Annotated in this window: 59 protein-coding genes and 1 pseudogene (2 of these 60 running past the window's edge); 41 read left to right on the plus strand and 19 right to left on the minus strand. The window is 35.3% G+C overall.

Annotation, left to right across the window (positions count from 1 at the left end):
* The 6 genes from DLJ74_RS08090 to mtnN all read left to right on the plus strand — a co-directional run.
* Nucleotides 1-1,282 carry the 3' portion of an FtsX-like permease family protein gene (locus DLJ74_RS08090; protein ID WP_109984092.1) on the plus strand. 632 nt of this gene lie to the left of the window's left edge, so only the last 1,282 of its 1,914 coding nucleotides appear in the window; its start codon lies beyond the left edge, outside the window; it ends in the stop codon at nucleotides 1,280-1,282.
* A gap of 19 nt (nucleotides 1,283-1,301) precedes the next feature.
* The gene (locus DLJ74_RS08095) at nucleotides 1,302-1,661 is read left to right on the plus strand and encodes a YxeA family protein (RefSeq protein ID WP_109984093.1); all 360 of its coding nucleotides are present in this window, start codon (nucleotides 1,302-1,304) and stop codon (nucleotides 1,659-1,661) included.
* 261 nt (nucleotides 1,662-1,922) lie between these two features.
* Nucleotides 1,923-2,636 carry a response regulator transcription factor gene (locus DLJ74_RS08100; RefSeq protein WP_109984094.1) on the plus strand — a complete coding sequence of 238 codons (714 nt, stop codon included), beginning with the start codon at nucleotides 1,923-1,925 and terminating at the stop codon, nucleotides 2,634-2,636.
* On the plus strand, nucleotides 2,637-4,043 hold the full coding sequence (locus tag DLJ74_RS08105; RefSeq protein ID WP_109984095.1) for a sensor histidine kinase: 1,407 nt from the start codon (nucleotides 2,637-2,639) through the stop codon (nucleotides 4,041-4,043).
* Between the two features lie 372 nt (nucleotides 4,044-4,415).
* The gene (locus DLJ74_RS08110; protein WP_109984096.1) at nucleotides 4,416-5,072 is read left to right on the plus strand and encodes a YrrS family protein; all 657 of its coding nucleotides are present in this window, start codon (nucleotides 4,416-4,418) and stop codon (nucleotides 5,070-5,072) included.
* A gap of 29 nt (nucleotides 5,073-5,101) precedes the next feature.
* A complete protein-coding gene (mtnN, locus tag DLJ74_RS08115; RefSeq protein ID WP_109984589.1) occupies nucleotides 5,102-5,794 on the plus strand; it encodes a 5'-methylthioadenosine/S-adenosylhomocysteine nucleosidase in 693 nt (230 codons plus the stop codon).
* Between the two features lie 49 nt (nucleotides 5,795-5,843).
* Here the strand turns inward: mtnN and sigK are convergent, their stop codons facing one another.
* Nucleotides 5,844-6,545 carry an RNA polymerase sporulation sigma factor SigK gene (gene sigK, locus DLJ74_RS08120; protein ID WP_054859204.1) on the minus strand — a complete coding sequence of 234 codons (702 nt, stop codon included), beginning with the start codon at nucleotides 6,543-6,545 and terminating at the stop codon, nucleotides 5,844-5,846.
* A 231-nt stretch (nucleotides 6,546-6,776) separates the two neighbouring features.
* Between sigK and DLJ74_RS08125 the strand changes: the two genes are divergently transcribed.
* The 8 genes and pseudogenes from DLJ74_RS08125 to nagZ all read left to right on the plus strand — a co-directional run bounded on the left by DLJ74_RS08125 (nucleotide 6,777) and on the right by nagZ (nucleotide 13,115).
* Nucleotides 6,777-7,472: a response regulator transcription factor gene (locus tag DLJ74_RS08125; RefSeq protein WP_109984590.1), complete on the plus strand. Its 696-nt coding sequence runs from the start codon at nucleotides 6,777-6,779 to the stop codon at nucleotides 7,470-7,472.
* A gap of 3 nt (nucleotides 7,473-7,475) precedes the next feature.
* A complete protein-coding gene (locus tag DLJ74_RS08130; RefSeq protein WP_109984097.1) occupies nucleotides 7,476-8,411 on the plus strand; it encodes a sensor histidine kinase in 936 nt (311 codons plus the stop codon).
* 149 nt (nucleotides 8,412-8,560) lie between these two features.
* A complete protein-coding gene (locus tag DLJ74_RS08135) occupies nucleotides 8,561-9,484 on the plus strand; it encodes an ATP-binding cassette domain-containing protein (RefSeq protein ID WP_054859205.1) in 924 nt (307 codons plus the stop codon).
* Entirely contained in the window at nucleotides 9,468-10,151 is a 684-nt protein-coding gene (locus DLJ74_RS08140) for an ABC transporter permease (protein WP_245902317.1), read from the plus strand. The genes DLJ74_RS08135 and DLJ74_RS08140 overlap by 17 nt, the downstream gene beginning before the upstream one ends.
* A gap of 21 nt (nucleotides 10,152-10,172) precedes the next feature.
* Nucleotides 10,173-10,523 (plus strand): DoxX family protein, encoded by a 351-nt coding sequence (locus DLJ74_RS08145; RefSeq protein ID WP_054787779.1) that lies wholly within the window; start codon nucleotides 10,173-10,175, stop codon nucleotides 10,521-10,523.
* A 57-nt stretch (nucleotides 10,524-10,580) separates the two neighbouring features.
* Nucleotides 10,581-10,877, plus strand: coding sequence for an antibiotic biosynthesis monooxygenase family protein (locus DLJ74_RS08150; protein ID WP_109984099.1), 297 nt, complete (start codon nucleotides 10,581-10,583; stop codon nucleotides 10,875-10,877).
* Between the two features lie 66 nt (nucleotides 10,878-10,943).
* The gene (locus DLJ74_RS08155; RefSeq protein ID WP_054859206.1) at nucleotides 10,944-11,447 is read left to right on the plus strand and encodes a DinB family protein; all 504 of its coding nucleotides are present in this window, start codon (nucleotides 10,944-10,946) and stop codon (nucleotides 11,445-11,447) included.
* A 625-nt stretch (nucleotides 11,448-12,072) separates the two neighbouring features.
* A pseudogene (nagZ, locus tag DLJ74_RS08165) lies at nucleotides 12,073-13,115 on the plus strand (beta-N-acetylhexosaminidase).
* A gap of 35 nt (nucleotides 13,116-13,150) precedes the next feature.
* On the opposite strand, the gene mnhG reads toward nagZ, so the two are convergent.
* The 7 genes from mnhG to sda all read right to left on the minus strand — a co-directional run bounded on the left by mnhG (nucleotide 13,151) and on the right by sda (nucleotide 18,917).
* Nucleotides 13,151-13,525: a monovalent cation/H(+) antiporter subunit G gene (mnhG, locus tag DLJ74_RS08170; RefSeq protein ID WP_054859209.1), complete on the minus strand. Its 375-nt coding sequence runs from the start codon at nucleotides 13,523-13,525 to the stop codon at nucleotides 13,151-13,153.
* Entirely contained in the window at nucleotides 13,506-13,820 is a 315-nt protein-coding gene (locus tag DLJ74_RS08175) for a Na(+)/H(+) antiporter subunit F1 (RefSeq protein WP_054787773.1), read from the minus strand. The genes mnhG and DLJ74_RS08175 overlap by 20 nt, the downstream gene beginning before the upstream one ends.
* Entirely contained in the window at nucleotides 13,817-14,293 is a 477-nt protein-coding gene (locus DLJ74_RS08180) for a Na+/H+ antiporter subunit E (RefSeq protein WP_109984101.1), read from the minus strand. The genes DLJ74_RS08175 and DLJ74_RS08180 overlap by 4 nt, the downstream gene beginning before the upstream one ends.
* 6 nt (nucleotides 14,294-14,299) lie before the next feature.
* Nucleotides 14,300-15,781 (minus strand): Na+/H+ antiporter subunit D, encoded by a 1,482-nt coding sequence (locus tag DLJ74_RS08185; RefSeq protein ID WP_109984591.1) that lies wholly within the window; start codon nucleotides 15,779-15,781, stop codon nucleotides 14,300-14,302.
* Entirely contained in the window at nucleotides 15,774-16,115 is a 342-nt protein-coding gene (locus DLJ74_RS08190) for a Na(+)/H(+) antiporter subunit C (protein WP_054787772.1), read from the minus strand. Before DLJ74_RS08190 ends, DLJ74_RS08185 begins: the two co-directional genes overlap by 8 nt.
* The gene (locus DLJ74_RS08195; RefSeq protein WP_109984102.1) at nucleotides 16,116-18,449 is read right to left on the minus strand and encodes a Na+/H+ antiporter subunit A; all 2,334 of its coding nucleotides are present in this window, start codon (nucleotides 18,447-18,449) and stop codon (nucleotides 16,116-16,118) included.
* A 330-nt stretch (nucleotides 18,450-18,779) separates the two neighbouring features.
* Nucleotides 18,780-18,917, minus strand: coding sequence for a sporulation histidine kinase inhibitor Sda (sda, locus tag DLJ74_RS08200; protein WP_109984103.1), 138 nt, complete (start codon nucleotides 18,915-18,917; stop codon nucleotides 18,780-18,782).
* A 526-nt stretch (nucleotides 18,918-19,443) separates the two neighbouring features.
* Here sda and DLJ74_RS08205 point away from each other — a divergent pair.
* The 11 genes from DLJ74_RS08205 (at nucleotide 19,444) to DLJ74_RS08255 (ending at nucleotide 26,767) form a co-directional block, all read left to right on the plus strand.
* Entirely contained in the window at nucleotides 19,444-19,959 is a 516-nt protein-coding gene (locus DLJ74_RS08205) for a YqeG family HAD IIIA-type phosphatase (protein ID WP_109984104.1), read from the plus strand.
* Nucleotides 19,960-19,961: 2 nt separating this feature from the next.
* On the plus strand, nucleotides 19,962-21,062 hold the full coding sequence (yqeH, locus tag DLJ74_RS08210) for a ribosome biogenesis GTPase YqeH (RefSeq protein WP_109984105.1): 1,101 nt from the start codon (nucleotides 19,962-19,964) through the stop codon (nucleotides 21,060-21,062).
* Between the two features lie 21 nt (nucleotides 21,063-21,083).
* The gene (aroE, locus tag DLJ74_RS08215; RefSeq protein ID WP_109984106.1) at nucleotides 21,084-21,923 is read left to right on the plus strand and encodes a shikimate dehydrogenase; all 840 of its coding nucleotides are present in this window, start codon (nucleotides 21,084-21,086) and stop codon (nucleotides 21,921-21,923) included.
* Between the two features lies 1 nt (nucleotide 21,924).
* Complete coding sequence (gene yhbY, locus DLJ74_RS08220) at nucleotides 21,925-22,218, plus strand: ribosome assembly RNA-binding protein YhbY (protein ID WP_054787771.1); 294 nt, start codon at nucleotides 21,925-21,927, stop codon at nucleotides 22,216-22,218.
* A gap of 15 nt (nucleotides 22,219-22,233) precedes the next feature.
* On the plus strand, nucleotides 22,234-22,800 hold the full coding sequence (locus DLJ74_RS08225) for a nicotinate-nucleotide adenylyltransferase (protein ID WP_109984107.1): 567 nt from the start codon (nucleotides 22,234-22,236) through the stop codon (nucleotides 22,798-22,800).
* A 51-nt stretch (nucleotides 22,801-22,851) separates the two neighbouring features.
* On the plus strand, nucleotides 22,852-23,430 hold the full coding sequence (gene yqeK, locus DLJ74_RS08230) for a bis(5'-nucleosyl)-tetraphosphatase (symmetrical) YqeK (protein ID WP_054859215.1): 579 nt from the start codon (nucleotides 22,852-22,854) through the stop codon (nucleotides 23,428-23,430).
* The gene (gene rsfS / locus DLJ74_RS08235) at nucleotides 23,423-23,767 is read left to right on the plus strand and encodes a ribosome silencing factor (protein WP_054787768.1); all 345 of its coding nucleotides are present in this window, start codon (nucleotides 23,423-23,425) and stop codon (nucleotides 23,765-23,767) included. Before yqeK ends, rsfS begins: the two co-directional genes overlap by 8 nt.
* Nucleotide 23,768: 1 nt before the next feature.
* Entirely contained in the window at nucleotides 23,769-24,518 is a 750-nt protein-coding gene (locus tag DLJ74_RS08240) for a class I SAM-dependent DNA methyltransferase (protein WP_054859217.1), read from the plus strand.
* 235 nt (nucleotides 24,519-24,753) lie between these two features.
* On the plus strand, nucleotides 24,754-25,248 hold the full coding sequence (locus DLJ74_RS08245) for a helix-turn-helix transcriptional regulator (RefSeq protein ID WP_109984108.1): 495 nt from the start codon (nucleotides 24,754-24,756) through the stop codon (nucleotides 25,246-25,248).
* Complete coding sequence (locus tag DLJ74_RS08250) at nucleotides 25,215-25,700, plus strand: helix-turn-helix transcriptional regulator (protein ID WP_245902318.1); 486 nt, start codon at nucleotides 25,215-25,217, stop codon at nucleotides 25,698-25,700. The genes DLJ74_RS08245 and DLJ74_RS08250 overlap by 34 nt, the downstream gene beginning before the upstream one ends.
* Before the next feature lie 71 nt (nucleotides 25,701-25,771).
* The gene (locus DLJ74_RS08255; RefSeq protein WP_109984110.1) at nucleotides 25,772-26,767 is read left to right on the plus strand and encodes an LLM class flavin-dependent oxidoreductase; all 996 of its coding nucleotides are present in this window, start codon (nucleotides 25,772-25,774) and stop codon (nucleotides 26,765-26,767) included.
* 13 nt (nucleotides 26,768-26,780) lie between these two features.
* On the opposite strand, the gene DLJ74_RS08260 is transcribed toward DLJ74_RS08255, so the two are convergent.
* The gene (locus tag DLJ74_RS08260; protein WP_109984111.1) at nucleotides 26,781-27,320 is read right to left on the minus strand and encodes a TetR/AcrR family transcriptional regulator; all 540 of its coding nucleotides are present in this window, start codon (nucleotides 27,318-27,320) and stop codon (nucleotides 26,781-26,783) included.
* Nucleotides 27,321-27,556: 236 nt separating this feature from the next.
* Between DLJ74_RS08260 and DLJ74_RS08265 the strand changes: the two genes are divergently transcribed.
* The 4 genes from DLJ74_RS08265 (at nucleotide 27,557) to DLJ74_RS08280 (ending at nucleotide 32,836) form a co-directional block, all read left to right on the plus strand.
* Complete coding sequence (locus tag DLJ74_RS08265; RefSeq protein ID WP_109984112.1) at nucleotides 27,557-29,563, plus strand: efflux RND transporter permease subunit; 2,007 nt, start codon at nucleotides 27,557-27,559, stop codon at nucleotides 29,561-29,563.
* A complete protein-coding gene (locus tag DLJ74_RS08270; RefSeq protein ID WP_109984113.1) occupies nucleotides 29,563-31,344 on the plus strand; it encodes a YhgE/Pip domain-containing protein in 1,782 nt (593 codons plus the stop codon). Before DLJ74_RS08265 ends, DLJ74_RS08270 begins: the two co-directional genes overlap by 1 nt.
* Before the next feature lie 184 nt (nucleotides 31,345-31,528).
* A complete protein-coding gene (locus tag DLJ74_RS08275; protein ID WP_109984114.1) occupies nucleotides 31,529-31,948 on the plus strand; it encodes a hypothetical protein in 420 nt (139 codons plus the stop codon).
* Between the two features lie 87 nt (nucleotides 31,949-32,035).
* Nucleotides 32,036-32,836, plus strand: a complete 801-nt coding sequence (locus DLJ74_RS08280; RefSeq protein ID WP_109984115.1) for an SDR family NAD(P)-dependent oxidoreductase — start codon at nucleotides 32,036-32,038, stop codon at nucleotides 32,834-32,836.
* A 12-nt stretch (nucleotides 32,837-32,848) separates the two neighbouring features.
* Here the strand turns inward: DLJ74_RS08280 and DLJ74_RS08285 are convergent, their stop codons facing one another.
* Complete coding sequence (locus DLJ74_RS08285; RefSeq protein WP_054859221.1) at nucleotides 32,849-33,496, minus strand: PD-(D/E)XK nuclease family transposase; 648 nt, start codon at nucleotides 33,494-33,496, stop codon at nucleotides 32,849-32,851.
* A gap of 237 nt (nucleotides 33,497-33,733) precedes the next feature.
* Between DLJ74_RS08285 and DLJ74_RS08290 the strand changes: the two genes are divergently transcribed.
* Both DLJ74_RS08290 and DLJ74_RS08295 read left to right on the plus strand, forming a co-directional pair.
* Nucleotides 33,734-34,186 carry a nucleoside deaminase gene (locus tag DLJ74_RS08290; RefSeq protein WP_054859222.1) on the plus strand — a complete coding sequence of 151 codons (453 nt, stop codon included), beginning with the start codon at nucleotides 33,734-33,736 and terminating at the stop codon, nucleotides 34,184-34,186.
* A 98-nt stretch (nucleotides 34,187-34,284) separates the two neighbouring features.
* The gene (locus DLJ74_RS08295) at nucleotides 34,285-35,151 is read left to right on the plus strand and encodes a patatin-like phospholipase family protein (RefSeq protein WP_109984116.1); all 867 of its coding nucleotides are present in this window, start codon (nucleotides 34,285-34,287) and stop codon (nucleotides 35,149-35,151) included.
* A 119-nt stretch (nucleotides 35,152-35,270) separates the two neighbouring features.
* On the opposite strand, the gene DLJ74_RS08300 is transcribed toward DLJ74_RS08295, so the two are convergent.
* Nucleotides 35,271-36,425, minus strand: coding sequence for an MFS transporter (locus DLJ74_RS08300; RefSeq protein WP_109984117.1), 1,155 nt, complete (start codon nucleotides 36,423-36,425; stop codon nucleotides 35,271-35,273).
* Between the two features lie 179 nt (nucleotides 36,426-36,604).
* On the opposite strand from DLJ74_RS08300, the gene DLJ74_RS08305 reads away from it, so the two are divergent.
* Genes DLJ74_RS08305 through DLJ74_RS08315 form a run of 3 tightly spaced genes read left to right on the plus strand, consistent with a single transcriptional unit; the run spans nucleotide 36,605 to nucleotide 38,642 of the window.
* On the plus strand, nucleotides 36,605-37,456 hold the full coding sequence (locus DLJ74_RS08305; protein ID WP_109984118.1) for a patatin-like phospholipase family protein: 852 nt from the start codon (nucleotides 36,605-36,607) through the stop codon (nucleotides 37,454-37,456).
* Nucleotides 37,457-37,466: 10 nt separating this feature from the next.
* Nucleotides 37,467-38,186, plus strand: a complete 720-nt coding sequence (locus DLJ74_RS08310) for an HAD family hydrolase (protein ID WP_109984119.1) — start codon at nucleotides 37,467-37,469, stop codon at nucleotides 38,184-38,186.
* Nucleotides 38,187-38,225: 39 nt separating this feature from the next.
* Entirely contained in the window at nucleotides 38,226-38,642 is a 417-nt protein-coding gene (locus tag DLJ74_RS08315; RefSeq protein ID WP_054859226.1) for a hypothetical protein, read from the plus strand.
* A gap of 14 nt (nucleotides 38,643-38,656) precedes the next feature.
* Here the strand turns inward: DLJ74_RS08315 and DLJ74_RS08320 are convergent, their stop codons facing one another.
* Entirely contained in the window at nucleotides 38,657-39,712 is a 1,056-nt protein-coding gene (locus DLJ74_RS08320; RefSeq protein WP_054859227.1) for a DUF2515 family protein, read from the minus strand.
* Nucleotides 39,713-39,862: 150 nt separating this feature from the next.
* Here DLJ74_RS08320 and DLJ74_RS08325 point away from each other — a divergent pair, with 150 nt between their 5' ends.
* Complete coding sequence (locus DLJ74_RS08325) at nucleotides 39,863-42,529, plus strand: DEAD/DEAH box helicase family protein (protein ID WP_109984121.1); 2,667 nt, start codon at nucleotides 39,863-39,865, stop codon at nucleotides 42,527-42,529.
* Between the two features lie 61 nt (nucleotides 42,530-42,590).
* Here DLJ74_RS08325 and DLJ74_RS08330 read toward each other — a convergent pair whose 3' ends face one another.
* Nucleotides 42,591-44,237: a methyl-accepting chemotaxis protein gene (locus DLJ74_RS08330; RefSeq protein ID WP_109984122.1), complete on the minus strand. Its 1,647-nt coding sequence runs from the start codon at nucleotides 44,235-44,237 to the stop codon at nucleotides 42,591-42,593.
* 17 nt (nucleotides 44,238-44,254) lie between these two features.
* Nucleotides 44,255-45,232 (minus strand): BMP family lipoprotein, encoded by a 978-nt coding sequence (locus tag DLJ74_RS08335; protein ID WP_109984123.1) that lies wholly within the window; start codon nucleotides 45,230-45,232, stop codon nucleotides 44,255-44,257.
* A 413-nt stretch (nucleotides 45,233-45,645) separates the two neighbouring features.
* Here DLJ74_RS08335 and DLJ74_RS08340 point away from each other — a divergent pair, with 413 nt between their 5' ends.
* The 4 genes from DLJ74_RS08340 (at nucleotide 45,646) to DLJ74_RS08355 (ending at nucleotide 49,592) form a co-directional block, all read left to right on the plus strand.
* Complete coding sequence (locus DLJ74_RS08340; RefSeq protein WP_109984124.1) at nucleotides 45,646-46,329, plus strand: RluA family pseudouridine synthase; 684 nt, start codon at nucleotides 45,646-45,648, stop codon at nucleotides 46,327-46,329.
* 196 nt (nucleotides 46,330-46,525) lie between these two features.
* A complete protein-coding gene (locus DLJ74_RS08345; RefSeq protein ID WP_219987224.1) occupies nucleotides 46,526-46,621 on the plus strand; it encodes a putative holin-like toxin in 96 nt (31 codons plus the stop codon).
* A gap of 481 nt (nucleotides 46,622-47,102) precedes the next feature.
* Entirely contained in the window at nucleotides 47,103-48,266 is a 1,164-nt protein-coding gene (locus tag DLJ74_RS08350; protein ID WP_109984126.1) for an HD-GYP domain-containing protein, read from the plus strand.
* Between the two features lie 150 nt (nucleotides 48,267-48,416).
* The gene (locus tag DLJ74_RS08355) at nucleotides 48,417-49,592 is read left to right on the plus strand and encodes a peptidase (protein ID WP_109984127.1); all 1,176 of its coding nucleotides are present in this window, start codon (nucleotides 48,417-48,419) and stop codon (nucleotides 49,590-49,592) included.
* 45 nt (nucleotides 49,593-49,637) lie between these two features.
* On the opposite strand, the gene DLJ74_RS08360 is transcribed toward DLJ74_RS08355, so the two are convergent.
* The 5 genes from DLJ74_RS08360 to DLJ74_RS08380 form a co-directional block, all read right to left on the minus strand.
* Complete coding sequence (locus DLJ74_RS08360; RefSeq protein WP_109984128.1) at nucleotides 49,638-49,970, minus strand: thioredoxin family protein; 333 nt, start codon at nucleotides 49,968-49,970, stop codon at nucleotides 49,638-49,640.
* A 93-nt stretch (nucleotides 49,971-50,063) separates the two neighbouring features.
* Nucleotides 50,064-50,921 (minus strand): LiaF transmembrane domain-containing protein, encoded by an 858-nt coding sequence (locus tag DLJ74_RS08365; protein WP_109984129.1) that lies wholly within the window; start codon nucleotides 50,919-50,921, stop codon nucleotides 50,064-50,066.
* The gene (locus DLJ74_RS08370) at nucleotides 50,921-52,006 is read right to left on the minus strand and encodes a hypothetical protein (RefSeq protein WP_109984130.1); all 1,086 of its coding nucleotides are present in this window, start codon (nucleotides 52,004-52,006) and stop codon (nucleotides 50,921-50,923) included. The genes DLJ74_RS08365 and DLJ74_RS08370 overlap by 1 nt, the downstream gene beginning before the upstream one ends.
* A complete protein-coding gene (locus DLJ74_RS08375; RefSeq protein WP_109984131.1) occupies nucleotides 52,006-52,434 on the minus strand; it encodes an anti-sigma factor in 429 nt (142 codons plus the stop codon). Before DLJ74_RS08375 ends, DLJ74_RS08370 begins: the two co-directional genes overlap by 1 nt.
* A complete protein-coding gene (locus DLJ74_RS08380) occupies nucleotides 52,434-52,973 on the minus strand; it encodes an RNA polymerase sigma factor (protein WP_109984132.1) in 540 nt (179 codons plus the stop codon). The genes DLJ74_RS08375 and DLJ74_RS08380 overlap by 1 nt, the downstream gene beginning before the upstream one ends.
* Nucleotides 52,974-53,125: 152 nt before the next feature.
* Between DLJ74_RS08380 and DLJ74_RS08385 the strand changes: the two genes are divergently transcribed.
* Both DLJ74_RS08385 and DLJ74_RS08390 read left to right on the plus strand, forming a co-directional pair.
* Entirely contained in the window at nucleotides 53,126-53,929 is an 804-nt protein-coding gene (locus DLJ74_RS08385; RefSeq protein ID WP_109984133.1) for a metallophosphoesterase, read from the plus strand.
* Nucleotides 53,930-54,071: 142 nt separating this feature from the next.
* A protein-coding gene (locus DLJ74_RS08390) for a lamin tail domain-containing metallophosphoesterase family protein (RefSeq protein ID WP_109984134.1) crosses the window boundary here: on the plus strand, nucleotides 54,072-57,671 show its 5' portion. 2,298 nt of this gene lie beyond the right edge of the window; the window shows 3,600 of its 5,898 coding nt (coding positions 1-3,600); the start codon lies at nucleotides 54,072-54,074; its stop codon lies off the right edge, out of view.

The following is a 57,671-nucleotide window of genomic DNA, read 5'->3' on the forward strand; positions in this document are numbered from 1 at the left end:
CGGTTATTGGTTAGCACTACAAGATATTTTGCATTCAAAAGTTTGGCAAATGATTGGAATTTTAGTTACGCCACTTTTGATTATAATCGCTGTTATTTTGGGAACCTATTTATTGTTTAGTACGCTAATCATTTTCTCTTTAAAAAGAGCGCGGAAAAACAAGAAAAAGTTTTGGAATGGTATTAATATCATTAGTATTTCTCAGCTGCTCTATCGTATGAAAGGAAATGCTTTTACGTTAACTATTATAGCTGTATTAAGTGCGACAACACTAGTAGCAGTTGGAACGTCATATGGTTTTTACTATAACAATAAAATAAATGCAGAATTAGCTAATCCCAATAGCATGATGTTCATCGATCAAGACGGAGGTTTAACAAGTCAAGTTAATCGATTAATTGAACAAGATCCAGATCATGATCTAGTCTATCATGAATCGATACCAACGATCTCGGCGAGAGTTGATACAACTGTTTTAAATAGTCGTATGGGTCCTGTTGAAGCAATTTATACAGTTATCTCCAATGAAACGTATAATCACTTATTAGAACTACAAGGCCATACAGATACGCTCACTCTATCAGGAGATCAAGCGATAGCGTTAGATATAAGCTACTTTGAAGGGTTATCACCGGAATATGTCGGATCTAATATTGATGTAAATGGAAATGATATTACCTTTACAGAAATGAAAGAATCCAATGTGTTGAATACAGGAACTTCAGGTACAACGATTGTAGTTAGTGATGAAATGTTTGATAAAGTGTCTGTAGATGCTGAACTTGGTACAATGGAGGCATACAAAGTAACAGGTGAAGCAAAAGCCAAAAACCTAAATGAATCGATTCAATCAATTATGCCTGAGGAAGCAAATTTTACAAGCTTTTATCAAGTTTATAGTCAAGGAATGGAATCAACAGGTCTATTTATTTTTATCGGATGTTTCTTAGGATTAGTGTTCCTTAGTGCAACAGGTAGTATTATATACTTTAAACAACTCACAGAAGCAACAGCCGACAGGGGACGTTACAATATTTTGCAAAAAATGGGTGTTGATAAAAAAGAAATTAAAAAATCTATTAACAAACAAGTATTCTTTATCTTCGCACTACCATTGGTAACAGGTATAGTACACAGTGTCGTAGCATTAATAGCGATCAATAGTATACTACAGTTAAATATATGGCTACCTATATTGATTAGTACGATCATTTATATATTGATTTATATTATTTATTATTTTATGACAGTAAGAAATTACTATAAAATTGTGACGAAATAAAACGATGAGGTGGATAAACATGAAAAAAATAGTTATTACTTTAGGGGTCATTGTTATTCTTTTACTAGGTGGTTTATTATTTTTACAAAATGTGAACACGAATAGATTAGGAGCAGATTCCTTTTACACGCAAATAATTGGAGACGGTGAACCGATTGAGAGTAAGGCAAGCAATGGTGAAATTTATACAAACTATCAATACAGTTTACTGGGCTATGATGAAGAGGGTAATGAAATAACCTTAGACTTCAACGCAGCCAAACAACTTCGTCAAGGAGCGTTTTTACAAGTCTTTATAAAAGATGATAAAGGGGTAACATCTTACCAAGAGGTAAAAAAAGACGAAATACCAGAACAAGCACTAGAACAATTGCAGTAAAATGAAAATAGCTTTTTTCCACTTTATTGAAGATGTTCGCATGCACATCACTACGGAAAACACAATGCTTTCCACAGGCATGGCGTCAACAAGACGATTGGCAGAGTGGATTTTCATTTGCAAACAATGAGTAGTAAATGAATGAAACATTTGATTATCCGAACAAGCTGATTCAGTGAAGTAATACTAGCAATCAACTCGTTCGGATTTTCTTTTTGTTTTATTTGTCTTGTATAATAGAAAGACAAGGAGGGTGTGAAGTTGAATTTACATAATAAAAACGTGTTGATAATAGATGATGAAGAAGATTTATTGAAATTATTACAAACAGTATTACAAAAGGAAGGGATCCAACAAGTTGTTACGGCATCGAACGTGGAAGATGGAATGGGCTTATTTCATGAAACAAATCCAGACCTTGTTTTGTTAGATATAATGTTACCTGATGGCGAAGGATATGATGTGTGTAAACAAATTAGGCAAGTATCCAATGTGCCTATTCTATTTATTTCTGCCAAAATAGAGGAGGTAGACAGAATCCTTGGATTCGCAATTGGTGGAGATGACTACATCACGAAGCCATTTAGTGTAAAAGAAGTCGCTTACCGAGTAAAGGCGCAACTGAGAAGAGCTGATTATAGCATGCTGTCTCAAAGTGAAGAACCGATTATAAAGGTTGGTCCTTTTGAGTTAAATGAGGATAATGCAATCTTAACGAAAAATGATAAGGTAATCGAGCTAAAACCGAAAGAATTAGGGTTAATGAAATATTTTTTGCAACATGTTAATAAGGTTGTTAGTAAAGAAAGGCTATACGATACGGTTTGGGGAGAAGATTACTTCGGGTCTGACAATACGGTGATGGTGCACATTAGACGGCTTAGAGAAAAAATTGAAAAGGACCCATCTAACCCTCATTATTTAATTACGGTAAAAGGGTTAGGTTATAAATTCGTAATAGAGGATGAATCATAGATGAAATGGCGGTTAACAGGAGAATATTTAGTGTCTGCAGTAATAATTGTCATACTAGTTATTCTTATCAACATGTTTATGGTCCTTTCACTGTTAATCATTCAAGTAAGGTTTGATATACCTATTTTCCAGGATAATGAACCATCAGCTGAACAATTCACAAGGGAATTTCAATCTTACCTGACAGTGGAGAATCACGATGTGCAAATTGATCAGGATGGTAAAAAGGCGTTAACCGATCAAAATGCATGGATCCAAGTGTTAGATGAGAATGGACAAGTCATTACTGGTTATAGAGAACCAGAGACCTTACCACAACATTACACACCAGCAGATATCATTCAGCATTACAAATATCAAGAAGTCGATGCACAGACAACCGTTTTTGTCGGAGAAAAAGCCGGCTACAGCTATTTGATGGGGATGGAAAACCCCGATATTAATCGCTTTGTGTTAACATCTGATAACCGGAATATTTTTCAAGGTATCAAGGTGTTTCTCGGTATTTTAGTCATAGATATTATCGTTGCCTTATTGATTGGTTATATCTTTAGTACACGTCTAATGAAGCCAATTAATCGCGTGATCGATGGTATTAAACAATTAGCAAATAAAGATTATTCGGTAGACTACCGGCCAAATGGCGTGTATAAAAAAGTTTTTTATAATATGAATATTCTCTCCAGGCAGTTAAAGGCAAATGAACGCGCGCGCGAAAAAACAGAGCAAATGCGTGAAGAGTGGTTAGCAAATATATCTCATGATATTAAAACACCTTTATCTTCTATTAAAGGTTATGCAGAATTGATGAAAGATCCAGACTATAACATCTCATTAGAAGAGATGAATGAATATGCGGAGATAATTGAGCAAAAATCTGCCTATATCAAGGATGTTATGGATGATCTGCATTTAACGACGAAATTAAAGAACAATACACTAGTCTTAAATAAGCAAGAAACGAATATGGTCGCGTTGTTACGAAATTGTGTGATTGATATTTTAAATGATCCACAATATGTAAACGCCCATATTGCTTTTCATGTTAAACAAGATCATATTCCGATGAAAGTAGATCAAACGTTAATAAAGCGAGCGATTAACAATTTAATCTATAACGCACTTGTTCACAATACAGAAAAAGTCAATATTGATGTTAGTATAAAGGTAGACGAACATCATCTATCTATTCAAATAAATGATGATGGAAATGGAATTGACCAAACAGAATTAGATAGAATATTTGACCGTTATTACCGAGGTACTAATACTGGTGAACGACATAAAGGATCAGGTTTAGGAATGGCAATCGCCAAAGATGTGATAGAAGAGCATCAAGGTGAAATAACAGTAGTTAGTGAAGTAGGAAAGGGTACAGAAATTATGATTAATTTTAATTTGCAATGAAAGATCACCTTTGAAATGCACTCTAAATCCTCTTCCTCTATTCCCTGAAACTTCTAGGATTATTGGTTTTTACAACGTCATCGTGATATGAATCGTTTACACTTAATTGGACAAGTTAGTTAGTCAGATAGACTTGGTTCAAATAAAAGCCGAGAAGTTTTTATAGACCTGAAGAGTGAGAAGAAGCTTATCTAAATAATTTAAGGAGTAAATAGTGCAACTGTATGCATCTGGTAACCCCCGTGCAAAAATTATTAAAGAATATGAACTTACGCCCTGATCCTCGATAAGTGGGTATTTTCTTTCATGATAATATTCATTTGCTGTATCAAATAAACTTCTAGTATAATAAGCAAATAGGAGGTTTTGTCTATGTCAGAGGAATGGGAAAGCCAAACTAGAAAAAATCGATACGTTAAAAAAAGAAAAAACACAAAATTAATCACAGGACTAAGTATTGTTGGTATTATATTGATCGCCATACTCATTTTCATGCTCATCTTTGGTGGGGATGATGAGAAAGATCAGAAAGAAGAGAACAATCAACCAACCGAACAACAAGAGCAACAAGATCAAGATCAACAGCAAGAACAAGAAGATAATAGTGGAACAGAAGATCAAAATAATGAAGAGATGGATGAGAGCCCTAACCAACAAGAAGATCAAGCTTCCGATAGTGAGGGTGAAGTAGAAACAAACCCGGTAGAATCAGAGGATGAAAATGTCTCCGAAGCATATGAGGGGAATTGGGATCCCGTTGGAACTGTTCAGGAGGGCCCACATACGACAAGTTATGATGATGGCTCAGTAGACCGTCAGGAAATGAGTAAAGCAGTCGAAGTAGCGACAGGCATCCCTGCGGAAGAACAAACGATTTGGTGGGTAGGAAGAGCTGGAGACCAATCGGTAGAATACACAGTAAGTAGAAAGGATGAAGAAACTACTTATCGTGTCCACCTTACTTGGATCGAAAATGAAGGATGGAAACCGACATTAGTAGAACAATTAATAGAGAATAAACATAAATAATAACAAAGAGATACTTTTTGGGAGGGATCATCATGATCGGCATTATTGGAGCAATGGATGAAGAAATAGAATTATTAAAAACAAAAATGGAAATCGATGAACATCTCGTAATAGCCAATAGTCACTTTTTTATTGGTAAGCTGGAGGGAAAAGAGGTTGTCCTATTAAAATCAGGCATTGGAAAAGTCAATGCCGCAATGACTACAACCATTCTTTTTGAAAGGTTTCACCCAGAGTATGTGATAAATACTGGATCAGCAGGAGGATTTCATCATGACTTAGAGGTCGGGGATATCGTCATTTCCACTGAGGTCGTTCACCACGATGTAGATGTTACAGCATTCGATTATGAATATGGACAATTACCAGGTATGCCAGAAAGATTTTTATCTGACCCAATTTTAATGGAAAAAGCCATGCTAGCAGCTAAGAATATTCAAGAAATCCAAGCAATGAAGGGTCTTATCTCTACGGGAGATACATTTATGCAGGATGAGGACAAGGTGTCTTTTGTTAGAGAGAAATTTCCTAATCTGATTGCTGCCGAAATGGAAGCTGCAGCTGTTGCACAAGTATGTTACCAGTATGAAACACCTTTTGTGATTATTCGTGCATTATCTGATATTGCAGGGAAGGAATCTTCTGTTTCCTTTGATTCATTTTTAGTAAAGGCCGCTGAGAATGCAGCAAATCTAATTATGGATGTTATTAAAAGCTCATAACAAATAGGAAAAAGCAGTGGGAAAAGAAATCCTACTGCTTTTTCCTTTGCTATTTTTTTAATTCATTACGGTAATATTCATGAAATACTTTCATTAATGCTCTTTTTTCAATTCTAGAGACATAACTTCTGGAGATATTGAGCTTTTTCGCAATTTCACGTTGTGTTAGTTCGTCTTTATTTCCTAAGCCAAATCTGGCAATTATAACTTCTTTTTCCCTACTGTCTAATACACGTAAGTATTTTTGTACCTTTTCAAGCTCCATGTGCAATTGTATCGCTTCGGTAATGTCTTCATTTTCTGCTTCTAGGATATCCATTAAGCTAATCTCATTTCCTTCTTTATCCTGCCCAATAGGATCATGAAGAGATACATCTTTTTTGGTTTTCTTAATTGCACGCAAATGCATGAGGATTTCATTTTCGATACAACGAGCAGCATAAGTAGCTAGTTTCGTCCCTTTTCCGCTCGAGAAGCTTTCAATTCCTTTAATTAGCCCAATTGTACCGATTGAGATTAAATCCTCAGCGTCCTCACCGGTGTTTTCAAATTTTTTGACGATATGTGCAACAAGTCGAAGATTATGTTCAATTAATTTATTACGTGCCTCATCATCTCCTTGTTGCATTCGTTCAATCATTTCTGCCTCTTCCTGTGGTGGAAGTGGTTGTGGAAAGGTATTATTTTTAACATAGGCAACAAAGAACAATGCCTCTTTAATAAGTGCAATAATACCGAACAAGATTGACAATCTAACACCTCCTCACTAGGTATACGCCCATATTTCATTGTATGTCGACATGTTGTCCATTGTGCTAGTGGATTTATGGTGGACTGTAATCCTGTGTTATTGTTTCGGACGCTAAAAAGTAGAAAAGGGCAAATTATCACTAATTAGTTATAATAATCAAATTATTCCTTTGGTAAAAGCCTGTTAAAAAGTATAATAATGTTATTACCATATATGATTGGACGTGTGATTGTGCAAAAAAAGATATTGCTAATAGAAGATGACCAAGAAATTAGTGAACTGATAACAAGTCACTTACAAGAAGAAAATTACTCGGTACTTTCTGTCTTCGATGGTGAAATAGCACTTCGAATTTTTGAAAAGGAAGCCATTGATTTAGTTTTACTAGATATCATGCTACCGAAGTTAAATGGGATGGATTTTTTAAAAAAAGTGAGAGAAATTAGCTTAGTTCCAGTGGTGATCATTTCAGCTAAAGGAAGTGACATCGATAAAACGTTAGGTCTAGGATTTGGTGCAGATGATTATTTGAGCAAGCCTTTTTCCATGCTTGAATTAACTGCAAGAGTGAATGCTGCCATTAGAAGAGCTACACAATATGTTTCCATTAGCAACGACACTACTTTCGGCTCCATACAATTTGGCAAACTTACACTCAATTTAGATACTTTTTCAGTAAATGTGAAAGGGAAACATATACAACTAACTTCAAAGGAATTTCAAATTTTAAAGCTATTTATGACGAACCAAACGAGAGTCTTTACAAAAGAACAAATTTACCAGTTTATTTGGGAAGATGATTTTTACGGTAATGAGAATGTCATTAATGTTCATATTCGTAGACTTCGTGAAAAAATTGAAGAAGATCCTTCTAAACCTCAATACATTCAAACCATTTGGGGAATTGGCTATAAATTAGGAGAGTAATAAATGAATATAATACCATATGTAATCATTCCAGTACTATTGATCGTGATAGGTTGGCAGTATTTATCAAGGCAAAAGTTAAAAAGTGAACTCAACGAATTGCACAAAAATTTAGCTCGTATCATAGATAATGAAACAACTGAAAAAGTACTAGTGCAAACAAATCATTATACTGTTCGAAATCTACTTTTACAAGTAAATAGACTTCTAAGTTATAATCAAAGAGTAATTGCTGATTTTAAGAGAACAAAAGAAAGCTTGACAAAAATGCTATCTAATATGTCACATGATTTAAAAACTCCCATGACAGTTATTTTAGGTTATGTTGAGAAATTAAAGAAAAGCGACAAAATTTCTAAAGAGGAACACAATGAAACAATACATCGCCTTCATGATAAAACGTTAAGTGTTATTAATTTGATGAATCAATTTTTTGATCTTGTCAAAATAGAGTCAGGGGATATGGATCTTCCAATGAGCCGTTTATCCATAAATGAAATTTGCAGGAAAAATATTTTAGAGTATTACCATTTATTGCATTCAAAAGGGCTTCGTGTAGAGGTAGATATTCCAAATATAAATCATTATATTCTCGGAAATGAAGGTGCATTAAACCGAATATTCAGTAATCTTATTTCGAATGCTATTCGTTATGGAAGTGATGGGGGTGTGATAGGTCTAACGATAAGAGAAGAACTTGAGACTGTTGCAATTGATATCTGGGATAAAGGTAAGGGTATTGAAGAAGTGCACCTGAATCGAGTGTTTGAGAGACTTTACACGCTAGATGATGCAAGGAATCCTGAATTTCAAGGGAGTGGCCTTGGATTAAGTATTACGAAACGTTTAGTAGAAACAATGAATGGTGAGATCCATTTATATAGTAAGCCTTTTGAAAAAACAATCTTCACTTGCATTTTTAAAAAAATTACATATTAAACATGGTCGTCCTCCCGAATTACAGTCTCTTTACTTACTTAAAAAAGTATTAAGATAGCACCATTTATCACTTAAGAAATTTGTAAGGAATATGAAAGAAAAAAAACAAGATTGTTTATTATGATAGAAGTATCGAAGGAGGTTCATTCATGGATTATATTGTTCAAACGAATAACTTAACAAAAAAAATAAAAGGGAAGGACCTTGTGTCAAATATTAATATTCACATAAAAAAAGGTGAGATTTACGGTTTTCTAGGCAAGAACGGAGCAGGTAAAACGACAATTATGAAAATGCTTACAGGAATGACTTCACCAACAACTGGAGAGGTTTTGCTGTTCAATGAACGACTTACAGAGAAATCAAAATTATCCCTAGCAAGAGTCGGCAGTATCATTGAATATCCAGTTTTTTTCGAGCATTTAACAGCATTCCAGAATTTAAAATTGCATTGTGAGTATCTAGGTTTTTATGATGAAAATGACATAAAACAAGCATTGCATTTAGTGAATTTACAAGGAATAGATAATCAAATCATAAAAGAGTTTTCACTGGGAATGAAGCAGCGACTTGGAATTGCAAGAGCGATTATCACAAAGCCTGAATTAATCATTTTAGATGAGCCAACTAACGGCTTAGATCCTATAGGTATAAAAGACATACGTCATTTAATTCGAATGCTAAATAAAGAATATGGAATGACATTTCTTCTTTCTAGCCACATTTTAGGAGAGTTAGAGCATGTTGTGGATCGGGTAGGTGTCATTCATGATGGTAAATTATTGAATGAGATAACGTTAGCTGATATTCGAAATGGGAGATCTGATTATATAGAGCTTGTGCCAACTAATGTTCAGCGGGCTGTTTTTTTATTAGAAAATGAACTTCATATTTCAAACATGAAAATTATAGAAGACCACAAAATTCGCATATATGATATGTCCTATAAACAAAGTGAAATATCAAGAACACTGATTATGCATGATGTAAGTATTGAAGAAATGAAAAAACACTCAAGCTCATTAGAAGACTATTTTTACCAGCAAATCTATGGAGGTGGTAATATTGACTAATTTGATGCGTTTGGAGTGGAAAAAATTAAAGCAAAAATCTATCGTGGGGGAAGTGGTTATTTATCCACTAATTTTAATGTTTTTACCTGTGTATTTTATTGAAGCCGTTAGTCCTGATTTTGGTAAGGACTATGCGACAGTTATTGAATTGAATATGTTCATTCAAATGGGCTTTATCTTATTTGGAGGCTCTTTGATTAATCAAGTTTTTATTGATGAATATAAAAACAAAACAATTTCACTAGCTTTCAGATATCCAATCAGTCGGAAGAAGCTATTTACAGCGAAGATTTTATTTATTGGACTCTTTGTGTTTCTGCTTACCATGATTTCCTATATGTTAACAGGTATTGCCACGTATATCGTTGACCAGGTACATCCAATTATTCAAGGTGATCTGACTAGTTTTGATTTGCTCACATTCTTTTCCCAAATGGTATTTCGTTCATTGATCATCACCTTGATGAGTTTTGTTCCACTATTTTATTTTGGTATTTGCAAAAGGGCAACTATTCCAACTGTTATCTGTGCAATTGTCGTCATGCAATCACATTTTGTAAGTATGATCAATCTAAATTTTGATCTTATTCTTACTGTACTTACTATTTTGGGAGTAGTAAGCATTGTTCTTTCTATTACTACAGCGGAAAAATTTGGAGAGATATAATTTTTCTTAGGAGGTAGAACATTGGTTATTTCTATTGTTTTAAAGAGCATTTTAATTTGTTTGTTTTTAGTACTTGGAGTTCAGAAAATATTCGGTCATCCAATGCAAGTTGAGATTTTTAAGAATCTTCAGCTCCCACAATGGTTTAGGTTGGTTACTGGGTGGGTGCAGTTGGTAGGAGTGATATTCTTAATTATAGGTTTTTGGGAAGAATGGATGACTATAATTGGAGGAATTTGGTTAGGTGTAACGATGTTCTTTGCCTTTTTAGCACACAGCAGAGTAAAAGATACATTTGGAAAATCTGTTCCAGCTTTAGTATTCCTAATTATTGCTATTGTGCTCGTAATATCAACCTATGCTAAAATGTGATTAATTACTTATGAACATGTCATCTAGAAAAGATTAGATAAATGGGAGAAGTTTAAAATGATTTTAGAAGCAGTAATGCTACAGGTGAAAGAAGGTTTAGAGAATGATTATGAACTCGCATTTCTTGAAGCCTCCAAAATTATCTCATCAATGAAAGGGTATCGATCACATGAATTACATCGATGCATGGAAAAGAAAGGGAAATATCTGTTAGTCGTGGAATGGGATACACTTGAGGACCATACGGTGGGATTTAGACAATCACCAGATTATCAGAAATGGAAAGAAAGACTTCATCATTTTTATGATCCATTTCCAGTCGTCGAACATTTTGAAAAGGTTGTCCAACAATGATTAACTAGCATAGTTGATGTCACAGTGAGTATATTTAATACGATAAGGATGAAGGGAGATTTACTTATGGAAACAAGCAGAGTTAGGAAGATGTACGATTACCATGTGTGGGCAAACCATCAAGTTATTGAGCACTTAAAGCAATTGCCTGATTCTATTTTTCATCAACCTATTACTAGCGTTTTTTCGACTATTTCAGAGGTTATGGTTCATCTATATGTTACAGATATTATTTATTTATTAACATTAAAAGGTGTCCACTATGATGATGTCCTAAAGATAATAGATGAGCAGAAGTCACAGCTTGAAGGAGCAGATATCGCTGCGGTAGAAAAAGCATATCACAAGCTTTCTGAGGATTATTATCAGTTTTTGAATCTACATCAAAATTTAGAGGGAACAATCAAAGCTGAACATCCTCGTTATGGCAAAACAGAATTCGTCATGGCAGACATTCTTCATCATGTGATTAATCACGGGACCTATCATCGAGGTAATATTACGGCAATGCTTCATCAGCAGGGCGAGAAAGGTGTACCTACTGATTATATTTATCATATTTTTTCATGAAAAGTGGGGGAAGTTATTCTTTCCCCATTTTTCTTATGATCAAACTCTGTGAAAAAATGACAGTTTAGATAGAAGCATAAATCTCCTTCGATGGTTTACAAAAAAATAACAAGCTTGATAAAATTGGTCGTAAAGCAAATAAAGGAGAACAATGAATGGTGGTAGACATAACCCACGACTAACCTCATCTGAAGTTGCTAGCTTGTTGACTCAATATAATTTAGAAAACAGTTTAATCGGGAAGCGAAAACCGATAAACGCAATGGAAATATGTCAAATGTTAAATGTTCTTCTTATCACTTCGAATAATACAATGAATAATAGAAACATTAAACAAAAGCACTTCGGGTATATGAAAATATAGCTCGACAGTGCTTTTTTGTTAAAGGTGGAAAGTAATTTGGAGACCATTAAATGTAAAAGGAAGGGATATCTAATGCACTCAAGAATATATTTTGTCATCATGTTATTGGTGCTCTTGACTATTGCTATAATATATTTTATCAATGATGATCGAACGGCACACAATAATGAGTCGGATGATTCGAAGGGATTAGGCCACAACCATGATATAACTGATGAGGCAATAATAAATCAAATGAGTTTAGATGAAAAAATCGGTCAAATGATTTTTGCTGGAATTTCTGGTACTTCAGCTAATCAAAAAACGAAGGAATTAATTCATAAGTATAAAATCGGAGGAATTATTCTTTATGCTGAAAATATAGAAACATCTAAGCAAACCCTCCAATTATTGAATCAACTAAAATGGAGAATGAGGATAACCCTCAGCCACTTCTGTTAGGAATTGATCAAGAAGGAGGAGATGTTTCAAGATTACCAAAGGAGATAATACATATTCCTACAAATCAAGAAATTGGAGCACGTAATAATTCGCAGTTCTCCTATGAAATTGGCACCCTTTTAGGAAAGGAGTTAAATGCATTTGGATTTAATCTTAATTTTGCTCCTGTTTTAGATGTAAACAGTAATCCAAATAACCCTGTTATTGGGGATAGATCATTTAGCAATGATACAGATGTTGTAAGCAAGCTAGGAATAAAAACAATGAAAGGTATTCAATCTCAAAATGTCATTTCCGTGATTAAGCATTTCCCAGGTCATGGGGATACTTCTGTTGATTCTCATTTGAATCTACCAGTAGTGGATAAGTCACTTGAGCAGCTAGATGAATTGGAGCTACTCCCCTTTAAAGAAGCGATAGATAATGGTGCTGATGCTGTGATGATCGCTCATCTGTTATTACCAAAAATAGACGGCAAATTTCCTTCTTCCATGTCGAAAAAGGTTATAACAGATATTTTAAGGGAACAGCTTGCATTCGATGGAGTGGTAATTAGTGATGACATGACGATGAATGCTATAACAAACAATTATGATATGAAAGAAGCAGCGGTTGAATCCGTATTGGCGGGAAGTGATATTATATTAGTTGCACATGATTATAATAAAATAATTGCCACTGTAGATGCCTTGAAGCAGGCAGTAATCAAAGGGGAAATATCAGAGGATAGAATAAATGAGAGTGTCAGAAGAATCATTGGGCTAAAAAACAAATATACCATTAGAGATAAAAAGGTGAAATCCATTGATATAGAGACACTCAATCAATTCATTCGAAACATATTGAACCAATATTTCGAATGAAAGTAAAAAAGGAGAAAGCCGAAGCTATTCTCCACTTACTTTTTCTCCACTCGTTTGGCTTCTTCATATTCATCGCGAACGATGCCGTCTCTTGACCATGGCTTCACTTCCGACATATGTGCTGCACGACCGATCATATGAGCAGAAACAGGTGCCGTCAACAAGGTAAAAATAATACCAAGTATTAGCTTACCACTTACGATATCGTGTCGTGCATATAAAAAGATAAAAGCACCGATTAAAATCCCTGCAATACCAAGGGTAGAAGCTTTAGTAGCAGCATGTAGTCTTGTGAAAATATCAGGAAAGCGAATGACACCAATCGTTGCAGAAAAAATAAAAAATGTACCGAATATAAGTAACAAAATAACTAGACAAGCTAGTATGACCTCAATTATGCTTTCTGTCAATGATAACACCCTTTTCTAGAAATTTTGCTAAAGCGATAGTTCCAATAAAGAGAAGGATACCTATGAGTAAAATAACATCATTCAATTTAGTGGTATAAGTAAGAACGGCAACAAGACCGACCATTGCCATTAGGTTGATTCCAATTGCATCAAGTGCTACAGCACGATCTGGATTGGTAGGTCCTTTAATTACTCGATACAATAATAAGGCAATGGATATGCTAATAATAACTAAACAAATTATCGTAACAATAGGAATAACCTCATCTTCTAAAATTAACGAAAGCTCCTTCATCTTGTCACCTCCATTATCGCTTTCTCAAATGTATGTTTAATAGCGTCAATTGCTTCCTCTTTATCATTGATGTCCATCGCATGAATATAAATGACATCATGACTTTCGGAAACATCTACAGATAGCGTTCCTGGAGTTAGGCTAATAAGAGATGTTAGCATAGTAATTTCCCAATCTGTTCGTAATTCGGTTGGCATAGCGAAAATTCCTGGATTATATTTTCTACCGGGACGGTATACCCACTTCACAATCTCCAAATTAGCTAAAAGTAATTCTTTCAAAAATAGTAGTACTAGCTTGATGATTTTCCAAACACGATGTAAGTAAAATGCATCTGGTATAAATCTACCTAGAATAAATAAAAGCAATGCACCAAAGATAAAACCCGTTAAAAAAGAGGCGAAATGGTAGCTTTCATTTAAAAACATCCACATGACGGCAATGATCAAATTTAATAAAATTTGTAGTGGCATATTAGTTTACTCCTTTAGAACAGTATCCATATATATTTCTGGGTTCATCAGATATTCTCCAATTGACTCTATACTTGGATAGAACCATTCTGCCCCAACTCCTAGAAGAACATTGAAGAACAAAAGCAATGCAACAGGAAACACAAATCCACGTGCTACTCTTCGATTTGGTCGGATGTTTGGATCCTTTTCTCCCCAGAACCCTCTGATGAAAATACGCATAACAGATAATAGGATTAGCAAGCTAGAACCTAAGCCAATAATGGCAATTGCGATCTCTCCTTCTTCGAAAGCGCCTTTAAGTAATAGTAGCTTACCGATAAATCCACTAAATGGGGGAATACCAGCTAAAATGAAACATGCGATAAAAAACATCCAGCCTAATCCTGGGTAATAGTGGATAAATCCATGGATTTTACGAAGGTCGCTTGTTCCAGCTAAATAGGCCACGGCCCCAACTAATAAGAATAAGGCGGCCTTAATGATCATGTCATGTACTAAATAGAACACTGAGCCACTAAATCCTGTTTCATTGAACACGCCAATTCCGATTAATATAAAACCAATAGCTGGGATAATATTATAAGCAATAATAAGCTTTATATTATTCGTTGATAAGGCACCAATCACACCGAAAATAAGTGATAAACCGGCTATCCAGATAAAAAGATCGTGGGTAAAGGATGTCTCATATACGAAAATAAGTGTGAATACGCGAATAATCGAATAAATTCCAACCTTTGTTAATAATGCTCCAAATAGTGCGGAAACAACTGGATTTGGAACAATATATGATTTTGGTAACCAATAATAGAGTGGAAAAAGGGCCGCTTTCGTTGCAAATACAAAAAATAGAAGCATCCCAATTGTTGTTAGGATTCCTTTTTGTTCCACCTCTCCAACCCGTTCTGCAATTTGCGCCATATTTACTGTTCCTACAACAGAATATAGGAAAGCAACGGTAGTTACAAAAAGCATGGAGGAAAACAAATTAATCAATACATATTTGATAGATTCTCGCAGCTGAATTTTTTCTCCACCTAATACAATTAAACCATAAGATGCCATCAACAGAACCTCGAAGAAAACAAATAGGTTAAAGAGGTCTCCAGTTATAAAGGCACCAGAAACACCTGTGATTAACAAGAAGAAAAAAGTATAGAAATAAAATTCTTCTTGTTTTTGACTTAAGGATTTCGGAGCATAGAATGCACAAGCTACTCCAATAATATTCGTTGTTAAAACAAGACTAATGGATAACATATCTGCAACAAGCACGATACCAAATGGCGCCATCCAATCCCCAGCCTCTAAAACAACTGTTCCATTTTGCTGGACATACCATAGTGCCCCAGCTGTTACGAGTACATTGATTACCATCATTACTTGGGTAAAAATACGTACAACTCGCAACTTTTTTGGAAAAAAACTAGCGATAATAGCTGCTAGTAATGGTATGACAATTGGCAATACTGCTAAATTAGTAATCATTTTCGTTTCCCCTTAATTGATCCATATTATCTGTCCCATTTTCTTTAGAAGCTCTATAAGCTAACACAAGCAGGAGACTTGTTACACCAAAGCTAATAACGATCGAGGTTAAGATTAATGCTTGTGGTAAAGGATCTGTATAATTAGACAGACCTTCCTCTAAAATTGGAGGAGCACCTTGCTTCAGCTCTCCCATCGTTAGAATGAAAAGGTGAGCTCCATGTGAGATCAATGCAGTTCCGATAATAATCCGTAAAAGCTGTTTTTGTAGCAGGTTATAGATACCTGTGGTAAAAAGGACGCCTGCAAGGATAGATGTGATGATCTCCATTTATTCCGCCCCCTTTTTGTTTCGTAATTTAACTAGCCCATAGATAGCTAATGCTGCAATACCAAGCACAACTATTTCAAACATTGTATCAAGACCACGCATATCTACAAGAATGACATTGACAACATTATCTCCGCCCCCTAGGTCGTGGGAGGTCTCAATAAAGTATTCGGAAATAGTGTCAAATAGCTTCGTATTATGTGCTGAAATAGCAACAACAGTCATCAAAACTCCAAAACCAAGCGAGATCAATACATTCATTGATTTAACCGCCTTAGACTCAATGCGTTCGGTTAAATTAGGTAGATGATAGAAGCATAGTAGGAATAGTGCTACTGTTATGGTCTCCACTACAAGCTGCGTTAGCGCAAGGTCTGGTGCTTTATAGACAACGAATAACAACGAAAGTCCGTAACCTACCACACCTAAAATTAAGATTGCAGCGATTTTGTTATTAGTAAATATAGTTGCAATCGCAGCGGTAGCCATGGCAAGTGCGATTAAGATTTCAGGCACCGTAATAGGGGCAAGATTACTTGTATCCCAAGCAAAGCCGTTCGTTAGACCAAGTGCGGTAAAGCAACAGATAACAATCGTTAAAAGAATAAGCACCATATATCTTCTTAACGATCCATTCATGTACGTATTCGTAATTTTGGCTGAACTATTTTCTAGCTGTGCCAAAATGAAGTCATATGCCTTGTTTAGGCTTAGCTTTCCAGGTATGAAACGGTAAATCGATTGCCATCCTTTTCTTGAGATGGTTAAGACGATACCAAAGCCAACAACGGCTAAAGACATATAAAATGCTGGAATGAGTCCATGCCAGAATTGGATATGTGCTTTTACTGGTTCTCCGTAAATCGCTTCAGCTGCATGTGCTAGAATGGTTTCATTGAATAGAAATGGTGCTAGCCCGATAACCACAATTCCTAATACTAAAATAATAGGAGAGATTAGCATACCGAATGGTGCTTCATGAGGTTTTTTGGGAAGCTGATCAAACTGTTTCTTTCCTAGAAATGTTCCAAACACAAGATACATGGAGTAAACAAATGTAAATATACTTCCAAATACCGCTAAGTATGGAATGGCGTTACTTAATAGGTTCGCTAATTCCGATGTATATTCATTCAGGTGTAAGGATGAATCGAAGAATTTCTCCTTACTGTAAAAACCGTTCAAAAACGGTAATGGAACACCAGCCATTGAAAATGTACCAAAGAAGGCAAGAGTACCGGATATAGGCATTAAGGTGAAGAGACCACCAAGCTTGCGAATATCTCTTGTACCTGTTTCATGATCGACAATACCCGCAATCATGAACAAACTACCTTTAAATGTAGCATGATTTAAAATATGGAAAACAGCTGCAAAAATAGCAGCTTTTGTACCAAATCCCAACATTGTCATGATCATTCCAAGCTGACTAATCGTTGAAAATGCAAGAATACCTTTCAGATCGGTTTGTCGGACAGCCATGAAAGAGCCCCATACTAATGTAAGCACTCCAATACCGCTAACGAAGATAAAAAACCAATCACTCATGACGAAAATCGGACTAAAGCGGGCAACTAAAAAAATACCTGCCTTTACCATTGTTGCTGAGTGTAGATAAGCACTAACTGGTGTCGGTGCTTCCATCGCATCTGGTAACCAAATATGGAACGGAAATTGTGCTGATTTCGTAAACGCACCTAGTAAGACAAGTGCTAATATCCAACCGAAATAATCACTAGATAGGATAACATCTGCTTGTTCAATCATTGCTTGGATACTCGTTGTATTCGTAATAATAGATAGTAGGATGAAACCACCAAGCATACTTAATCCACCAAAAACGGTGATGAGCATGGATTTCAAAGCACCATACCTAGATCGTTCTTTATAATTCCAATAACCTATTAATAGGAATGAAGAGATAGAGGTTAACTCCCAGAAAGAGTAGAGAACAAACACATTATCAGACAGTACTACTCCTAGCATGGCTGTCATGAAGAGGAGTAAATAAACATAAAAATGTGATAATTTTTCTGAGGTATGCAAATAAAAAATGGAATAAAAAGTAACTAATGCTCCGATTCCACTAATTAGTAAAACAAACAAAAGACTTAATCCATCCAGATAGAAATCAATACCAATCTGAAGTGATGGAATCCAGCTATATTGTTCCATTACTGTGTCGAAATCTTTACCTATGAAGCGAACAAAGTAAATAAAGATAGCTAAAGGTGCTAATAATACAAAATAGCCAGTATGTATCTTTTCTTTCCATTTACTTAAAAAAGGTATGAAAATGGCCAATATCGCAGGTAAAAAGACTGCAAATAACATCTACTGATGATCCCCCTTGTAATTCTTTTTATAAAAAGAATGTCATGCATTATGTATCTATAGTATATTTTAATCTAAAATCGTGTAGTAATACAAGAGTTGTGTGCTCACTGTTAAGCTTGGTGAAAGGGAAATGACGAGATTCTTCCTATTTAAATTAAACGGAAAAAATATTTTTTAATCGAAGTATTTTCATGAATAGATGAACAATGAAATTTTTATGAGGCTCGTTTTTTATGAGGCGCTTATATAACATAAATTAGATCATATAAATCAATAAAAAAAGAAACACAGTTTGTGTTTCTTAACTTCGCTATAGGATGCTCAAGCTTAATTAGGGTATAAGTGATCCATCAGTGAACGCCGTTTCATTTCATTTTCCATCAGTTGGATGAATTCATAGCTAAGCTGTAGTTCGTTCGCTTTTTTATAAGACTCAATTAGTAATTCATCTGATAAATTTTCCAAACCGTGTCCCTCCATTTAATAGCATTCTAAGTCTGACACTTACATGCTTTTGTCCTTAACCACGATCTATTTCATTCTCTCTCTTTTATTTTTATTTATTATGGTTAATGTAGCATGAAATAGTTGAACGGACAAGTGTTAACTTATCTACAGATGACTGTTTATAACTTGTGGACAGCTTATCTACAAGATGTGCGTTTGTATTATTGATCTAGGTTTTGAGGTGTGGATTTTGTGAATAAAGTTATCCACAAAGGAATGTGTGTAGAAATTTGTCGAACGATTTATTAAAAAATGATGGAGGAACAGGTATAAATTAGTGCTTCATTTCATAAATAATGATATTTTGAAGATTTATGATAAATTTTTTGACGAATGAAAACATTTTGAAGTATAGTAGGGAAAATATTCCGGATGAGATTTTCTTGGAATGGACCTGATTCAAAATTGAACAAATCATTAAAATTGTATATCATAAGGAAAGATATAGGTTTTACGGAAATTATTTAATTGAGGTGGACAATCATTGCTAAAGAACTTTTTACCAAATGAACATGTAAAACGAGTATTAGATATTACTCCATCTAAGCTAAAAGAGATGGGGATTAAAGGAATTATTACCGATTTAGATAATACTCTTGTTGCATGGGATGTGAAAGATGCTACGCCAGAAATAATCAGCTGGTTTCAAGAAATGAAGGAACATGATATTAAAGTAACCATCATTTCAAATAATGACAGAGAAAGAGTCAGTGTATTTTCTGAGCCGTTAGAGGCTCCTTATGTATACAGTGCTAGAAAACCATTAATTCATGCCTTTAAACGAACTGCAAAGCAGATGAATCTATCCAAACAAGAGATTGTCGTAATTGGTGATCAACTAATGACAGATGTCCTTGGGGGAAATATGGCTGGATTTCATACGATACTGGTAGTACCAATTGTGGAAACAGATGGAAAGATTACAAGATTCAATCGGATGATGGAAAGACGGATATTGAATTGGATGCGCAAAAAAGGCATGATTACTTGGGAGGACTAAACATGAAAGCAATTTATTGTGAAGGCTGCGGAGTAGAGTTACAGTCAGAAAATAAGGAGAAAGCAGGCTACTTACCGAAAAGTGCATGGAACAATGAACATGTAATTTGTCAGCGCTGCTTTAGGCTTAAGCATTATAATGAAGTTCAAGATGTAGAATTTACTGATGATGATTATTTACGAATGATACATCAAATAAGTGACACAAATTGTCTCGTCGTTAAAATTGTTGATATATTCGATTTTAATGGAAGCTTTATATCAGGATTACAACGCTTAACTGGAAGTAATCCAATTATATTAATAGGTAATAAAGTAGATTTGCTACCAAAATCGACCAATCGAAATAAATTGATCCATTGGATGAAAAAAACAGCTAGCGATAATGGTCTGAAAGTTCAGGATGTTTTCTTAATTTCAGCTGCAAAAGGTCAAGGATTTCAGGAGGTAGAACAAGCAATTGAAGAAAAACGAAAAGGGCAAGATGTATATGTGGTCGGTTGTACAAATGTTGGTAAATCAACGTTTATTAATCAGTTAATCAATCGCTCGAGTGGAGTGGAAGATGCCATAACCACATCTTATTTTCCAGGAACAACCCTTGGTTTTATTCAAATACCATTGGATGATCATTCCTCTTTATTTGATACCCCAGGTGTAGTGAATCGATCTCAAATCGTCCATTACGTGACAGATAAAGACTTGAAATTAATTACACCTAAAAAGGAAATCAAGCCAAAGGTTTATCAGCTTCAAGATAAGCAGACACTCTTCTTTGGCGGATTTGCGCGACTCGATTTTGAAAGAGGAATGAAACAGTCCTTTATCGGTTATTTCTCCAATCAATTAATGATTCATCGTACGAAACTAGTGCAAGCAGATGAGTTTTATGAAAAGCATGTTGGAGAATTATTACAGCCACCAAGTGCTAAATCTTTAGAGCTTTTACCTCCACTGGTAAAGCAAACTGTCAAAATTCCACATGAAAGGACAGATATTGTCATTCCGGGGCTTGGTTGGGTAATGATTCCAGAAGGTGGTATTACGATTACTGTTCATGTACCGAAGGGTATCCATATATCGATAAGAAAGGCACTAATTTAATTAAGGGAGAGGGGAAATGATATGACCTTAAAGCTAGGTTTAATTGGTCATCCTATAAGCCATTCATTGTCTCCATGGATTCATGCAAAATTTATTGATTTAGCTGGTTTAAATGGGGAATATAAATTATATGAGGGTAATCCAAACCAATTACCTGATGTGTTAACACAATTAAAACAAAACAAAATAGATGGTTTTAATGTTACAATACCTTATAAACAAGTTGTTTTGGATTATTTGGATGAATTAGACTCGGATGCGGAAATATTAGGTGCCGTAAATACAGTAGTGAATCAACATGGTAAATGGAAGGGGTATAGCACGGATGGGGAAGGCTATGTACGTTCCATCATAGAGAGTTTTCCTAGTCTTTTAAACAAAGATACATCTGTGTTAATATTAGGAGCTGGGGGTGCAGCCAGAGGTATCTACCGAGCATTAGTACAGAAAAGGTTGAAGAGGGTGGATATTGCTAATCGCACACTTGACAAAGCGAAAGAACTATTACCATTAGGGAAAGATTTCACTCCTTCGGAAGTTTTAACCTTTCACACTGCTGAAAAAAATTTATCCCAATATGATTTAATTGTCCAAACAACCTCTGTTGGAATGAAACCAAAAGTTCAAGAGCAAATTATCCAACTAGATAATATAAGAAAAGATACTGTAGTTAGTGATATCGTGTACCAACCAATTATGACGAAAATTTTACAAGATGCAAAGGTTCATGGTGCGAGGATACATCACGGTCATGCCATGCTTTTATATCAGGGACAGCTAGCTTTTGAAAAATGGACAGGGAAAAAATTAGATGTCTCCCATCTTGTTGATGAATTGGAAGATAAGTTAAGAGGTGAATAATTTGAAATTAACAGGAAAGCAAAAACGCTTTTTACGTGCAGAAGCCCATCATTTGAATCCTATTTTTCAAGTAGGTAAGGATGGCGTCAATGATAATATGATCAAACAAATAGGGGAAGCACTCGAACGTCGAGAATTAATCAAAATTTCTATTTTGCAAAATTGTATGGAGGATAAAGATGAAGTTGCTGAATCATTAGCAGATGGTACAGATGCACATATCGTTCAAATTATCGGCAATATTATTGTCCTTTATAAAGAATCGGAAAATCATAAAGAAATCTTGTTGCCATAATAAGAGGTGAATTTAATGAGGAAAATTGGCCTGTTCGGTGGTACTTTTGATCCGCCACATTATGGACATCTAATTATGGCTGAACAAGTATATGAAGCATTACAGCTAGATGAAATCTGGTTCATTCCGACGAACCAACCACCACATAAGGAGAATGCAAAATCCAAAGGGATGCTCCGATATGAAATGATTCAAACAGCTATTTCAGATCATTCAGCATTTAAAGTGGATCCCATCGAATTAGAGCGAAATGGTAAATCCTATACGATTGATACGATTACCTTTCTGCAAAAAAAACATCCTGATGTATGTTTTTACTTTATTATAGGTGGAGACATGGTTGAATATTTGCCAAAATGGCATCGAATAGATGAATTAATCGAACTTGTGACGTTTGTTGGTGTGAAACGCCCTGGATACCAGTTAGATTCAAAATATCAAGTGTTGGAAGTGGATATGCCCTTAATTGACATTTCCTCCACGATGATTCGAGAGAGGGTAGCGAATAGTCAATCTATTCGGTACCTAACACCATCCTCTGTCAGAAAACTAATTGATGATACACGGTTATATCTGTCATAATTCTAATCATACAATGAAATAACTCGTCTTTGAAGATTGAAGGAGTAGTTTATGGAAAGAAAACAAGCTTTAGCATTAGTGAAAGAGCAGTTAAGACCAAAAAGGTATGAGCATACAGTAAGAGTAACAGATACAGCAATATCACTTGCTAGGCATTACAAGCTTGATGTAAAAAAAATAGAGATCGCCGCTATCTTTCATGATTATGCCAAATATCGTAATCCCAATGAGATGAAACGCTGGGTGCTCAGTGAAAAATTACCTCAAGATTTGTTAGAGTATGGGCCAGAGCTACTGCATGGTCCTGTCGGCTCTATTATGATCGAAAAGGAAGTTGGAATAAAGGATCCCGAGATACAAAGTGCTATTTATTATCATACGACAGGGAAGCGAAATATGTCTCTTTTCGATCAAATTATTTTTATAGCTGATTATATAGAGCCTGGCCGTTCTTTCCCAGGCGTAGAAGAAGTCCGTAGTGTGGTCTACCATGATATAAACAAGGCCTGCTGGCTGGCGGCAAGAAACACAATCGAATTTTTGATGGAGCACGAACAACCAATTTACCCCGATACTTTTCAGTTATATAATGAAGGTTTAGTAAAAACAGGGAGGAATGTTAATGGATAGTAAAGCATTAGTCGATTTAGTCGCAAAAGCATGTGACGATAAACGAGCGGAAAATATTGTAGTTCTAGATATGAAAGAGGTATCACTAATCGCCGATTATTTTTTAATCTGTGATGGATCAAATGAGCGTCAAGTTCAAGCTATTTCAAGAGAGCTTAAGGACGTAGCGGAGGAACAAGCTATTGAAGTAAAACGAATGGAAGGCTTTGATCAAGCAAGATGGGTATTAGTTGATTTAGGAAATGTGGTTTGTCACGTTTTTCATCGAGACGAACGTGTTTATTATAATTTAGAAAAGCTATGGGGAGATGCCCCACAATTAGAAGTGAAGCTGTAAGATGGCCTATTCTAAATTAGCTTATATCTATGATCTGTTAATGGAGGATGCTCCGTATGATGAATGGGAAGAGTTTATCCTTGATAACATAAAAAAACACCATCCTCATGCGAAGAAGGTCTTAGATCTTGGCTGTGGAACAGGTGAAATGAGTAATCGATTAGCAAGTAAGGGCTTCAGTGTTACAGGCATTGATTATTCAGAGGATATGTTGGCCTACGCACAGGCAGAAACAGAAGCACAGAACCTATCGGTAAGCTATCTTCATCAGGATATGCGTTCATTAGAAGGACTAGCACTTTTTGATGTTGTTATTAGCATTTGTGATGTTATGAATTATTTAACAGACGAAACAGATATAAAAAAAACACTCGAAAATATAGCTCATGTATTAAAAGATGATGGCATTTTCCTTTTTGATGTGCATAGCGTGAAGCATTTCAAGGAGAATATGGTGAATCAAACCTTCTCTGAGATCTATGATGATATATCCTATATCTGGTTTTGTGAAGAAGGGCAGTATGAAAATGAAGTGATTCATGACCTCACCTTTTTTATGGAAAAGGAAGGCGAAAATTTATATGAACGCTTCGATGAAATTCATTATCAGCGAACATTTCCTATAAAAACGTATCGAAGGCTTATATCAGAAGTAGGTCTAGAGATCATTGGTATTTTTACCGATTTTTCTAAAATAGAAAATAAGAATCCAGAAGCAGGCAATCGTATCTTTTTTGTCTGTAAAAAATAAGAACGTCCGTTAAGGACGTTTTTATTTTACGTTTGGAAAGCATAAAATTTTTGCAGAAGGTCGAGGCGGAGATTTTGAAGTTCAAAATTTAAACGCATCACTAAAAGACGAGCGAATGCGAAATTTTCTAATGGGGAAAATACCAATTGTACTTTTAATGTGTAATATGACTCATTTATTACCATATATTATGTTATAATTAGGATGATGTGATCATATAAAAAGGGAGATCCTTATGAGTAAATTGAGTAATTGTCTTCAGATGATTCAGCTTCTAATGGCTAGAAATAAAATGAAAATTGAAGAATTAGCAACAGAGCTTGAAGTGAAGCCTAGAATGATTCGTCAATATAAACAGGAGCTAGAGCTTGCTGGCATTTATATCGAAAGTGATCGAGGTGCGAATGGAGGGTATTATCTTGATAAAAAAACGATCCTACCAATTCGCAATTTTAGTTCTAAAGAGATTCAACATTTGCAAATTGCCGTGAAATCCTACCTATCTAGACAGCCAGAACATGAACATATGTTAAGTAATGCCCTTGATAAAATAAAAGCAGCCCAACGTGATGAAGCACTTAGTAGTAAGCATTTTTACTTTGCTAATGATTATTTGATTAATGACAAAATTGGGGGGATCAATCCGAACATTATCAACTGCTTTATCAATCCTTTAACCAGCGGAAAAAAGTTGAAATCACTTATACAGCAGCATCCACTAATAAAGTGACAAAACGAGTGATTCAACCATATGCATTTGTTCTCTATGATGAGAATTTATACTGTGTGGCTTTTTGTGAACGAAAGCAGGAATTAAGAACCTTCAAAATCATACGAATTCAAAACGTAGTAACGACAAATCATCTATTTTATCTTCCAGAGGAATTTGATATTCGTAAACAATTCCCACAGTTAGGATTTATAAAAGCTCCGATGAAGGTAGATCTGATTATTGAAACCCCTTTTTCCAACCAGGTAAAGGAGTCCATTTATAGTGATGATCAAATTATCGAAGAATTGCCAAATAACGCGATCCGCTTTCAAGCAACACTCAATGGCGACCAATCTATCAAGAAATGGATTCTAGGTATGGGCGCAAAAGCGAGAGTTATTGGGCCATCTTCACTCAAACAAGAAATAGAAAAAGAAGCCCATCTCCTTCTCGACCATTACCAAAACTAGTTCAATTATTTCCCTTTTATATTTTAAAAACTTACAATGAGAATAGACATATGTAAAAGGGTGGGTATAGCATGAAACTAAGTGTATTAGATCAAGCCCCCATTTCCAGAGGATCTGATCCAATCAAGACATTAGAAAATACAGTGGCTCTTGCCAAAAAAGCAGAGGAGTTAGGCTATTCTCGTTACTGGATGGCGGAGCATCACAATGCAAATGGATTGGCAAGCATCGCCCCGGAAATAATTATAGCTCGAATTGCTTCCACTACGAAGCGAATACGGGTTGGATCTGGTGGTGTACTACTCCCACAATATAGTCCGCTAAAGGTTGCAGAAACATTTTTGTCACTTGAAGCATTATTTCCAAACAGGATTGACCTTGGAATTGGTCGTTCACCAGGTGGTTCACAATTAACAAGGAGCGCCTTATTAGACGGGCTGCCAAGAGAAATGGGGGAATTTCCTAGACAGCTCTCAGATGTACAAGGTTTCTTACATAATACACTACCAAGAGAGCATTCATTTCGCCTGGTAAAAGCAGGTCCTAGAATAGATCAAGCTCCTAGGCTCTGGTTGTTAGGATTATCAGAGAGGGCGGCAATAAATGCGGGAAGATTAGGTATCGGCTTTGTATTTGGGCATTTTATTCGTCCAGACAATGGGGAAGGCATTCTTCGAACCTATGTGGAAAGTTTCCAAGCGTCTGAAACATTTGATCGACCAAATAAAATGATATGTATTTTTGTGGTTTGCTCGGAAACACAAGAAAAAGCTGAGGAGCTTGCACTAAGTCAAGATAAATGGCTACTCCAAGTTGGTCAGGGAAGAGACACCAAAGTCCCATCAGTGGAAGAGGTCAAAAAGAAACCATTCACTTCATCAGAATTAAAACAGATAGAAAAAAATCGAAAAAGATGCATTATTGGGACTCCAGAAAAAGTAAAAACAGAACTAACACGTTTAAGTAAGTTGTACAACACAGATGAATTCATGATTATTACGAATATTTATGATTTTAAGGAGAAGGTAAACTCCTACCGATTAATTGCTGAAGTATTTTCGCTTTAAGGGTAGTGTCCTACTATCTGTTTACAAATAGGTTAATTAGTTCCGCCATTTCTTTTGGGGATTGCTTCGTACCATTATTCAACCAGTCCTTAATTACATGAATGGCACCACTTATGATAAAAGTAATGAAATAATCAGTCCGATCAGACTTTTCTGTCACGGCGTGATCCATTAAAATTTGCTTTGCTATAATCATCACTCTCTTCTGAAAGCTTGTTCCCGTATTTTGGTTGAGCAAAGTTTGACATACATGCTTTTGTTCAATGATATATTCTAGAAGAGTTTCTGTAAGCTGAAGAGACTCTTCTTCCTTGGCAAAATTACATTCCGTTAAATGCTTATTCATTTCTTCTATAATTTCCTCTTCAATCTGATGCAATAAATCGAGCGGATCTTTATAGTGCGTGTAAAAAGTAGAACGATTAATATCCGCCTCCATACATATCTCTTTTACAGTTATTGCAGATAAAGGTTTCTGATTTAACAAATGCATTAAGCTATCCTTTAGCACCATCCGGGTATATTTTTTGCGTCGATCCAGCCTTGCAGCCATTCTTAGAAGCCCCCCTTTTTTATTACAAAATAAATGTGAATTTTTTGTAACATTCCGACAAAAAATTAAAATATGTTGGAAATTAGACGTTATTTCTAAAACTGTTTGTTGATTAGGCAACACGGTGTCTATATAATGATATAGTGTAGTTTTAGATTTGGCAAGAGAGAGGATGATCCACGATTGATCTTTCAACAAAAATAATTAAAAACAAAAAAATTATCGTGGTTGTATTTATGGTAATTGCCTTGATTAGTTCGATCGCACAATTTGGCGTATCAGTTAATTATAATATGGTTGACTATTTACCAGAAGATGCACCGTCAATGACCGCAATGGACACAATGGAAGAAGAATTTGATGCAGCGGTTGCCAATACTCGAGTAATGATTAAAGATGTCACCGTCCAAGAAGCACTTGATTACAAAGAAAAGATAGCAGCAATTGATGGTGTAAGTGAAGTGATGTGGTTGGATGACGCTATTGATCTAAAGACACCATTAGAAATGGCAGATCAAGATACCGTGGAATCTTACTATAAAGATAAGGATGCCTTGTTATCTTTTCATATTCAAGAAGGGGAAGAAGTAGAGGTAACAGATAAGGTATATAAACTTATTGGCGAAGAAAATGCTATGTCCGGAGAGGCGCTTAATACAGCAAATTCTCAAAAGATGGCTGGAACAGAATCTGCCTATGCTGCTCTCTTATTAGTCCCGATTATTATTCTTATACTTGTTATATCCACTAATTCCTGGATGGAGCCAGTCTTCTTTTTAACTGCGATTGGAGTATCTGTGCTTGTTAATATGGGTACAAATATTTTTCTAGGTGAAGTATCCTTTGTTACACAGTCAGTTGCACCAATTCTTCAACTTGCTGTATCGCTTGACTATGCCATATTTCTGCTTCATAGCTTCTCAGATTTTCGACAGGAAGGAAAAGAACCAGTAGAAGCGATGCGTATGGCAATAAAGCGATCCTTTCCTGCGATTACAGCAAGTGCTTCGACGACCTTCTTTGGTTTTATGGCACTCAGTTTTATGAATTTCGAGATTGGCTCTGATTTGGGGATAAACCTTGTAAAAGGAATCCTGTTAAGCTTTATCTGTGTAATGATTTTCTTACCTGCTTTAACATTAACCTTCTATAAATGGATAGATAAAACGAAGCACAAGCCCATTATTCCTGCATTTAAAAATATTGGAAAAAGTGTATTAAAACTAAAAATACCTGTGTTAATACTCGTTTTTTTAATGATTGTCCCAGCTTATTTAGGACAAAGCAATACCAACTTTATTTATGGTACGGGCGAACAGCCTGAAAATACAAGAATCGGGCAAGATGAACTCGCTATTGAACAAACCTTTGGAAAGAATACTCCAATGGTATTACTTGTACCAAAAGGTGACATTGCAAAAGAAGAAGAGCTTGTACAGGATTTAGAAAAATTAGAGGAAGTATCAAGCGTGTTAGCTTATGTCAATACAGTGGATCCTGTGATTCCTCCAGAATATTTAGAGGAGTCTGTGGCAGAACAATTCTATTCTGATCAATTTGCGCGAATTATTTTGAATACAAATCAAGACGCTGAAGGGGAAGCTGCCTTTACTCTGATCGAAAAAGTAGAAGAAATGGCTTCAGGATATTATGGAGAAGATGTTTATTCACTTGGAGAAAGTGTTACCTTATATGATATCAAAAACACGGTAGAGAAGGATAATCAACTAGTCAATCTTTTAACAATTATAACGATTGCGATCGTGTTATTGGTGACTTTCCGCTCGATCACTATACCTATTGTCTTATTGCTTACCATTCAATCATCGGTCTGGATTAATTTATCTGTTCCGTATTTCACCGATACACCACTTGTATATGTCGGATATTTAATAATAAGTACAGTACAATTGGCCGCAACAGTTGACTATGCGATATTGTTAACAGAAGCATACGAAAAAAACCGTAAAGAAATGCCTGCAGTTCAGGCTATTAAAAAGACGATCGATGAAAAAATCTTTTCCATTTTAATTTCAGCATCGATCTTATCAAGTGTTGGCTTTATACTAGCATGGACCTCCTCCAATCCGATTGTCTCATCAATTGGGTTATTACTCGGTAGGGGAACATTACTCGCATTTACTATGGTAGTCTTTTTCCTACCCGCGTTGTTAGTCATACTGGATAAGGTCATCGAAAAAACAACATGGAAACCAAACTTTTTTAAAGGGAAGGGATCATGATGAAATTTAGGAAATTCGTGATATTAATGATTATAGGTTTACTACTATTTTCCTTTTTACCAGTTATTATTGCTGCTGAGCAAGGAAGCTATAAGACGAAAGATGAAGTAGTTTACACAACCTTAAAGCCAAATGGATCACAGAAGGAAATGTATGTCGTTAATAGTTTTCAAATAAAGGAAAAAGGAGATCTCGAAGATTATGGCGATTATAAAAGTGTCAAAAATCTAACAGATTTATCTGAATTGTCATTAGCAAAAAATAAAGTTTCCTTTACTGCCTCAACTGATACCTTTTTTTATCAAGGAAATCTTGAGGAGAAGCCATTACCATGGAATTTTGATATCTCTTATCAGCTAGATGGTAAAGTTATACCGTCAGACCAGTTGTTAGGGGAGGATGGACACTTAAAAATAGAGATAGCTACCTCTAAAAATGAAAATGCAGGGGATATCTTTTATGAAAATTATTTATTGCAAATCGCCTTAACATTAGACACTTCGAAATATGAAAATATCATTGCAGAGGAAGCGACTGTAGCGAATGCAGGAAAAAATAAGCAGATAAGCTTCACGTTAATGCCAGAGCAAGAACAAACATTTGTCCTAGAAGCAGATGTAGTAGATCTAGAATTAAACGGGATCGAGATCTCAGCTGTTCCATCTTCTATGTCAATCGATTCACCAAACGTGGATGAAATGACAGAGGATTTCCAATCCTTGTCTGATGCAACTGGAGAAATTAATGATGGTGTCGGTCAATTGCAGCAGGGTATCAGCGAATTAAATGATGGGGTGGCTAGCTTAGAAAATGGATCTAATCAATATCAGAATGGTATAAATGAGCTCGATAACGGTTCAGAGGAATTAATCAATGGCTCATCCGCAATAAATGAGGCACTAAGCAAAATGAAGGAATCACTAAATCAAGAGTTTGGAGCAGGAGACTTTACTGAGCTCATAAATGGGCTAAAGGAACTTGCAGATGGATTGGAGAGTACGGAGAAAGGCTTGTCTAGTTTACAAGAAAATTATGATAATGCGTATCAAGCTTTGGATCAAGCAATTACAGCAATTCCTGATTATGAAATTTCAAATGATGAGATTAATCAATTGAAGCAAAGCACCGATGATGAAAAAGTGGTTGATAAACTAGTCGAAACTTATAAGCAAGCTCGTAAAACAAAAGCAACATATAAACAAGTTAAAGAAGCTTTTTCGGTGGTAAGTCCAACCCTAAAGGAAGTCAATGGTTCCCTTACGAAGATGGTGACTTCTTTAAGAACCATGTCAAAAGAAATCACGAATGCTACAGATCCAGCCAACATCGAACAATCGGTTACTAAACTTCAAGAAGGTGTGTCACAACTAGCTAGTAAATATCAGGAATTTCACAATGGGCTAAAGGAATATACGAATGGAGTTCATAAGCTTTCCAATACCTATACAGATCTGGATAATGGAATATCTGAATTAGGTGAGGGTACAGAGGAATTGGAAAACGGAGCGAAGGAGTTACACAACGGTACAACCGAATTAGCTGATTCTACAAGCGAGATTCCGGAACAAATGCAAAAAGAAGTAGACGAGATGATCAATAAATATGATAAATCTGATTTTAAGGCCATATCTTTTGTATCTGAGAAAAATGAAAAGGTAGGTACCGTTCAGTTTGTCATTAAAACAGAAGATATAAAGAAATCGGATGATAAAGAGGAAGAGAAAGAAGAAGAGCAAAAAGAGAAAAGTTTTTGGGACAAATTATGGGATTTATTCCGCTAAGTAATTGGAAAGTGGCACTATTATGTCACTTTCCATTTTTTATTTCACCTTTCTCTATCCCTTGTCATGACTAACGTTATGATATTTTTTATAAAAACAACTAACAATTTTCCATTATGACAAAGATAGTACCTAATTACCCCTTATACTGGAATCAAAATCAAGCTTAAGGGAGAAGGAATGGATGAAGGAAATTGTAACTACCTTACTCATATTGTTTGCATCACTTATTCTACTTGTAAGCTATAATGCTCGAAAATCGAACAGTTCTACTCAAACCAAGGCAAGAAAGATGGTACCAATAAAGGATTTTGCAAAAATGTACAGGAATCCGCAAGCCTATTATAATCATCAAATAATACTTACCGCAAAAGTGATCAAGGTTATTGAAAACAATAAAGGGATGACTTATCTACCTGTATATACAATCCTGAAAAAAGAACAAAATTTATTGATTTACATAAAACAAACAAAACTGAACGTAAAAGTTAATAATACTATCCGGGTAGTAGGGATTATTCGTAATCAATATGAAGGAAGAGGAAAAAAAGAATTGATGATAGCACCTTTAATAGAGGCTATTTCTATAGAAGTATTGGATTAAAGAAAGTAATGATAAGAGCAAGGTATGTTTAAAACTTTGAAATAGGTGAAAATACAATGGTGAGAACGTAGTATAGGAGGTAAGAAAATGTCAATTTTTTCAAAAGAAGCATTACTTGATCAACATATATTAATAACAGGTGCTACAGGTGGAATTGGCTCCGAGACAGCAAAAACAATTGCTAAAATGGGAGCAAAAGTAACCATTACAGGAAGAAATAAAAAAAGGCTAGTACAATTAAAAACAGAACTCGAAAATGTGACAACAAAGGATAAAATTCATGCAATAGAAGCAGATATCAATAATGAACAGGGAAGGTTAAACCTACTAACCAAATCAGAGGAAGCATTTGGCATAGTTTCAGGTCTAGTAAATTCAGCAGGAATAACGGGGGGAACAGTCGTTGAAAGTTTGAGTGAAGAGGAAGTCGAACATATTATGAGAGTCAATTATTTTTCTGCATTTAGTTTGACACAATCCATTTACCAAAAAATGATCAAAAGAAAACATGGTAATATAGTGAATATTGCTTCACTCTCTGGATTGAGAGGTACATATGGTAATAGTGCTTATGCAGCAAGTAAATTTGCTGTCATAGGATGGACTCAATCTATGGCTGTTGAAGCAATAAGGCATAACATTCGTGTTAATGCAGTCTGTCCTGGATTTGTTGATACGAATATGGCAAGAGGAATCATTGCTAAAAAAGCGGAGCGAAATCAAATCTCGTATAAGACTGCTATGAGAAATGCTAAGAATAGTATTCCATCAGGTGAGCTCACGACAACTCTAGAAGTCGCGAATACAATAGCTTTTCTTTTGACAGATGCTGCGAAGAACATAGTTGGTGAATCAGTGAAAATTTCAGGTGGAAGTGTTATGAGATAAATAATGTTGAAATTATGCCTTCATAATAGATTGGCTCACCTTCTTGGAGTTTTTATTCTTCCAACCAACCAAAGCTCTTTCCAAGGATTTGTCTATTTTCGCTATTTTCCATAATTGCTCGTAAATACTTTCATGATAAATCCTTTGCTGCTGATCAATCATTCCGAGAAAAAGAAGCCATCTTGCAAAATGATCCTGCAAGGGATTTATTATCTGATTTTGCCAAGCCTTTATTACCTTAGGCAGTTCAATGAAATGATATTCAAGCTGATTACTAAGAGAGTAATTATATACAGGTAAATATATGGAGTGAAATTTTGTTGTGTTTAAAAATAATGGGAATGTTAAAAACTTTATGATAATTATTTGCTGTTTGTGAGAATAATCTTCTTGTTTGTAATGAGGAGTATGAAAAAATTTGTGAATTATATTATCGAACAAGTGTAGAAAGTGTATTTCGATCAAGTAATCCTTATTTTTTTCCGTATTCGCATAATAGGTGATAGGTATTTTTTTTATTAATGTTAGTTTTTCTATCGGGTCTTTTTTAAATTTGGATAGGAGTAGTGCTTTAATAAAAGAAAAGAGTACTTCATCTTCTTGAATAATCTGAATAATGTCATCATTTAATGTAGAATATGTAAATCTTACGTGGCTCATCTCTGGTCCCTCCTTTAGCTATATTATTTTAGATACTGCTTTTTTAGTCAAATAGCCAAATATGGATTTGTTAAAATTACCATCTAGATTATTAGATATTTGATATGTAAGAACTCCTTTTAGACACCTGCATTTATCATAGATGAAAGCTTTTCATATTTTGGTTTGAAAAAGTTATGTTAAACTACATTTATATAATCTACTTATACTTCATATTGCCAGAAAGGAGAATCATTTATGAATTCATATATGAACCACGCCATTCGGCTTGCATTAGAAAATGTTCAAGAAGGAGGACAACCCTTTGGAGCCGTATTAGTCCGTAATGAGGAGGTTTTGGCGGAAGGTGTTAACGAATTACATCTTTATCATGACGTAAGCGGTCATGCTGAATTACTCGCTATCCGTCGAGCGCAAAAGAGGCTAAATACGAATGATTTATCGGGTTGTGTTATATATGCAAGTGGAGAGCCATGTGCCATGTGTTTGACCGCAATGTATTTTGCGGGGATCAATCAGGTTTACTTTTGTCAAAGTGTAGATGAGGCAACAGAGGTAGGATTAACGAAATCTAAGGAGATTTATCATGATCTTCAAAAACCAAAAAATCAACGATCCATCAAAATAGAACAATTATCCCTCGATAAAGGGCAGCTAGATCCAATGAAATTATGGAAAGAAAGTAATTAATTATTAGGCATAAAATGTTGTACATTCCTCATAAGGTTCTTTAACTACTAAATTATTAGGTAAAGACGGGAAGAGACAGGGTGGTGTGAAACGGTCTTATGAAAGGTGTAGGTTTAATATTAGAAGGTGGCGGTAGCAGAGGGGTTTTTACAGCAGGAGTGTTACAGTATTTAATGGAGCAAAATATATACATACCTTATGTGATGGGAGTTTCATCAGGTGCTTGTAATGGTTCCTCCTATATTTCCAGGCAGCTTGATCGTAATAGAAAGGTAAATATTGATTATGTGCAGCATCCAGATTATCTATCTTTAAAAAATTTGTTTACAAAAAAACAGCTTTTTGGGATGGATTTTTTATTCGAAACATTAATGAATGAATTAGAGCCATTTGATTATCCAACATTCCAAAAGGCGAAAGAAGAATTTGTTGTGGTAGCAACAGACTGTATTACTGGAACGCCAGTCTATTATTATAAATCGAAATATGCCCAAGAAATGATGACACTAATAAGAGCATCTAGTTCTCTGCCGCTGATTGCCCCAGCTGTTTCATTTGAGAATAGGGAGCTCTTAGACGGTGGGATAACCGATCCGATTCCAATTAAACAGTCGATGAAAGATGGAAATTCACGAAATATTGTTATATTAACTAAAAATCGAGGTTATTTTAAAAAAATGGAGGCATTTCATTGGCTCATAAAAAAGAAATATCAGGCATATCCCGCATTGTTAGCGGCTATCGAAAGGCGACATATTGTTTACAATGATGTACTAAATTATCTGTATGACCAAGAGAAAAAAGGAAATATTTTCCTTATTTGTCCAACCGAAAAACTCCGAGTGGGCAGAATGGAAAAAAACCAGAACAAATTAACGGATTTATATCAGCAAGGGTATGAAGAAATGAAAAAGCTTATACGGCCACTTAAAGAATTTTTAGAGGTGAAGCAAGAGGTTATTTAAGTTTCGAATAAGAGAATGGAAGCGTTTAGGAGTCGAAAGCTTTATCGATTTCCTAAACGCTTTAAGCACATTAATGAACCACTCAGAAAAAAAGGATAGGAATAAAAGACATCCACCATTTAACTTAGTCTAGCTATTTTCCTTCCGAATGTTATAAGAAATAGGAGCAAAAGTAGCCCACTTATTACATAAAAAAAGCTTGTGGTTGGAGCAAATTGAATAAATAATCCACCGATTGATGGACCAGTTAAGCTTCCTATGCTAAAAAATATACCACATAGAAGGTTACCTGTAGGCAAGAGGTTCCGCGGCATCAAATCAGTCATGTAGGTAATTCCTATTGAAAACATGGAACCAACAAACATCCCAGCGGTAAATAAGCAGACTAGTAGTACATAAAAATAATCCTCCATTAATCCAGCCACTGTAAAACAGAGAAAGCCAACCAGCAGGACAATAGTAACCAACCTTTCTCTACCAAGCTGATCCCCGATAATACCAAGTGGAAGCTGGAAGACAATCGCTCCTATAGAAAAAGCAAATAGTAATGCAGAAACGTGACTTACCTCTATTCCAATTCGTAAAGCATACACTGGAAAGTTCCCATTTAAAGAAGTTTCTAAAAATCCATAAGCAAATGGTGGTAAAAAAGCGATCCATGCATACCTCCAAGCTTGACCAAATCGCCTAAATGTATCTCGAAAAGAGCTCATCGTTAAGTCTTGTTCAGGTAGTTCATTTCGAAGGATAAATAATAAGAACCAACCTACTAGACTAAACCCAGCTGAGATAAGAAATGGCAAGCTTTCATGAATATTAACAAGTGGTACCATCAAAGGTCCAACAGCAAATCCTATTCCAAAAGATAATCCATACAGAGCAATATTTCGTCCCCTCTTTTGTTCAGGAGAGAATTCGGTAATCCAAGTTTGAGCAGTAAAATTAACGGCATTATCACCAATACCAATTATCATTCTTAAGAAAAACCAATACCAAAATGATTGCCATAGTGAAAATAGTACGAGCGAAATTAGTACAAGCAATCCTCCTATAACTAGAAGAGGCTTATACCCAAACTTTCTTAATAGAGGCTCCATGAATGGAGAAGTAAATAAAATACCAATATACAATGCCGTAGAATTGATTCCGTTTAAAAACGAAGAGAGCCCACTATTTTCAAATATAACTGCAATTAATGGAAGAAGCATGCCCTGACTAAAGCCTGCAACAGCTACAACAATAACTAAAATGGTTAATCGTAACTGATTATTCATGATTATCCCTTCACCTTTCTTAAGATATCGGTACTTATCATACAGGAAAAAGATGCTATCTTTCAATAGAATGGACTTTTCTACAAAATTTTAGTCAATTTAGAATACTAGCAATGTAAGACAGGCTGTTGTATGATAATGATACTGTCATTTAAAGGAAAAGTTAGGTGAGATATAATATGAAAAATACAGGATTAGTGTTAGAAGGTGGAGGAAGTAGAGGGGTTTATACAGGTGGTGTTTTACAATATTTAATGGAGGAAAATATCTATATTCCATATGTTATTGGAGTCTCGGCAGGTGCTTGTTGTGGATCCTCCTATATTGCACGACAGATAGACCGAAATAAGCGTGTAAATATTGATTATGTCAGTCACCCTGAATATCTATCTTTTCGAAATTGGATTACGAAACGTCAGTTATTTGGAATGGATTTTATTTTTGAAACATTGCCAAATGAGCTAGTCCCATTTGACTTCGAAACGTTTCATCATGCAAAGGAGGAGTTCGTAGTTGGTGTGACAGATTGTGTGACAGGTGATGCACTGTTTTACCGCAAATCAGATTATGCGCAGGATATGATTACTCTTCTTCGAGCATCTAGCTCGTTACCTTTAGTTGCACCGGCTGTCCATTTCGATAATCGTGTATTAATGGATGGAGGCATCACATCACCGATTCCGATTAAGCAGTCGATGAAAGAGGGAAACAATAAAAATGTGGTGATTTTAACACGAAATAGAGGTTATTATAAGAAACCGCAATCCTTTAATTGGTATATTCGAAAAAAATACCGTCAGTATCCCGGATTACTTGAGGCAATTCAGAAAAGACATTCCGAATATAATGACACGTTGAACTACCTTTACGAAGAAGAGAAAAAAGGTAATGTATTTATTATAAATCCGACAGAAAAATTGCAAGTAGGGCGAGTGGAAAAAAATAAAAATAAATTAATGGATTTATATCAAAAAGGCTATCATGATGTAAAAAAACTTGGAGAGCCTCTTAAAGAATTCTTGTCATCCTAAGGAGGTAGCGATGGATACGATTATTTTTGATGTAGATGACACTTTGTATGATCAGGCATTATCCTTTCATACAACATTTAGAAAGCTAATAGGGGATCATTTTTCATATAAAGACATCGATCAGATATACAGAGCTAGCCGTCATTATAGTGAAATGCTTTTCGATCAATCTGAGCGTGGAGAGATAACGGTATTCGATTGGCAGATCGGACGCATTATTCGTGCATGTGAGGACTTTGAAATACCGCTTGATCAAGAGAAGGCTACTACATTTCATCATTTCTATGCAAGAGAGCAAGCGAATATCAAGCTTTTTCCGGAGGTAATAGAGCTATTTGATTTATTGAAGCAAAGTAGCAAACAGTTAGCTATATTAACAAATGGAGAGACAGACCATCAAAGCATGAAGATCAAGCAATTACAGCTTAATCAATGGGTATTAAGCAAGCATATTTATATTTCTGGTTCCTATGGCTATGCTAAACCAAAAAAAGAGATTTTTAAGATAGTCGAAGAAGAATTAGCCTGTAATCCGAACGAAACGGTGTATGTTGGAGATTCTTATGAGAAAGATATTATTGGTGCAAAGCAAGCAGGGTGGAAGGCTGTATGGTTTAATCATCGAAACAGGGAAGTCCCGAAAAATAGTAGATGGTATGCTGATAAAGAAGTGCATAGTGCAAAGGAGCTTTTAGCATATTTTCAAAAGCTAGATAGCTTACAGTGTTAATAGTCCGAATTGATTTAGGAAGTGTTAGGAGTCTTAATGATGCATTATTTTATTAAGTTAAATATAATTAGCATGCTCTATGCTGTAGTGATTTGGTTCCCTCTCGAGCTTATATTAAACACATACAGAATAAGTAGATGGTTATCATCGGAAGTGAACGATGTCCAAAAATGGATGATTGGCATTATAATTGTCGAGTTAATAGTTGGTTCCATTCTGATTATCAATTTATCTAAAAGATGGCTAACGGAAAGGAAGGCTAATTTTTGGACACTTGTCCTTTGGATTCCTTATTTTATACTTCTTATTTATCATTGTGCGGTTTTATTTCCAGTAACAAATGAGGGAGATACACCGTCTCCTGTCACAGGTCTCTTCTTAATAGGTGGGTTCATAGTGTATCCAGTTTATATATTAATATTAAACGCTGCAAGTATCACAAAAGAGGCTGCCTAACAGCTTCGGTTGTATTATTTTAACCATCTATCCTTTAGGAGAGCGGCCTGTTCCAATGTATGCAAAGATTTAATATATAAATCGAGAATATCTGGATAATAATGCGCTTGATCCTTAAGAAAATAGTAAAGGACTTTCCAATCTTTATACCAATCTCCGGTCTCTGCAGGCTTGTGCTGAACATCCTCCCAAGCACTTTGTAACTTAGGGCTATATAAGGGAAATCCTTTTCCTAGCCTTTCACTCTGGAATAGATTAGGAAAGAAATCTTCTCGTGATCCTGTGTGCGGGTGTTGACAAGCCATTGTCAGGATTTTTTGAAAATAAGTAGGATCAAATAAAATTTCATATAAGCGTTTCCCTAATAATATTCGCTTATCTAATGCAGCGAAATGATTGACAGCTTGCCCGACTAACCTCGTCCTACTCCCATCTTGATATGGAAAGAGGATCATATTTAATTGTAATAATTCTTGGAATTTAATTTCGGCTAGTTCCAACAGATTTGCACGATAATTGGAGTTGTGAATCACTCGATTTTCAATATAATGTTGTTCATTTATAATGAGAGCTACAGACAGCAATTCTTTATCATGATAAGAATAAAAAGTATTCCAAATGGTCTGCATAAAAACAGATACACCGAAACAGGGTAAAAGATGGAATAAATTCCTCCCACTTTTCTTAGCTTCTTTATATAATAAAAGCTGTGGATAGGCATCCTGAAAGATTAACCAATTACTTCGCTCTAAATAGTTAAAAAAATATTCCTGTTGCTTATCGGTAAGTAGCTCGGATAAATAGCTCCCCTTTAAATCTGTCATGTTCCAACCACTATTCCTTGAGACCATATGTGCTAGAAACGCCCATTGTATTTCCGGAAATGCTTGAAAAAATTGAAAATAAGCATTTGTTCTTGTAATATTGTTTTGATTTTTTTCATTTACTTTTCTTTGAATGGCTTTGACTAATTCTTGCTCTTTAGCATTAGGATGAATGGGTATCTGTCTCGATTGTAATGCTCTTTTGAGACACTCTAATTTCAGTGGTAGTTTTCTGGAATGACCCAAAATGGCTCTTCCTCTCCATGCAAAACATGATCATTACTATTTAGGATATCCAGCCGTTTTAAGGTTCATACCAAAAATATGCTAAACTGAGAGCAGCGAAACCAACACCACTCGTAAATCGTACATAGATGAAGAGAGGAAGGTGAATTGATGAATAAATTTCCTGATGATATTAACTTTTGCTTTCCTTGGCGAAGCTATCAAGGAGAAGTGTTAAATAATTTAGACGAGCATTTGGCTAATCGACATCTTCATCTCGTAGCTCCACCTGGTTCAGGTAAAACGGTGTTAGGACTAGAAGTTATGCGAAGATTAAACAAAGCGACACTTATCATTGCTCCAACGATTGCCATACGGAACCAATGGGCAGACCGCTTTACAGAGCTATTTTTGCAAAAAAAAGAACGTCCTAATTGGATTTCAACAGATATAAAAAATCCATCATTTCTAACGATTACCACTTACCAAGGGATTTTTGCTTTATTTCATAAAATGGAGCACGGGGCAGAAGAGCCTGAACTGGATGATCTTGAAGAAGAAGAGATCTACATAGAAGATCAATCAAAATACGAATCGATTAACAGACTTTTTCAACAAAACTTTCAAACATTGATCTTGGATGAAGCTCATCATTTACGGACAAGTTGGTGGAAAACAACGATTCATTTACGAGATCAATTAGAAAATCCAGCCATTGTTGCTTTAACTGCCACCCCTCCTTATGATGTGGGAAAAACAGAATGGGAAAACTACATAGCACTCTGTGGTCCAATCGATGAGGAAATTGAAATTGCGGCATTAGTAAAAGAAGGAGATTTATGTCCACACCAAGATTATGTCTGGGTCTCCTCCTTAACAAAGAAAGAAAAGGAGCCGATTGATACTTTTCATCAACAGGTATCACAATTTCATGAAAAGTTAATGCAAAATCAATCCCTCCAAGCATTAATGGAGCATCACCCGTGGATGAATTATGGAGAACACCTAGAAGAGAAGCTTGCTAATTATCCATATTTTATAAGCATGATTCTTTATTTGCGTGCAGTCGATAGTGCATATTGGGAAAAACCCTTTTTAGTAATGGAGGAAAAAGTAGAAAAGCTTCCTTCCTTTGATCGGCACTGGCTAGAGGAATTGTTAAGCAATCTACTATATAAAGATAAGTATGTGAATCCAAAGGAAGAGCCGTTAAAAAGTATCAAAAAACAATTATCTCATATTGGATCTATTGAACATAAAAAAATAAAACTTCATGCAACAAGAGCAATGCAAAGAACTCTTTTACATAGTGCCTCCAAGCTTGATAGTATTGTCGAAATTGTCCAATTAGAGAAGCAATCCCAAAAGAAAAATCTACGAATGGTAATATTAGCAGATTATATTTATCAGGACGATTTGCCAAAGGCAAATGAGGAAGCGCAGCCACTTATCCGACTAGGAGTCATTCCAATATTTGAAAAGCTTCGTCGTCAACTGGACACTTCTTCCAAATTAGGAGTCCTAACAGGCTCTGTAGTTATAATTCCTAATGAGACGATACATTTATTAGAAGAAGCCTCATTAGAGTTCTCTGTCAAACAATTGGACCATGATCCTCACTATGCTCTCGTCAGTTGGAAGGGCTCATCTCGACAAAAAATGGTAAAAGTAATGACTGACATTTTCTCGAACGGGGATATTGATGTTTTAATTGGGACGACAGCATTACTTGGCGAAGGATGGGATGCACCGAGTGTAAATACATTAATTCTAGCTTCGTATGTAGGTAGTTTTATGCTGACCAATCAAATGAGGGGACGCGCTCTTCGAACAGAGAATGGGAATGAAGAAAAAGTTGCGAATATTTGGCATCTTGTTTGTGTGGATCGAGGGATAAGTGATGCTGGATATGATTTTCAATCCTTGACTCGTCGGTTTGATTCACTAACAGGTGTTGATGCAGAAATAGCTGTCATTCAATCAGGAATCCAACGACTTAGAATGCTAGCACCACCTTTCCGACAACAAGATATACACGAAACAAATAAACTAATGAAGAATCGTGCAACAAATAGAAGCCGTTTATTTGCAAAATGGCGTGAAGCAGTAGCGAAAGGAGAAAAGAAACGAATTGAAATGGGAGTGAGCCAAAAAAATTTACCTCCACTATTTATGTTCCGAAACACATTGAAATCATTAATCATTATGTCTGTCGTAATCCTGGCAAGTGCTTTTGTCGAAATGGGGGAATATGGCTATTACACCTCATCTTTGGAAGAAATCATAGTAACTTTATGTATCGGATTTTTGTTAGGGCTGTTGTTCTCAGCACCTTATTGGTGGAAGGCATTAAGAATATATATTTTCAATTCCTCCTTAGAATCAAGAATGAAACAATTAGCTGAAACCATCTACTTGACATTATATGATATTGGGCTCCTTCATACTTCGTTGGATAGAAATAAAATTATCATTAATAAAGGAGACGATGGTAGTTTATCTTGTTATTTGGAACAAGGAACTACCTATGAACAAAAAGTATTCATTGATGCTTTACAGGAATTATTAGATCCCATTGATAATCCAAGATATCTTTTACATCGTCAATCGGGAAAACGTTTATGGGTTCGTCATGACTATCATGCCGTTCCTGAGGAGATTGGTAGAAAGAAAGAGTATGTAGAAAAATTACTAGCTAGATGGAATAAACAGATCGGTAGTGCAAAAATGATCTACACTAGAACACCAGAGGGAAGAAGGCTTTTGTTAAAGGCGAGACTTAAAGCGATGTCGAGTAAATTTGTCAAACGGTCAGAAAGAAAAAGTATTTGGAGTTAGTAGATTGAAAAACGAAGGCTATTGTCATAAGACATGTTTAAGCCTTCGTTTTTATGAGAGATTAGATTTTAAAACGACTCACATTTTCCTGTAGACCTTGTGCCATATTGGCTAAAGTTCTTGTAGCTGCGGAAACTTCTTGAATTGTTGCGGTTTGTTGTTCTGTTGCACTAGCAACCTCTTGAGAATGGACAGATGTATCCTCACTAATGTTCGTAACATGTTCCATAGAGTGTATTAATTTTTGACGAACAGAAATCAATTGCTCAAGCGAATTGGTCACTTGATGAACCCTTTTTTGAACACTTGCAACCGAATCGGTGATTTGATCAAAAGCATTATTGGTTTCCATTACTAATGAAGACCCTTTTTGCACAGCTTGATTACTGCTTGTCGTCGATTCGATTGCTTCTTGCATGGTCGACTGAATTAAATCAATTAAATGATTGATTTGTTGTGCAGATTGATTTGATTCTTCTGCTAATTTTCTTACCTCTTCAGCTACAACGGCAAAACCTCTCCCATGTTCTCCAGCACGTGCAGCTTCAATTCCTGCATTTAAAGCTAAAAGATTGGTCTGCTCTGCAATATTAGTTATCATATCTACTATTTTGTTGATTTGCGTGGCGTGGCTTTCAAGACTTTTCATAATCGATGTTGTTTTTTCGGAATTTTGATTGATGATCTCCATCTGTTCATTAACACTTCTCACGGAAGCTAATCCGTCTGAAGAAAATTGATGTGCTTTTTCTGAGGAGCTAATCACTCGCCCCATTCCCTCAGAGATTGCATCAATATCCTCTGAGATATTCGTAACATTTTCTGTTGCTTCTTTTACACTTACTAATTGTGTATGGGAATCATTTGATATTTCTTGAATTGTCTTAGCAATTTGTTCTGTCGTATAGGCTGTTTCGTCCGCATTGGCACTCAGTTGCTCACTTGATGCTGCAACACTTTGAGATGTGTCGATTAAGTTAGTAATCAATGTAAGGAGATCCTCCTTCATCTGAATAAAGCGATTTTGAAGTGTCCCAATTTCATCCTTTCGCTTTGTTTTCATAATAGAGGATGTCAAGTCTCCTTTGGCAATTTTATCAGCAACGTTCGTTAATTTCGTTATTGGAGTAACAATCCTTTTTGACATAATCAAGGCAAATATAATCGTTCCAGTAAGTAGAATAATGGTAGAAATAATCGCAAAAAGAATAATGGATTGGATAGTTGATTTTAATTGTATCTGTGCATGCTGATAATTCTCTTCGACCATTAATTGTAAAAGGTGGATATCGTTTTGAATACCGTGTGTACGGATTGATTGACGTTTTGCTTCTGCACTATCCTTATCTTCTAATGCAAGCACAACATCCTCTGATAGTTGTTGAAATTTTTCATCTATTAATGTTAATTGATCTTTTTCAGATTTCGTGCTTCCTTGCTCTAATAGATTAAGATAAGATTTCGTACTTTCTAATTTGGACTGAATGGATTCTGCTGCAGCATCTGTTCGATTTAAGGAGAAGCTCATCAGCTCTTGTTCCACTGATAGAATAGAGCTATTAACCTTCTCGACATTGACTAATTGTTCTACTTTTTCTGAATTAGATGATTGAATATTCATCATTTGAACAATGATCAGTCCGATAATAATGGTAGAGCTGATAATAGGTAAAAATGCAATTAGTCCTAACTGATATTTTAATTTCATTGAATTTCAGCCTCTCTTTATTCTGATACGGTGATAGCATTAGTTTTTATTTTTTCTGTAAGCTTCTCTATTTGCTCGGTTTCTTCCTTAGTTAGAGAAATAACACGAATAGGAGCGATGCCAACACCATCGTCTGCTAAGCCAAGTGTAATATGTCCATCAGCTACTTGCCCATTTTCAACAAGTTCTTTGGCAAGCTTGTACATTGCTACATCAATATTTTTCAGCATGGAGGTGACTACTGTTTTCTCACCAAGATAATATTGATCTGAATCCACCCCAAATGAGTAAATTCCTTCCTGCTGTGCAATGTTTATAACACCTACACCGGTAAATCCTGCTGACGGATAAATAAAGTCAGCACCATCATTAATCAATTCCTTGGCTAATTCTTCTCCAAGTTTGTCATTATTAAAGTCTTCTGCAAAATGGTGGAGTACCACTGCCTCAGGATTGGTTGCAGCAACACCTTGGCTAAAGCCATTTAAAAATTTGCGAATAAGCGGAGTATCTGAGCCTCCAACAAATCCAACAATATCAGAATTGGTTCTCATACCAGCTATTGCTCCAATTAAAAAGCTACCTTCATGTTCTTTGAATGTCACACTTGTTACATTCGGTAAATCTACCACAGCATCAACAATGACAAATTGTTTATCAGGATATTTTTCTGCTACCTTCTTTAAATCTTCTTCAATCATGTAGCCTAAACCAACAATTAGATCATTTCCTTGATCGATTAACTCTTGCAATCCTGTTTCATAATCGCCAACTTCCTTTAATTCACGGTAGTCAAAGAGAATGCCTAATTCTTCTCTTGCTTTCTCTAAGCCATTAAAGGCTGAATCACTAAATGATTGGTCACCAAGACCTGCATCGGAAAGCATTACACCAATTCTTAGTTTGTTATCAAGATTGGATGATAGTTCATTTTCAGAACAACCCGCCAAAAGTAATAAGCATAACAATAGAAATAGTTCTATTACTCTTCTCATTAGAAAACCCCCACATGTTGTAATTAGGTAAAATATATTATTTAATTCCCAAATTAATAAGTATTTATACCTAAATGAATTATACAGACCACATATAAAATGGTCAATATTGGAAGCCTTATCATTAAAAATATTTACAAAACTGACATTAAGTAATCGTTAACAATCTTATTATTAGGTAATTAATACTATAAAAATAATTTCGTTAGTTACCATTGTTATATTGTATTAAAAATGCCTACAATTCTAACTAATTTAAATCAGATTACGAAAGGTAGAAAATAATAAGATAAACCATTTTCATATAACTCGTGCTAATTCATATAGAGTAGTTGATAACAAGTGTGCACATTCAGTTTCGGGTTTAACTATGTTATGCTAAAGAAATAACATCGAAAAAGGAGTAGGGAAGTATGGAAGTTCCAATATTATATGAGGATAATCACTTGCTAGTAGTAGAAAAGCCAATAAATATCCCAGTACAAGCAGATAAGTCGAAGGATCCAGATCTATTAAATTTTCTTAAGCAAGATATAAAAAGAAGATATAATAAACCTGGAAATGTTTATCTTGGACTAGTTCATCGACTTGACCGTCCAGTAGGTGGAGTAATGGTTTTTGCTAAAACATCAAAAGCAGCATCCCGTTTATCTGATTCGATAAGAAAAAATGAAATCAAGAAAACCTATCTCGCTGTCGTACGAGGAATTCCCCATAAAGAAATTGGTACACTTGAAGATTATTTAATGAAAGATCGCAATGAAAATAAGACCCATATTGTGGCATCATCCGAGAAAAAGGCAAAAAAAGCCATTTTGGATTATACAGTTTTAGCAAGTGCCAAAGGTCTAAGTCTTGTGAAAATTCGTCTTCAAACGGGAAGACCACATCAAATTCGTGTTCAATTTGCATCTAGGGGCTATCCTTTGTATGGAGACCAGAAATATGGAGAAAAAATGAACAAGCCAGGCCAGCAAATCGCCTTATGGTCAAATGTGCTAGAATTGACGCATCCAGTTCAAAAAGAAGTAACCCTATGTCATTCTTTCCCACCCGATCAATATCCGTGGGATCTTTTCAGTGAAAGGATAAAATAACAAAGAATAAAACAGATAACTGACAAGCTTTGCGATAGTTTGATTCATCTCATTTATATGTATAAAAGAAAAGCATTTAGGAAAATATAAATACTGATAGAACATTTGTTCTCGTGTATAATCTATGGTATAATTTAGAAAGATAATGTTCTTATAAGGAGAGGTCGGCTAGCCCCAACGGAAGGGGGGGATGCCAATGAGTATGTATGAGAGTTTCATGGTTCTTAGTGGTTTTGGGACATTCTTAATTGCATTACTCGCTTTGATTGTAACGTTGATCAATAAAAAATAGACCTCCCTATTTACCCTAAAAGTGACTAGGTGAGGTCTATGCAATCCAATTGCAGCCGAACCCTCTGGGGGAACCGCTTATCGATAACCCACAGTGCCAGCTGTGGGTTACTATTATATGAGTTTCTTCTGTTTATTATAACATACGTCACGTAAGATGAAAAGTTGCACTACTTTGTCACTTGTTTTTGGATAATAAAACAAATTAATTCAGAAAAAGGTAGAAAAATCTTGTCATTTTCCATCAAATCATGTAAGATAAAGATGAAAAGGTTGTACACGGTTTTTAAACCATGAGTCAACTTTTCATTATGCAAAACTGTGCGTTATAACAGTTTTTGCGCGATACTCTTTATTCCATTTTACCAATAACTATCTTATTTACAGATGTTTGTTATTCATCTATACTTAAGAAAATGACAATAATTATCTAAAAAAATGGAAATTTGACGGCATATGTTGGAATAGAGAGGAATTATCACATGAATAGCAGATATTCGTTTTTACTTAATCAAGAGAAGCGAACAACGATTTGGTTCTTATGGCTATTTTACTTCGTTTATTTTAGCTATGAACTTATCTATTACTTTGTTTTACCGAACATGCCTTGGAAAATAGCCCCAATTAATAATAAGAGTATAATAGATTTTATTATATATATTGTTCTAGTATGTCTTATACCTATTGCTTATCAACTAATTAAGGAGAATAATCCAGCCCCTGTTAAATATATTTATTTCCTTGTGTTCACTACAACGAACATAGTTGTTGATATACTTTCTTACATAGGTACAGATATCTCCTATGCAAATGGCAATATAGCAGAATTAGTTATTGTACTTTTTTCCCCAATTTTTGTAAATAAACATTTTTTCTATCTTGTTTCTATCGGCACAATATTAAAATTTATCATTATTGGTATCTTTTTAAAGGATATTGTGGTGTTAATTCCACTTATATTAGTATCCATTATCTCCATTGTTGCGTGGATATTATTACATAGATTTTTAGACTATGTATCTGCAACAGAAGCATCCTATGAGCGACAGTTAAATGGTATAGTAAAAGGAATAATTGCCACCCTTGAACTAAAGGATTTATATACAAAAGGGCATAGTGAAAGAGTAGCAAACTATGCTGCAATACTAGCAAAAGCAACAGGAAAATATAATAAGGATCAACTAAAAACTTTTTATTATGCTTGCTTATTACATGATATCGGAAAAGTTAACATACCTGATTCCATTTTAACAAAACCAGGTAAATTAACAGATGAGGAATTTAATATTATTAAGACTCATCCCATTGTTGGAGCTAATGCTATTCATAAAGTAGAGGGGATTTCAGAACATATCGAAGTCATCGAGCAGCATCATGAAAGATGGGATGGAAAAGGTTATCCATACGGTTTAAAAGGGGAGGAAATATCCCATCTGTCAAGAATTACAGCCATTGCTGATGCGTTTGATGCAATGACATCATCCAGATCATACCGAAAGGCACTACCACTAGAAGTAGCTTACGATCAAATTGTGCAAGGAAAAGGAAGTCAGTTTGATCCCAACCTAGTCGATTTATTTAAAGAAATTTATCAAGACTGGGTGGATTATTATAAACATTTTAATCACACACAAGAACACGAATGAAATGGAGGTGAGACGATGAAAATTCGTAAGCTTAAGCAAAATAAGGTAACTTGTTGGTGGTGCACATATTTTAATAACTGGTAGATTCTGTATGAAGAGAGTGGGATGTTGTCATGATAACATCCTACTTTCTATTTAGGTGGTGAAATAATGACGATATCGTTAAAATCAACCTTAACCCTATACCCATTAACGATTAAAGAAGATAAAAAGCACTATCTTGTCGAGGAAAGCATTTCTGGTGAATTTTTTGAAATGCCCAAGGTTTGTATTGATGCAATTAAAATGATGAACAATGGTTTCAATTTGGGACAGGTTCAAGCAAGCTTATTACAAACTTATCCTAAGGAAGAAGTAGACTTACTTGATTTTTCTCATCAGCTAGTAGAATTAGGTTTAGTCCAATCGATTGATGGCAAAATAATTGAAATGAAGAAAGAAAATCACAAAATTCGAGGTTTTGAGTGGATTCCTGCAAAGGTTGGGAAACTTTTATTTAATCGGGTAACATCTAAACTATACTTTCTAGTTTTTATGATGAATATATTGTTCCTTGTGTTAAATCCAAAATTATTACCCACCTATCAAGATATGTTTGTTTTTGATGTAATGATCTGGAATGTACTAATATATGCAGTTCTATCTTTAATACTCTTATTAATACATGAAATGGGACACGTTTTGGCAATCCGTTCTCACAATCTGCCTACAAATTGGAATATAGCTCATCGAGTAATGCTAGTAGTTATGGAAACAGATCTTACTGCAGCTTGGAAACTTCCGAATCATCGTAGAAATATTCTCTATCTTGGCGGGATGTGTTTCGATCAAGTATTGCTGTTTACCGCGCTTTCATGGAAACTCACCCTTCCAAATGATGAACTAATCCTCCATGGAATATTGTCTATGATTGCTTTAGATATCTTTATTAAAACGATTTACCAGTGCTGTTTTTATATGAAAACAGATCTGTATTTTGTTTTTGAGAATATCTCTGGGTGCTATAATCTTATGGAAAATGCCAAACAACATTTACGAGAATGGTTGCCCTTTATCAAGGAGGATACTACAACTACAGTGTATCAAGAGGAAAAAAGAACCGTTCGTTTGTACAGCTATTTTTTCTTATGTGGAATTATTTTGACTTTTAGTTTATTTGCTTTTTATTTTCTTCCACAAGCCGTGTATGTCTATATGAATATTATCCCTCAGTTATTATTACCAATGAATAGTGTCTATTTTTGGGATGCAATCATCATCCTTGGTCAGTCGTTAATCATACTAGTGCTATTGTTTTATTCCATTACAAAGTCAAAACGCTTATGAGGAGCTTATATATAGGCTCCTCATTTAAGAATCACAAAGTTTTATTTAATAAAAATGGGAATATATTTTGTTCACTTTTTCTGAAAATGCTTGAATTGGTACAAAGCGAACATCCCGAAAGTATTCCTTTCCTTCGACAAAAAACAAAACAGCTGGGGCGGTAAATATCGAATATATCCCTGCAATACTTGGAAATTGATCTGCACGGATATAACCAAGTTTGACCATAGGATACTTCTGCATAACCTGTTTAATTAGTGGCAAAAGACTCTGACAAACACTACAATTTTTCTGCGAAACGAACAATAGACTAAGCGTATGATTTTGAATAAGATGGTCCAAATCCTCTTGATAATAAATGGAGCCGAATTCGTTCACTTTGTAACCTGCCTCTTAATTATTAGTAAAACAAGTGTATATTAAAAACACGCTGATTGGAAGCTGAATGCTTCTGAAACTTGCTATGCTATTTTAAGGTACGGCTTTAATACTGTTCACATGCTGAAAGTAAAGAGAATGCGTTCCATCTCCATACGTTTTCTTTTTCAAATCTTCACCTTCCGTTGACTTTGTCTCATCATAAGGTTGATCTGTTGTCACTTTTACATTAGCATCTTCTCCATCACTTAATAATGCAATATCAGCATTGGCGATATACCAATCTGCTTTTAATTTAGCCAAATCTAGGTTAACCTCGTGAAGATAAGTTCGAGCTTCTACCTTTCTGTTTCCCGGGATCGAAATAGTAGCATCATAGTTAACAAAATGATGGTTCATTCGATTTTTAGAAGGAGGGGAGAGTATTTCGATATATAGAGTATCTCCAACTTTATTAATGGAAATATAATCATCCTGTGAGAGCTTTGTTTCATAATTAGACCGAAAGCTTCCAAATATATTCACTTCGTCTGTTTCGTTTGCTTCCAATTCAATCCCATTATTATTCGCATCAATGACCACTTTTTTAATGTCCTTACTTAGCTTTTGATTTACTTCTGGCAACATTCCGTTCACTTCTTCTGTGTCTACATATTCTTTTACCGTTGTCACAAGCCCTGTCGAAGTAACAAAGTAAATACCAAGTGTCAGGACACCTATAAAAAGGATAAACAAGATAGAAAAAACGTCATATCTTACGATAGGTTGCTCTTGTTTTGATAACAGCAAATATATTAATATTTCAATGCCTAATATAATTAGGAGTATTGGAATCCAAGAAAGTATAAAGGTCGTTACCTCCCAGTTATATAGCTGGGATAAAAATAAGGTTACACCTAGTGCAATTAAGGAAAGTCCCATGGAAATAGAGCCAACACGCCATTTTCTCATTATTTCTTCACCTTCTCTTTCTTTTTAGAGCCGGATATCAATTTAATTCCGCCTAGGATTAATAGGAAGCATACAATACTGACTTGGAAGTATTGCTGATAATAGTACCATACATCAATATTAAATATTTCCCTTAGATTATCTGCGATAATAGGGAGGAAGGTACTATCAATCAGATAAAATACTCCTAACAATATAAGGCCAATCCCTAACCATTTTTGGTAATTGGCTAAATGTTTAAATACTGGAATATCCTCCAACTCTTGATCATGGGATCGATTAATTAGCTGTAAGGCATCAAAAAAACTAAAAAACCAGATAATAGGGATAACAAACAAAAATATACTTAAATGTAATACGTCAAGAATATAGATGGAAAGTAGAAAAGAAGCCATTAATTGTAAACCGCGATTTTGCAAGCCTAAATACATATGTCCCGCACCCGGGAAGATTGCCAATAAGGTAGTTAGCATTCTGCTTTTTTTGCTATCATCACGAAACCTATCAAAATCATCAAAAATGGTCGTATCTAATAAATCAATACCTTGTTGTTTTTTGTTCAACAACTGGATTACGTCAAACATGCTGTAGATCCAAATGATAGGAATCGCAAGGAGAAAGATTAAGAAAATACTACTCGTTAGTACACTCACAAAAAACACCATTGCAATAATACCAAAAAATGCTGCAAGTATGGTAAGTCCTCGATAGGTTAATCCTAAATAGAAGTGACCAATTCCAGGAATAAACGATAATAATATCGTAGAAAAGCGTTCCTTTTGTTTAGGGTCTTCTAGGGTAAATGCTTGATCATTGTTTGTTGTGCCCGCGAGTCCTCCTTGTTTTTTCATCACAAGTGTCATGACAATATCCATCATATTGATAAGCCAAACTATCGCTGCAATTAAGAAAAATCCAATAAACAAGGTATCGGAGTAGACAATGATTCCTGCAATAAATCCACAAAAAAGGGAACCTAAGAAGAATAAAGTATATAACACTCCTCTCCATCGATATCCTAAATAAATATGACCAAAGCCCGGAAACAAGGCAAGAAATAAAGCGAGTATGGGTGATTTTGTCATTAGTTATGATCTCCTTTCATTTCCTCTAATAATTGATCTGTTTTTTTCATGAGTTGTTCAGTTAACGATTGCTTTGGGCTTACTTCTGCTCTATCCGTGAGACTGATCATATTATCAAATACTCCAGAAAACATGAGAATCAAGGTCAAACCGGCTGCTAGAACATAGTGAATAATACTTTTAGAGAACAAGGAAGAAGCATTTGAGCTTTTGGATGATGGTTTTGAATCATGCTGAATCCTTGCTATTGTTTTTTCTGTAAAGAAATCAGACACTGAGTCCTCAACTAGACTATTTTCCATAAGCTGGAGATAACTATCTAGACATGCTTCACAGCTATATAGATGATTCTCCATTGTCTTTCGATTCTCATCCGTTAATTGATCAAGAATATATAAGTTCATTTGCTCTTTAGGAATATGTTTCATCAGAAATCCTCCTTCTTCCAGTTTTCCTTCATCCAATTTCTTGCACGATATAACCGCATTTTTATTGTTGATTCTTTCATATTTAACTGATCCGATATTTCTTTATAAGATAAGCCCTCTAAATGATAAAGTTGCACCACTAGTCGCAATTTATCCGGCATTTCCATAATGGCAGCTCTGACCATCTCTCGTTCGTGTTTTGCTAAATATTGTTCCTCTGGATTATGGCCATCTGTTAATTGATAATCTTGATCAAAAAAAGTTAGGTCTTCTTTCTGACGCTGCTTCTTTCGGTTAAAATCAATAGCTTTATGTACGGCAATTCGACTGAGCCACGTCGTAAAACCTTGATTTTGATAGGAAGGGAGAGCATCGACCATCTTAATAAATGTTTCCTGTGCAAGGTCCTCAGCGTCCTTAGGGTTACGGACAACATGATAAATCACTTTAAATACATGGTGTTTATAACGTTCAATAAGTATCCGTAACGCTTGCTGATTTCCCTGCTGAACCTTCTTAATTAAAGCATCCTCTTGAATTGCTCTCCCCCCTCTCTGTAGTTCTCTGTAATATAGACGATGAAAAAATCAAAAATACTACATTCTTTTGAAAGTTTTTTTAAGAATAAAATGTACAATGCTATAATAACAATAACTGAAGTAGGAAGGAATTATAGAGGTTAGGTGATAAAATGAAGAAGATTTTGGCCGGATTAGTCATTGGGGGTCTCCTTATTAAAAGCTACTATGATACAAATGTTTGGAAAATAAATCGTCTTTCGATTGGTACAGATAGACTAAAAGACGAAACATTTCGTTTAGTTCAATTAACGGATATACATAACAAAATATTTTTTAATCAATATACGAGACTATTGCAAAAAATTATAAATTTTCATCCCGATCTGATCGTACTCACCGGTGACTTGATTGATCGAAAAACGAAAGATTTTTCGGGCATCCTTGCTTTTGTTGAACAACTAGCTAAAAGTCATCAATACGTCTATTTTGTGTCAGGTAACCATGAATGGGACCATCCTAGAGGGGAGGAATTTATAAACAGCTTAAGACAAAGAAATGTTAAACTTCTTGATAATAAAAGAGTAATTGTTAAGCTCAAGCGATGCCAAATCTGCTTAGTAGGGGTAGCAGATGCGGCAACGGGAAATGATCAGTTGACAGAAAGCTTATTTATAAAGGAGGGTTATCGTATATTGCTCTCACACTCACCAGAAATCATTAATAGGAAGGCTGCAAAGCTAGCTGACCTTATATTATGTGGTCATACACATGGCGGACAAATAAGACTCCCTTTCTTAGGTGCCATTATTTCTCCAGACCAAGGCTTATTCCCAAGTCTGGATAAAGGGATTTTCCAGCATGAAAAGGGAAAGTACCTTTATATTGATAGTGGTCTAGGCACTACTAGGCTTCCAATAAGGTTTCTTAATCAGAGTCAATTATCTTTTTTGACCATTTACGGTACAAATCGATAATAGGGGGCCCCACTTTATTACAATTTGGTAGAAGAAATGACATAACAATGTCATCTTTTTTGCAATTTTTACAATTTTTTTAAACTTTCTTAATATCCTCCATTTATACTGTTAGTAGTATAGAAACAGGAGGTCTTAACAAATGAGGAAAAGAAATAAGAAAAAAGTGGCACGATTATTTTCCGTTTTTTTAATTACATGCATTTTATTTTCTCATGTATTTGTTCATTTTTCAGTCGTACAAGCTAGTCCAAATCAGAAAATCGAGGAAAATACAGATGAAGAACGCTCTGCTGAAACTTCGGGACAGCAATCAGTTGAAAGTAAAGACAAACAATTAACTCGGAAACCAAATCAGATACATAACGAGGAAGACAAATCATCTACAAAGGAAGTAGAAGAATCGAATGAAATAACCGAGTCTGCGACAAAACAAGAAAAAAACATACCTGAAATCGACGAAAAAAAAGAGAAAGTAGAGAAATCCTCGATAGAAAATGCAGAAGGTACCCCCTCTATCGATTTTCAAAAGGTTCCTTCGATCCTAATTACAGAGGTCATGCCTTTTAGTAAGGAAAATGACCAATTTGCCTATTTCGAAATCTACAATAATTCTAATCAAGCTATTCAATTAGATTATTACAATATTTCTTTCCATTCTACAGCTAGTTCAGGTGAAAAAATACTCGAATTACCACCAACTTCTCTTGAGCCAGGTGAAACAGTGGTTGCTTGGAACAATGGAGGGAATCTTTCCATTGATGACTTTAATCACCATTACGGAACTAAGCTCACGGAAGAACAAGTGATAAGCTATCAAGCTATTTCGTTTAGCAATACTAATAAGCAAACGATTAGTATTCGTGATAATCAACAAGAGATCGTTTCAGCAAGCTTCTCAGAAGAAGATATTCAGCTAGGAAAGACGCTTACTTACCTATATCCTCAAGAATCAACCGCAATGCAAACTTCCAAGCAGCAACAAAAACCCACACCTGGTAAACTCGATAAACAACAAATACCTGAGAAACCAGTAACTGTTTCAGCTAGTGATGCACCAATAATCAAATCCAAGCCTGTCTCTGAGGCCGATGTAAATTCAACCATTACTATCAATGCTATCATTGATGATGCAGATTCAAGTCTTCAAGCAAAATTATTCTATCGATATCAAGGAGAGGCATCCTATCGAAGTGTGGAAATGTCAAGACAGGAGTCAAATAACTATCATGCAGAGATACCTGCAGAAGAAGTCATAACCGGACAAATAGAGTATTATATAATGGCAACCAATGCACATCATCGAGCAGTTGACCCAACAAAAGATACGCCAAATGTGATCACTGTCAAAAAAATAGAAAAAGAAAAGAAGCAAGTAAATACAGTAGTAGAAGAACAAAAAATGATCAACGAGGATTTTACTCAGTACCCACAACTTTTAATTACAGAAATTTCACCTAATACAGCAGGTGGTGGTACCGATTATTTTGAATACTTTGAACTATATAATAATACTAATCAAACCTTACATCTAAGCGATTATCATTTCATTTATCATTACACGGACTCCAGTAAGAACATTATGTTTGAATTACCAGACGTAGATATAGCGTCAGAAGAAACATTAGTATTCTGGTATAACAATGGAAAGAACGAGCTAGAAGCTTTTAACGAACAATTTTCTACTAATCTAACAAAAGAAGAGGTCATCCCATTTAATAGCTCATCCTTTCCTGGATTTGCGAATGGAGGAAATCGTGCTTTAATTATTAAAGATCACAAAAATAACGAGGTTGTTTATGCTGATTATCTAGGTGAAGATAATAATAATGATGGAAAGGTTATTCAATATAAATATCCATTAGAAGAAGCTACAAAAATGAAGAAGCATCAAGTACTAGCAGACCCTACACCTGGCATGGTAGATGAGGTTCAAGTACCAAGTGAGTCTGTAGAAGTTCCAGAAGAAGAAATAGACCAAGAAGCACCAATGATTACACATAAACAAGTGAAGGAAGGACAGGCTTTTTCGCCGATTTCGATTCAAGCAGAGATAGTGGACAATCATACCATTCCATCAGCGAATCTTTACGTTAAGAAGAAAGACTCTGAATATATCAGTCTACCAATGTCGATAGATCCTGAAAATCCCTCACAATATACAGTAGAGATACCTGGTAATCATGTGGATGAAAACCTTACTTATTATATAGAAGCAACAGATGGTAGAAATAAGAGTAAAACAGAGGAATTTACGATTCAAATTGATCAGGAGAAAATTGATTCTCAAGCATTACCACCATTACTAGTAACAGAGGTTGTACCTGATACGACAAACACAGGGTCTGCTGACGGCTATGAATTTATTGAAATTTATAATAATACAGATCAACCGATTAATTTAAAGGATTACAAGATCCAATATCGTTATGGTACTGATCCAGAAAGTGATGTGATTTGGCCATCTATTCCAGATGATGTCGTAATTCCAGCAAAGGAAACACTTGTTTTCTGGATCATTAATGGTCACAATAATGATCAAACAGTAGCAGATTTCAATGCGAATTTTAGCTCCCAGTTAGTGGAGAATCAGGATATTGTTCGTATTGAATCAGCAGGGATGGCTAATGGTAGCACAAGAGGTTTAATTATTGCTTCCAATACAGGAATTGAATATTCCATCGCTTACTATAATGACACAGAAAATGTGGATGATGTTGTCGCAAATAAGGGAATTGTTTATAGATATCCAGTAGATAAGACGAATGTAATGGAAAAAATAAGTGCAGGTGAATTAGATGCAACACCTGGCACAGTAGAGGACTATCAAGTTCCGAACGAACCTGTTCAAAAACAACAAGATACAATAGCACCAGAAATCGATAATATAACGACCATTTCTCAGGTGAATCATACGGAAAACATTGATTTACAAGTAAGTGCCAATGATAATCAAGAGGTTAAAACGGTAGCTGTGTATTATCGAACCGAGGATGAAAAAGAATTTAAAGAGGCCTTACTGGAAGAGAGTGAAGAAAAAGGGGTTTATCAGTATCGCATTTATGCTCCCGAAATCATAGGAAAAGAATATGTAGAATATTATTTTCAAGCATCAGATGGTACGAACAGTGTAAAAAGCGGCATTGAAACGATCCGAGTGGCAAGTGACCTGGATCAAAGTCCTCTCAGATTGAATGTAGAGAATGAGCAAATTTTATCTGGTAAATCCATCATAAAGGGGACAGCTGAGAAGAGTAGCTCAGATGACTTAATAATGAAAATTGACGAACAAGTAATCAACGATACGTATAAAGCTGTGGAACATCAAGCGTATTTAGCATTTGAAGTTAGCGGAATTAACACTTATTTCCAAAATGGTGTCACAATAGGGGATGAGATTGTCCATATTTTCGATGATTGGATGGCCCAATGGGAAACGATTACGGTTCCCATTGATCCAACAAAACTGCAGTTAGGTGATAATACTATTACAATTCGTGCTGGTAATAAAGCTACTCCATGGGAGGGAGACCCTGGCGAGAATCGAGATGATTTTAATCTTCGTAATGTTCGGTTAGTGATGACAGATGGTACGGTTTTAACAGATCCGTCACATCCGGATCCGTCGGATGTGTTAGATATGGGGGATGATGGAACAGAGCGGATAGCGGAGCATTTCACATTTACCATTACGGATGGGTTAGCAAATTCTTTAGCTTATCAATGGGATACGACTACGGTG

This window comes from Gracilibacillus dipsosauri (assembly GCF_003176895.1).
Lineage (GTDB): Bacteria > Bacillota > Bacilli > Bacillales > Amphibacillaceae > Gracilibacillus > Gracilibacillus dipsosauri.

Bases quoted from the DNA above. Each gene is read 5' to 3' on its own strand.
- DLJ74_RS08095 (WP_109984093.1), top strand. From the start codon at position 1,302: ATGAAAAAAATAGTTATTACTTTAGGGGTCATTGTTATTCTTTTACTA.
- DLJ74_RS08105 (WP_109984095.1), top strand. From the start codon at position 2,637: ATGAAATGGCGGTTAACAGGAGAATATTTAGTGTCTGCAGTAATAATT.
- DLJ74_RS08110 (WP_109984096.1), top strand. From the start codon at position 4,416: ATGTCAGAGGAATGGGAAAGCCAAACTAGAAAAAATCGATACGTTAAA.
- DLJ74_RS08130 (WP_109984097.1), top strand. From the start codon at position 7,476: ATGAATATAATACCATATGTAATCATTCCAGTACTATTGATCGTGATA.
- DLJ74_RS08135 (WP_054859205.1), top strand. From the start codon at position 8,561: ATGGATTATATTGTTCAAACGAATAACTTAACAAAAAAAATAAAAGGG.
- DLJ74_RS08150 (WP_109984099.1), top strand. From the start codon at position 10,581: ATGATTTTAGAAGCAGTAATGCTACAGGTGAAAGAAGGTTTAGAGAAT.
- DLJ74_RS08155 (WP_054859206.1), top strand. From the start codon at position 10,944: ATGGAAACAAGCAGAGTTAGGAAGATGTACGATTACCATGTGTGGGCA.
- DLJ74_RS08175 (WP_054787773.1), bottom strand. From the start codon at position 13,820: ATGAAGGAGCTTTCGTTAATTTTAGAAGATGAGGTTATTCCTATTGTT.
- DLJ74_RS08180 (WP_109984101.1), bottom strand. From the start codon at position 14,293: ATGCCACTACAAATTTTATTAAATTTGATCATTGCCGTCATGTGGATG.
- DLJ74_RS08190 (WP_054787772.1), bottom strand. From the start codon at position 16,115: ATGGAGATCATCACATCTATCCTTGCAGGCGTCCTTTTTACCACAGGT.
- DLJ74_RS08195 (WP_109984102.1), bottom strand. From the start codon at position 18,449: ATGTTATTTGCAGTCTTTTTACCTGCGATATTGGCCATTTTCATACCT.
- yqeH (WP_109984105.1), top strand. From the start codon at position 19,962: ATGAAAGCAATTTATTGTGAAGGCTGCGGAGTAGAGTTACAGTCAGAA.
- aroE (WP_109984106.1), top strand. From the start codon at position 21,084: ATGACCTTAAAGCTAGGTTTAATTGGTCATCCTATAAGCCATTCATTG.
- DLJ74_RS08225 (WP_109984107.1), top strand. From the start codon at position 22,234: ATGAGGAAAATTGGCCTGTTCGGTGGTACTTTTGATCCGCCACATTAT.
- yqeK (WP_054859215.1), top strand. From the start codon at position 22,852: ATGGAAAGAAAACAAGCTTTAGCATTAGTGAAAGAGCAGTTAAGACCA.
- rsfS (WP_054787768.1), top strand. From the start codon at position 23,423: ATGGATAGTAAAGCATTAGTCGATTTAGTCGCAAAAGCATGTGACGAT.
- DLJ74_RS08240 (WP_054859217.1), top strand. From the start codon at position 23,769: ATGGCCTATTCTAAATTAGCTTATATCTATGATCTGTTAATGGAGGAT.
- DLJ74_RS08245 (WP_109984108.1), top strand. From the start codon at position 24,754: ATGAGTAAATTGAGTAATTGTCTTCAGATGATTCAGCTTCTAATGGCT.
- DLJ74_RS08255 (WP_109984110.1), top strand. From the start codon at position 25,772: ATGAAACTAAGTGTATTAGATCAAGCCCCCATTTCCAGAGGATCTGAT.
- DLJ74_RS08260 (WP_109984111.1), bottom strand. From the start codon at position 27,320: ATGGCTGCAAGGCTGGATCGACGCAAAAAATATACCCGGATGGTGCTA.
- DLJ74_RS08265 (WP_109984112.1), top strand. From the start codon at position 27,557: ATGGTAATTGCCTTGATTAGTTCGATCGCACAATTTGGCGTATCAGTT.
- DLJ74_RS08270 (WP_109984113.1), top strand. From the start codon at position 29,563: ATGAAATTTAGGAAATTCGTGATATTAATGATTATAGGTTTACTACTA.
- DLJ74_RS08275 (WP_109984114.1), top strand. From the start codon at position 31,529: ATGAAGGAAATTGTAACTACCTTACTCATATTGTTTGCATCACTTATT.
- DLJ74_RS08280 (WP_109984115.1), top strand. From the start codon at position 32,036: ATGTCAATTTTTTCAAAAGAAGCATTACTTGATCAACATATATTAATA.
- DLJ74_RS08285 (WP_054859221.1), bottom strand. From the start codon at position 33,496: ATGAGCCACGTAAGATTTACATATTCTACATTAAATGATGACATTATT.
- DLJ74_RS08290 (WP_054859222.1), top strand. From the start codon at position 33,734: ATGAATTCATATATGAACCACGCCATTCGGCTTGCATTAGAAAATGTT.
- DLJ74_RS08295 (WP_109984116.1), top strand. From the start codon at position 34,285: ATGAAAGGTGTAGGTTTAATATTAGAAGGTGGCGGTAGCAGAGGGGTT.
- DLJ74_RS08300 (WP_109984117.1), bottom strand. From the start codon at position 36,425: ATGAATAATCAGTTACGATTAACCATTTTAGTTATTGTTGTAGCTGTT.
- DLJ74_RS08305 (WP_109984118.1), top strand. From the start codon at position 36,605: ATGAAAAATACAGGATTAGTGTTAGAAGGTGGAGGAAGTAGAGGGGTT.
- DLJ74_RS08310 (WP_109984119.1), top strand. From the start codon at position 37,467: ATGGATACGATTATTTTTGATGTAGATGACACTTTGTATGATCAGGCA.
- DLJ74_RS08315 (WP_054859226.1), top strand. From the start codon at position 38,226: ATGCATTATTTTATTAAGTTAAATATAATTAGCATGCTCTATGCTGTA.
- DLJ74_RS08325 (WP_109984121.1), top strand. From the start codon at position 39,863: ATGAATAAATTTCCTGATGATATTAACTTTTGCTTTCCTTGGCGAAGC.
- DLJ74_RS08330 (WP_109984122.1), bottom strand. From the start codon at position 44,237: ATGAAATTAAAATATCAGTTAGGACTAATTGCATTTTTACCTATTATC.
- DLJ74_RS08335 (WP_109984123.1), bottom strand. From the start codon at position 45,232: ATGAGAAGAGTAATAGAACTATTTCTATTGTTATGCTTATTACTTTTG.
- DLJ74_RS08340 (WP_109984124.1), top strand. From the start codon at position 45,646: ATGGAAGTTCCAATATTATATGAGGATAATCACTTGCTAGTAGTAGAA.
- DLJ74_RS08345 (WP_219987224.1), top strand. From the start codon at position 46,526: ATGAGTATGTATGAGAGTTTCATGGTTCTTAGTGGTTTTGGGACATTC.
- DLJ74_RS08350 (WP_109984126.1), top strand. From the start codon at position 47,103: ATGAATAGCAGATATTCGTTTTTACTTAATCAAGAGAAGCGAACAACG.
- DLJ74_RS08355 (WP_109984127.1), top strand. From the start codon at position 48,417: ATGACGATATCGTTAAAATCAACCTTAACCCTATACCCATTAACGATT.
- DLJ74_RS08365 (WP_109984129.1), bottom strand. From the start codon at position 50,921: ATGAGAAAATGGCGTGTTGGCTCTATTTCCATGGGACTTTCCTTAATT.
- DLJ74_RS08370 (WP_109984130.1), bottom strand. From the start codon at position 52,006: ATGACAAAATCACCCATACTCGCTTTATTTCTTGCCTTGTTTCCGGGC.
- DLJ74_RS08375 (WP_109984131.1), bottom strand. From the start codon at position 52,434: ATGAAACATATTCCTAAAGAGCAAATGAACTTATATATTCTTGATCAA.
- DLJ74_RS08385 (WP_109984133.1), top strand. From the start codon at position 53,126: ATGAAGAAGATTTTGGCCGGATTAGTCATTGGGGGTCTCCTTATTAAA.